Below are 57,671 nucleotides of genomic sequence, written 5' to 3' on the forward strand. Positions count from 1 at the left end.
CACGCCAAACGCACTGCTGCGCGGCCACGAAAATGCTTAAAAATCGAGGTGCCCTTAAGCGATTGCTTCCCTACGGGCGACGTGGCGCATCGCCAACATGCAGCCGACGCTGACAACAGCAAGCACAAATACCGAAAGCGTCAGCAACCGGACATCGCCATTGAACATCGTCCCGATCGGGCTGGCGATCATGACAGCCCCCACCGTTGAGATTGCCCCAATAACAGAAGCCGCCATGCCTGCAATATGGCCCATCGGCTCCATCGCGAGCGCGTTGAGGTTGCCGATAGTAAGCCCAGCCTGAAAGAAAATGGCGGTTTGCCAAAACAGGAAGAAGTAAAACCCATACGCGCCGTGGCCAAGATCAAACAACGTAAAGCAACCCGATAGAATTACCTGCGCGCTTAGCGCCAGGATCACAAGGCGCTGCATCCCGAAACGGACCACCACCAAAGCATTCAGCAAGCTTGCGCTGCCTGCGATGATGGCAATCATAAAGAACCAGTAGGGGAATTCATCGCTGCGGCTGTACACCAGATCATAGATTGGCTGCACCAGCATGAGCGTCAGAAACAGCATCGCCGACACAAACATCTGGACAAGGATCGATAGCCGGACAACCGGATGGCCCGTCATCTCGGCGACAGCGGCAAACATCAGATTCAGTCGCATCGGGCGGCGGTTTTCGACGGGCAACGTCTCTGGCAGGCGGATCATTAACCACAGCGAATAGATCAAAGCAAAGCAGATGTAGGCGATGAAAATGCCGCGCCAACCGCTCCAGCCGATGATGAAAGAGCCCAAAAGCGGTGCCACCGCAGGGACCAATACAAAGATCATCATAACAACAGACATGATTTGCGCCATCTGGCGGCCTGCATAGCGGTCACGCGCAATTGCATTCGCCACGATGCGCGGCCCCGCCGCCCCCAAACCCTGAAGCATCCGGCCTGCCAACACGATCTCTAGCGACTGACCTGCCCAAGCGATTCCGGCACCCACGATGAATACCAGACTTGATACGAGAACGACCCGCTTACGGCCGAATGCATCCGAAATCGGACCGGTAAAGAACGTCCCAATGCCCATCCCGAGCAAAAACATGCTCAGAATAAGGGGGGCACGATGGGGCGCGTCGGGGGCCAGATCTTGTGCAATCTGCGGCAAGGCAGGCAGCATTGCATCAATGGAAAAGGCAACAGAGGCCATCATCATAGCAAGCAGAGCCACAAACTCTGCGCGGCTCATTGGGAAGGGCGTAGTTGAAGACGGCAAGGAGGCTCCGATGCACGCAGGATATTGGCCAAATCTACAGTTGATTTGTTAACCTACGGTTGCGAGGCTGGCAATGCCAAACAATTTTTTGTGTTCAGGATCAACGGCCTGCGATAGATCTTAGCTGATTGTGCTGCACAGCACGGAAGGGTTTTCGTGTTCCGATAATCTCTGCGCGAGGAACGTAGACCAGCTGCGTGATGTCTTCGAACTGGTCAAACTGGCCGATCCAGTCTTCGCCCATTGCGAAAACAGAGACATTATAATTGATGATATCTGTGTATTTTTGGTCCCAGTCCTGCTCGGAAATGACGCGGCTGACAAAGCGACAGCTTTCCAGCATTAGGCGGCGCTGCGCATAAGAGGTAACAGCGGGTACGCTCATCTTCTCATTGTAGGCGTCAGTTGAGCAGCCGACGATCAGTTCCGTGCCCATCATAGATAACCGTTGGAGCAAGCGGGCATGGCCCTGATGAAACAGATCAAACGATCCATAGGTGAGGACAATACGTGACGTGATGGGAGTTAACATTTGGCTGCCTTTCTCAATACACCGAAACCCGCGCAACCGCGCTATATGAGCCGTGTAACGACAAAGCTGCCGTCTTCTGTATAGATAGGGGATCGCCCGATGGGGACTTTTGCCTGTTCACTGCCTGCACACCTGCTCAAAGGTATTCTTATTTTAGTTGAGGCTTTTTGCCACTTGGGATCAAATCTAGGCCACAGCCGAACCGCCGCCTAGTGTTTTATTACCCTTGCCAGAGATTGCTGCGCATTTGCAACAGGATTACTTGCCTGTGACCTCGGCGATCACCTTCGCCCAAAGCTCCGGTGGTTGTGCGCCGGGGACAGCGTGCTGTCCGGCGATGATAAACGTCGGGACTGAAGAGATGCCCATTTGGCGGCTATGTGCATCACGTGCACGGATGTCCTCCAGATCGGCATCGCTTTCCAGCAGGCGACCAACAACAGAGGCGTCCATTTCGATACTGTCGGCAATATCGGTCAGCACTTCGACATCGCCAATATCGCGCGCATCCACAAAGTACGCTTTGAAAAGCGCAGAGACCGCCGCCGTCTGGCGCCCTTCAATTCCGGCCCAATGGATCAGGCGGTGGGCATTGATCGTATTCGGCGTGCGCTGCATACCTTCAAAATTGATATTCAGTCCTGCTTGTTTCGCATGCTCCACCACTGGCGCATAGGCTTTTACAGCGCCTTCCTTGCCGTCGAACTTGCCTTCCAGATAGGCGCGGCGGTCCATTCCCTCGGCAGGCATGTCGGGGTTCAGTTGGAATGGGTGCCATTCAATCTCAAACGGATGATCCGGATGCGCGGCCAGCGCGCGGTCCAGATGCGCCTTACCTATGTAACACCAAGGGCAGATGGGGTCGGACATGATGTCGAGTTTGACTGTTTCGGTCATAATGGGGCCTCGAATTGCTGGCGCAGAGCACGGCGCAGGAGCTTGCCATTGGCGCCCATGGGCAGTGCTGGCAAATGGATATAGAGGCGCGGTTGCTTATAACGCGCCAGATTTGCCTCGGCATAGCGGCGCAAAGCCTCTTCGTCTAGAGGCACCGCTGCGGTGTAGAAGGCGGCAATCACGCTCACGTCCTGCTTAACAGATACTTCTGCCGCGCCGACAGAGGTGATCCCGTCAAAGCGCGCAAGGCAGGATTCCACTTCAACTGGGGACACACGGAAGCCTCCAGCGTTCATCATATCGTCGTTGCGGCCCAGATAGGTGATCTGGTGACCGGCGTCCATGCTGCCCTGATCGCCGGTCAGGAACCATTCACCCTGCATTTTTGCCGCCGTCTCGTCCGGTGCATTCAGATAGCCAAGCATCAGGCCAGGATCGCTGCGGTGGACGGCGATGGTGCCTTCGTGGCTCAGAGGTACAGGGCCGTCTTCGCCCAACAAAGCGATGCGCCGGCCTTGTTGTGGGCGGCCCAGAACCGCAGGCGCGGCCGGATGGCTTGGGCTGGCAGAGATAAAGGTCGAGCATTCGGACATGCCGTAAGCCTCAAAGACCGTGGTGCCAGTTGCCGCTTCCCAGCGCGCGTGCACCGCTGGGGGCAGTTTTTCCCCCGCACTCAGCCCGTGGCGAAGATCCGGCATTGCAGGCAGGTCGGGCTGATTGAGGAGTTGCCGATAAACACCCGGTGCTGCGGCGAATATCGTTGCGCGATGGCCAGCAATAAGATCCGGAAGGTCGGTCGCGGGCGTTCCTGCTGCGGGTATCAGCGCGGTTGCACCCATCGTCCAAGGGTCCATTAGGCCGGTGCCAAGCGTGTAGGTCCAGTTGAACGCACCTGCATGCAGCACGCGATCCTCTTGGTGCAGGCCGTACCAGCCGTCAAACATCATCTGACGCGCCCAGATAGCGCGGTGCGCATGCACCACAGCACGCGGGCTGCCGGCGGTGCCAGAGGTATAGATGATATAGCCCGCACGCTCGGGGTCGGCCATGTGGAAGTCTGCGGGCGGCAGTGACCGCATGGCGCGCAGGTCATCCAGCGCCACTATGCGCAGATCGGGTGGGCAGGCCACATCGGGATCGTGCAGGATCACTACCGGATTAACGGTCGCAATCATCGGGGCAACTTCGCGTTCCGTCAGCGCGGATGCCGTTGGAACGGGTACAAGCCCTGCTGCCAACGCGCCAAGATAGGCCAGAGGGAAGTCCACCGTATTGCCCAGCCGCATCAGGACGCGGTTGCCGGGCACTGCGCCTGTCCGCAGCAGTCCGGTAGCGGTGCCCAGCACCGCAGCCTTCAGCGCATGATACGTCCAATCTTCGGCCGCTAGAACGGACAGGGCAATTTTCTCAGGCATCTCATCGGCACGACCCAGCACATGCGCGGCCATGTTGAAGGGGGTCGGACAGGGTGGCGGCGGGCCTTGATCATAAACGGATATCATAGATCTTCGCTACCGCGTGCGGGGGTGCGTTGCAAGGTTCTCGGGGACGCTCTATAGAGTGGAACATGAGCGAAGACGCAGCAAAATCCATGATCCAGATCGCCCGTGAAGACGGGGCTGCCCATACGGTGCCGCCCGTCGATCTTGGCGCGCGCGTGCGCGAGTTGCGCAAAGCGCGTGGCTGGACATTAGAGCAGGCGGCGACACAGGCGGGGTTAGCCCGTTCGACCCTGTCTAAAATCGAAAACGCGCAGATGTCGCCGACTTATGATGCGCTTAAAAAGCTTGCCGTCGGGTTGGAAATTTCCGTGCCGCAACTGTTCACGCCGCCGGCGGCAGAGCAGATAAACGGGCGCATGGCGGTCACCAAATCAGGTGAAGGCACAGCGCAAGCCACCGCCACGTATGAGCATGAGTTGCTTGCAGACACGCTGCGCAAAAAGAACATGCTGCCTTACCGCGCCCGCATCCGCGCGCGGCAGATGGAAGAGTTCGACGGCTGGGTGCGCCATGACGGCGAGGAATTCCTGTTTGTCCTAACAGGCGTGATCAAGCTGTTCACCGAATTCTACGAGCCGATTGAAATGCGCCGCGGTGACAGCGCCTATTATGACGCCGCGATGGGCCATAACGTGATCTCGGTCTCGGACGAAGATGCGACCATTCTTTGGGTCACATCACTCGTTTAACGATCCCGCTATGGCAGGATCAGTTGCTCTCGTCCCACCACCATACTGATGGCATCCATTCCGCCCCGTCGCCGTAGATCGGCAAGGTCTGAGGGTATTTCATTTCGCGCATATGGGCGATCCGGCCTTCGGTGTAAGACCAAAAAGGAATAACGTAGCGACCAGCCGTCAGAACACGGTCCAGCGCGCGGGTTGCGGCCACAAAATCCGCACTGTCACGCGCGCCAAGCATCTCGTCGATCATGGCATCAATTGCATGATTGCGCGCGCCCATCATATTGCGTGAACCAAGCTGGTCCGCGGCGTCAGAACCCCAGTAGAACTTCTGCTCATTTCCGGGGCTCAGCGACAGGGCACGGCGGAAAGTAGTGATATCAAAGTCGAAATCACCGGTACGGGAAAAATACTGGGCATCATCGACAGTCTCGATGTCGGCAGCAATGCCCAACCGCTCAAGCGCGCGCAGGTAAAGCTCGGCAATTGCGATGTCTTCGGTACTGCCTTTTGCAATCAAGATGGTGAACGATACCGCCGTTCCATCGCCACGCACCAGCGCGCCGTCCTTGACCATATATCCGGCTGATTCGAACTGCTCCATCGCGCCGCGAATGCCTGCGCGATTGCGTGCCGATCCGTCAGAGACGGGTAGGGCGTAACCTTCGAGCGTGCCATTGGGCAGGGTATCTTGGTAGGGCAGCAAAAGCTCGGCCACGCGGCCCTGCGCCGGACCCTCTATGAGCCCCAGAACAGAGTTGGAGAAATAGGACGTGATCCGCGGCTGCGCATTTCCAGTAAGCGTGTCGTTGATGTATTCGAAATTGAACGCCTTGATCAGGGCATCGCGTACACGCCAGTCATCAAATGGCGCGCGGCGGGTGTTCATGACAAAGCCTGTCATGCCCGATGGCTTGCTGTGCGGGATTTCCGATTTAATGATATCGCCGCGCGTGATGGCAGGAAAGTCGTACTGAGTCTGCCAACTTTCGGCGTTGAACTCGCGCACGGCAGAAATCTCGCCGACCTTGAACCCTTCGAACAATACCTTTGAGTCACCGTAAAAGTCTAGTTTGACACTGTCGAAGTTGTTGGTGCCTTTGCGGTAGGGAATATCCGCGCCCCAGTAATCAGGGTTTCGCGTCAGTTCGACATAGCGGCCAGTCTCATAACCGGTGATGGTATAAGGGCCAGAGCCAACAGGGATGTCCTGCACCGGTGCGTCGGCAAAGTCGCGACCCTCCCATTGGGCCTTGGAAAGAATAGGCCGCATTCCGGCAAGCAAGGCAAGTTCACGGTTGGCAGCGTTAAAGGTGATGCGGACACTGCGCGGGCCTGTCTGCTCAACGCTCTCGATCTGCTGGTACAGGCTGATGTAGCGCGGATGCCCTTCGGTCCCCAATAGCTCAAAGCTGAAGATCACATCATCAACCGTCAGCGGACTGCCATCAGAGAAAGTAGTGCCTTCGCGAAGTTTGAATTCGACCCAGGTCCGCTCTTCATCTGTCTCTACCGATTCGGCGAGAAGGCCGTAAAGTGTGAAAGGTTCGTCCCAAGAACGGCCCATCAGGGTTTCATGGGTAAAGAATGGTAACTGCCATGGAGAGGTTCCTTTGCGCACAAACGGATTGAGGCTGTCAAAACCGCCCGTATTGCCCAAAGTAATGGCGCCGCCCTTGGGCGCATCCGCATTAACGTATGGCAAACTTGTGAAATCCGCCGACAAGGCCGGAACGCCGTACATAGCAATGGCATGAGCCGGTTCTGCATGTACATCGATTCCCCAAAGAATCAGTGAAGAGGTGGCCACAAAGCCCCGTAGCCCCATGAAAATATCTAAAGCCATTTTTAAACAATCCTGCGCTGCCCTTTTTTTTATTACCTAAACCTCTAACGGGGTCTGTCAGCAGGCGCAAACTTTTAGCTTGGCGTTTAGGCCGTAATTCTTTATAAAGACATTACTGCTCGATAGGTTTCTTGCCTGTATGAAACCTGCCTCAATAACTTGACGCCCGCCTTGCGCGGGCGTTTTTTTTGACCAAGGGCCTTTAAGGTGAGCGAATGAGCGGCGTTTTCCCCGTCATCTATGGAACCACAGCACGTCATCGTGCATTTTCATTCCAGTAGCCCCGCGCCATACGTGGGGGCATCATTTATTCACAGGAGACATCTCATGGCCCTTACCTACGATCTGTCCGGCAAGACTGCCGTTATCACAGGCTCCAATTCCGGTATCGGGCTGGGGATTGCACAGCAGCTTGCGCAGGCGGGGGCAAATGTTGTTCTCAACTCCTTCACTGATCGCGATGAAGATCACGCGTTGGCCGAAGAAATCGCGAAAGCTACCGGTGTGACCGCGCGCTATATAAAAGCGGATATGTCCAAAGGTGATGAATGCCGCAAGCTGATCGAGGACGCAGGCGTTTGCGACATCCTGATCAACAACGCAGGCATCCAGCACGTCGCAGCGATCCCCGACTTCCCTGCTGATAAGTGGGACGCGATCATCGCGATCAACCTCAGTTCGGCGTTTCACACCACTGCGATGGCTTTATCGATGATGCGCAAGGCTGGCTGGGGCAGGGTGATCAACATCTCCTCAGCACATGGTTTGACGGCGTCTCCCTACAAATCCGCCTATATCGCGGCAAAGCACGGGATTGTTGGCCTGACAAAAACAACTGCACTTGAGACCGCCGAAGAGCCGATCACCGCAAATGCGATCTGTCCGGGATACGTGCTGACGCCGCTGATCGAAAGCCAGATCCCCGACACGATGAAGGAATATGACATGAGTCGCGAGGACGTGATCCAGAACGTCATGCTCAAACGCCAGCCCAGCAAGAAATTTGCAACGGTTGAGCAGATGGGTGGCACCGCGGCCTTTCTATGCTCAGCCGCCGCAGACCAGATCACTGGCACCACCATAAGCGTCGACGGTGGCTGGACAGCGCTTTAATAGCGCGATCCCCAAACCACGACTGAACAAAACAGACTGATCCGAAAGCGCATTCACATGGCACAGACCAAAAAGATTAACCTTGCCCTGCAAGGGTGAGGTGAGCATGGAGCGTTCACATGGGGCGTACTGGACCGGTTGCTGGAAGAGGACGGGCTGTAGGTCGAAGGGATCTCCGGCGCCTTTGCCGGCGCGTTGAACGGCGCGGCACTCAAGGCGGGAATGATCTTAGGCGGCCGCGACGGCGCGCGCGAGAACCTGGAATGGCTTTGGATGCAGGTCGCAGGGGTCACTGATCTACGGATTGGTGCGTGGATGGCACCCTTCGGGTTGCAGGTTCTCAGCCAGCAGATCGAGAACAGGTTTCATTACGCTGTCGGCGACGCTGTATCACGGGTGTTTTCCCCCTATAGCTACGGGCCGTTTTACAAAAAACCCGTTGGCCGACATTGTCGAGAAATTCGACTATAACCGAGTGTGCAATAAGCAAGGGCCGGTGTTCTACGTTGGCGCAACCCGTGTGCGAAATGGCAAAATCAGAATTTTTGAAGGCGACGAGATCGGACCGGATGCATTGATGGCCTCCGCCTACCTGCCAACGGTGTTTCAGGCCGTGGAAATCTATGACAAAACTACAGGTCGGCAGGAGGCGTTTTGGGATGGCGGCTTTACCGGAAATCCGGCGCTGTTTCCACTGTTCAACCACGCGCTGCCCGATGACATCGTCATCATCAACATCAACCCGCTGGAAAGAGACGATATCCCCACGACACCTCAGGAAATCCAGAACCGCGTGAACGAGATCAGCTTTAACTCAAGCCTGCTGCGAGAGCTGCGCGCCATCGAGTTTGTGCAGTGCCTGATCGAAGAAGGCACCATGTCCTCGGACAGGATGAGCCGTGTGCGGATTCACATGATTGCTGACGATGCGCTGATGTCCCAGCTGTCAGCCGCGACAAAAGTCGTGCCGAACCCCAAAGTGATCGCAGAACTCAAAGCCGCGGGTGGAATCGCGGCTGAGACTTTCTTGCGCGATGGCATCGACCATGTCGGGAACCGAAGCGGAGTCGATCTGTCAGAAATGTTCAGCTAACGGGCGTTTGGCCGCAGGGAGATTTCAGCTTCGGTCGGGAAGCTCGGCGATCGGCGGTTCGCCATTCTCCAGAGCCTTCCCGTTCGGATAGACAAGGCCTGCCGAAATCACCAGCTTTGCGGCATCTTCCACTGTCATATCCAAAATGATGACATCCCGCTTGGGCACAATCAGGAGAAATCCCGAGGTGGGGTTTGGCGTGGTCGGCAGAAAGATCGACATCATCCCGCCACTGGAATCAGTCTTGCTTGCGATTTCGCCCTTAGCGTCGGTCGATATGAAACCAATCGCCCAGATGCCTTTACGCGGGTATTCGATGAGACAGGCCGTCTCAAAGCTGCTTTCGGACTGGGCAAAGATCGTTTCGGAAATCTGTTTGATACCGGAATAGATCGACCGAACCACGGGCGTCCGTTCAACCAGGCTTTCGGCAAAGCGGATAAATGACCGGCCGATGATGCCCTTGGCGATCCAACCCACCACAACAGTGAACAGCAGGAAAATTACAACGCCGATGCCGCGCACGTTGATCTGGACTGTGGGGTCTAGGCCGAGCAAATCCTGGATCAGCCGGTCAGGGTGGTAATTGACCGGCACAAGCGGCAGCACAAACCCGTCAATCCAGCCAACCACGCTCCAAATCAGCCAAATCGTGAGGCCCACAGGGGCGATCACAACCAAACCGGTCAGGAAATTTCCACGAAAACGGCCCAATAGGCCGCGTTTTGGTGGCGCAATGGGATCTGGATCAAAAGGCGTGTTCATCGGTCAGGTAGGGTCCGCAATCTATATGGCATCATGGTACAAGTATGTGTTTGGTAGGACAGTCACAATGGGCCAAGGAAACGGAATTTTATGCCAGCTTGCGCAATTCGCGGGCAATTTGCGCCGCAAGCTGTGCATTGTTACGCACCAACGCGATATTGGCCTCCAAAGAACGACCCTTTGTCAGCTCGAATATCCGCTGAAGCAGATAGGGCGTGACAGCTTTCCCAGTGATGCCTGCGCGGGTGGCGTCTGCCTGGGCGGTGGCGATGATCGGGGCCATTTCCTCAGCCGGGATTTCTGCGGCGACGGGGATCGGGTTTGCCACCAGTTGTCCGCCCGGCAAGCCCAATCGCGCGCGCATCATGTGGCCGGCCGCAATCGCGGCGGCATCGTCCATGCGCAACGGCGCTTTCAGTTTTGATCCGCGTGACCAAAATGCGGGAAAAGCATCCTGCCCGTAGGCAATCACTGGCACACCTTGGGTTTCCAGCACTTCGAGCGTCTTATCAACGTCGAGGATCGCTTTCGCGCCAGCAGCAACCACCGTCACGGCGGTTTGCGCCAGTTCCATCAGATCGGCAGAGATGTCAAAGCTGTCCTCGGCGCCCTTGTGCACACCGCCAATGCCCCCCGTGGCAAAGACCGCAATACCGGCAAGCCGCGCGGCGATCATCGTGGCTGCCACTGTCGTGGCACCTGTCCCACCCGTCGCCATGCAGGCAGCCATATCGGCACGGCTGAGTTTCGCCACTCCTTTGGTCTGGGCAAGCGCGGTCAACTGGTCGTCTTCAAGGCCTACATGCAGCGTGCCGTTGATGACTGCCATTGTCGCTGGCACAGCGCCAGCCGCGCGAATATCTACCTCGACCTGACGCGCAACTTCGACGTTTTGCGGATAGGGCATGCCGTGGGTGATAATTGTGCTTTCGAGAGCAACAATGGCGGCACCGTCGGTGCGGGCTTTGGCGACTTCGGCGCTATAAACAAGGGGGATCATATTTTGGTCTCTCCGGAAACATAGAGGGCTGCGGCGGACAGGGCGGCGTCAAGGGCATCATCTGCACCAAACCCGCCCAATTCGGCGGCCACATGGGCGGCCATGAACGTATCTCCGGCACCGGTGATCCGTGTCACCGCAACCGGAGGAGGTGTTTGAGTGGTGATTACCTGCGCATCCGCCACGGTGGTCGGCTTACCACCGTCTGTCACAACTGCACGCGCCGCACCCCGTGCCAGCAACGCGGCTGCGGCGGCTTGCGAATTTGTGAACTCGGTCTGGCACAAAAGCCCCGCTTCTTCGAGATTGACGTAAAGCGTGCCGCGCCCCGTCTGCAAGAAGGGCGCAAGCCGGAGCGCCTTGCCGGGGGAGGCTGGCGCCACGCGCAAATCGGTTTGGGCTAACAAAGGACTGCGCGCAATCTGGGAAAGCAGATCTACTGTCAGGTTCCCGTCCAGCACCACCGCTCCGGTAAAAGGCTGGGGCAGGGCGCTGTCACGTAGGGGCAGCAAGATTTTGTCTCCGGCCGCCTCAAGCGAGTGGGCATCGGCAATGGCAGCGATCAGACCATTCGTGGCCTCGACGGCCATGTATTGATCCGTTGGAAGGTCATCAGAGCGGTAGATTAAATGGGTTAGCAACCCGCGCGCCTCACACGCGGCGATCAACGCCTCGCCTTGCGTGTCGCGCCCTACTGCGCTGAGCAAAGCCGGGTTAAGACCGAAGCGCCGCAAAGCCATCGCGATGTTCAAAGCCACACCGCCCGGCAGCCGTGTAATGCGCCCTGGCATATCCGAGCCGTGCCGCATCGGAGTGTCACAGCGCCCGATAACGTCCCACAGGACCGAGCCAATGCACAAAATATCAGGTGTATCAGTCATATCCGTGCTTTTGACCGGATGTGCATGGTCGCGCAAGCAGTTATCAGATCAACGAACCGGAACGGCAAAGGTCATCGAAGCCCAAAGGGTCTCCCATACGGGGCCTGCCTCAACCGTGGTTGCGCCTTCGACGGGCCGCAGCACCACTGCATCGAGCATATATTTCATGCCATTCTTAACGGGTATCGTCGCCTGACCCTGCATGTCCGTTCGTGTGATGGTAACCGTCACATTATCCTCGGCGTCCCGCTCATAAACTTCGATCTGTGCATCCGCACGCGGGGCGTCATTGTAGAATAGAGAGACATCAAGCGTTCCGTAGAAGTCCTGTGCATACGGGTTCTCCAGAGCGACAAATTCAGTCACCAGACCCAGCTTTTTGTCTGCCCCCGCGCCATCACCTACGGCGACCAGCGATTTCGAATGGCGGGTGTAGACCTCTTTAAAACCTTCTTTGGCCCAGCCGCGCGCCTCATGGGTGGCTTCAGCGTCTTTGAAATCTTTATGTTCAACAAATGTCATAAACTTTGGCCACTCCTTGTAGGTAAGGGTGGAGGGGGCTGCCTCATGCGCTAGGATCATCAGTCCGTCTCGCTCAGGCGCGGGCAACTGGATTGCGGGCCGGTCGCCCATCCTGCCTGTAATGGGGGCTGTGCCATCGCCCATGATCACCTCAAACCGCGTGTTCCGATCTTCGAAAAAGGACTGTCGCGTGCCCTCGAACAACTGGCCGTTGCGCAGGTCCGCTACAAAGGGCTGGTCGTTTTGCACTTGAAACTTAGGAGGTTCGATCCAAAACTCATGTGCAAAGGCCAGAGGTGCACACATGAGCACCGACGCGCCGAACGTAAACAGATGGGTGAGTTTCATGAGACGTTTTTCCTTGTTGCTGCTGTGTAAGCTGACGCTGATACTGCCGTTGTCAAGCACACTGGCGCGGGCGCACGAAGTTGTGCCCACAATCGCCGATCTGACCATTGCAGAAGGCAATGCAGAGCTGAGCCTGCGGATCAATCTTGAGGCGTTTCTAGCAGGCGTTGATCTGGACACCGTCGAGGACACCAATGAAGCGCCGCAGGCGGCAGATTATGACGCTTTGCGCGCCTTGTCCGAAGACGCATTAGCCGCCCGCGCGGTTGATCTGCTGGATGGCTGGAACGCCTTGCCAGTGCTGAGCATTGACGGCACGCCAATGATTCTTGAAAGCCTGAGCATCGTTGTTCCAGAGGGGGTTGATCCCGAATTGCCGCGGATTGCCGAATGGCTGCTGGCCGCTGATGCGCCAGAGGGCAGTTCGTTGACCGTGGCGTGGCCTGATGGTGGCGGCGATCTTGTCGTGCGCCAGCAGGGGGTGAAAGAGCCGTTCACCGGACTTGTTAGCGGTGGGGTGAGCAGCCCTGCGATTGCTCTCGCCGGTGGCAATGCCCAAAGTGGTTGGCAGGCCTTTGCAAGCTATATACCCGTTGGCTTCGATCACATCCTGCCGCTAGGGCTGGATCACATCCTTTTTGTGCTGGGCCTGTTTTTCCTGTCTGTCCACTTGCGCCCCCTGATCTGGCAGGTTTCGGCCTTCACGTTGGCGCATACGTTGACCTTGGCGTTGGGCGCGCTGGGGTTGGTGACTGTGCCTGCTTCAATCGTAGAGCCGCTCATCGCGGCCTCTATCGTTTATGTCGCAATCGAGAATATCTTCTTCCACAAGCTCAATACTTGGCGACCGATCATCGTGTTCGGATTCGGGCTGCTGCACGGTTTGGGCTTTGCCTCGGTGCTGGGCGAATTTGGCCTACCGGAGGATCAGTTCATTCCGGCGCTTCTAGGTTTCAACGTAGGCGTTGAGGTGGGTCAGATTACCGTAATCGCTATGGCATTTGTGCTGATCTGGATGGCCGTGTTCGGCGCACGCCGCGCGCGTCTGGAAGGGGTCGAAGATATGGTAGCGGAATATCCAGTGATGTTCCGCGCGGTATCCATCACCGGATCGGTGCTGATTGCGATCATAGCTGCCTATTGGGTGGTTGAGCGGACGCTTTTCTAGGCGCCGCTCAGGTCCGCTGTCAGGAGATGGCGGACCAAAGTGCTGCGAGTGCTGCAACAGGATCTTCCGAGCCCCAGATTTCGTCGCCAATGCCGAAGAAATCGGTCATAGGCGCCAGCCTGGCGATCATCGCCTGATCCAGCTGGCCTTCGGCCACACAAGGAACTTCGATGACTTCGGACCACCACTGGAACATTTCTGCTTCTGCGATCTCACCATCGTATAGCGCTGTCGCCTGTACCGGACCAAAAGCGACATAATCAGCGCCGGCTTCGCCCGCGCTCATGCCGTCGTGGCGTGAGCCTGCGCAAAAGCTGCCGATAATCGCATCAGGACCCAGCACTTTACGGGCATGACGCACAGAACGCGCAGCATCGGACAAGTGCACACCGTCCAGGCCCAAACGCTCTGCCAGCAGGGTATGGTCTGCAATCACCAGGGCGACCTCACGCGCATCTGTCACCGTCCGCAGAGTATCCGCGGCGCGCGAAAGCTTGTCTTCATCCTTGGTAGACAGGGCAAGACGCACACACGCGGTTTCATGGGCGTCCAGCACCAGCGCAAGCGTGTCAGCAAAACTGACAAGCTCCAGCTCTGGCGGTGTGATGAGGTAGAGTTGCGGTTGTTCGGGTGCTTTTGACATGGGATCGTTCCTTTGGTGCGTGAGGTGGTGATTAGCCCAATCCGGCGCCGGATGGAAACTGTAATCCATTATGACAGCTTATATTGGCAAGGGCAGGCGTGCGGGGTAATAGGGCGCATGACAGTAGAACACCCCTCCGCCCCCAGCTTTGTCCTTGTGCGCCCGCAAATGGGTGAGAACATCGGCGCTGCCGCCCGTGCCATGTTGAATTTCGGTCTGGATCATATGCGCATCGTCGCTCCGCGCGATGGTTGGCCCAATTCGGCGGCTGTTGCTATGGCCTCTGGGGCAGGGCGCGTGCTTGATGCCGCTTTGCTTTCTCCAGATCTGCCCACAGCATTGGCTGATTGCAGCTTTGTCTTTGCGACAACGGCGCGGGAGCGTGATCTGACCAAGCCTGTCTACACACCAGAGGCCGCGATGCAGCTGGCCGCGCAGAAAATCGCGGCAGGCGAACGGGTTGCGGTGCTTTTCGGACCAGAGCGGGCAGGGCTGGAGAATGACGATATTAGCCGAGCGAACGCGATTATCTCGGTCCCGGTAAATCCTGAGTTCGCCTCGCTCAATCTGGCGCAGTGTGTGCTGTTGACCGGCTACGAATGGATGCGCCAACAAAGCGATGCAGCGCCTGTCACCTACGAAATGGCCGGCACAGACTGGGCACAGCACTCAGAGATCGAGCATCTGGCGAAGCACTATGAGGACCGGATGGAAGAGGCTGGCTTTTTCTTTCCCGAACACAAAGCCACGTCGATGAAAACCAACCTGCGCAACATGTGGAGCCGCCTGCCGCTGACTCGCGCCGATGTGCAAATGTTGCACGGCACCTTGCGGCAGATGGTCCGATGGAAGGAACGCGGCTAGACGCTGCTGCGCCAAAGCATTACGTCTCAGAATAACGAGAAGACGGAGGATACGATGGCCACAAACCGTAAGCTTTTTGAAGAAGTCGGGGCAGATACGGCAAAGCCGGTCGCTGCTACCGGTGTGATTGATGCAGGGCGCGGGGGCGCACGCGCTGCGATCCGCAAGTGGTTGTTTTTGCTCTTTGGTCTGGTGTTCCTGATGATCCTTGTTGGCGGGGCAACGCGCCTGACTGACAGTGGGCTCAGCATCACCGAATGGCGTCCGCTTACTGGTGCAATGCCGCCACTGAACGAGGCCGACTGGACATCCGAATTCGCCAAATATCAGGAAATTGATGAGTTCCGCCTACAAAACAGCTGGATGACGCTGGTTGATTTCAAAGTCATATATTGGTGGGAATGGGGCCACAGACAGCTTGGCCGTGTAATCGGCCTTGTCTGGGCCATCGGGTTTTTCTGGTTCCTGCTGCGACGTCAGATCCCAACGGGCTGGACACCGCGCCTGCTGCTTTTGGGAGGCTTGGGCGGTCTTCAGGGCGCGATTGGCTGGTGGATGGTGTCCTCCGGTGTGACTTCCGGCACCGCCACGACAGATGTGCACAGCGCGCGTCTGGCCACACACCTTGGGCTGGCTTTTGTCATCATGGGGTTTATCACATGGTATGCCCTAGGCCTTGGCCGGACAGAGCGTGACCTGATGCAGGCCCGCCGCGCCAAAGAAGGCAAGCTTTACGGCCTCAGCACAGGCTTGCTGCATTTTGCCTTCCTTCAGATCATCATCGGCGCGTTAGTTGCTGGGATTGACGCCGGCCGCACCTACACCGACTGGCCGTTGATGGCGGGGCAGTTCTTCCCGCCGCAGTCGTTTGTGTTGGAGCCTTTCTGGAAAAACTTCATCGAAAACCCAGGTCTGGTGCAGTTCATCCACCGCATGACGGGGTATGCGTTGTTTGCCTTTGCTATTGTTGTTTGGCTGCGCGGACGCCGCTCTGCCCACCCCAACACGCGCTTCGCGTTCAACGCAGCCTTTGCGGCGATCAGCTTGCAGGTGGTGCTGGGCATCGCAACCGTGCTGTATGAGGCGATCCTGCCTGTCGCCCTGATGCACCAAGGACTTGCCGTTCTGTGCTGGGTGCTGATCCTGCGCGCGCGGCACCTGTCGCTTTATCCAATCGCTACATCGCTCAGAGGAGCCAAAGCATGACCGCCTACGATGACCTAATGGAATTCACCCGTGGTACCCAAGCTTTGGGGGAAGTTTCAGGGCGCCTTGGCTGGGATCAAGAGACGATGATGCCACGCGGGGCAGCGTCGCAACGCGCAGAAGAAATGGCAGCAATGGAAAGTGTCCTGCACGCCCGCCGCATTGATCCGCGTGTTGCGGACTGGTTGGGCGCTATTGACGACAGTACGATTGATCCGGTGGCACAGGCCCAGATGCGCCACATCCGCCGCAGTTTCGAGCGGACCAACAAGGTGCCGGCGGCTTTGGCCACGCGTTTGGCAAAGCTGACGTCAGCCGCGCAAGGCATCTGGGCCGAGGCCCGTGCGGACAATGATTTCAAAGCCTTCGCGCCTACGCTTTCTGAAGTCATCATGCTCAAGCGCGAAGAGGGGCAGGCACTGGCCGCTGGCGGCAATGTATATGACGCGATGCTTGAGGATTACGAGCCGGGCACCACCGGTGCCGACCTTGAAGCGATGTTCGGCGCCATGCGTCCTGTGCTTTCCGATCTACGCGCCGCTGTCCGCGATGCCCAAGGACCAGCCCCACTGAGCGGCACATTTGACGAAGGTGCGCAGATGAAACTGACGCGGGTGCTGGCCAAGGCGTTTGGCTATGACATGGCCCGCGGGCGTGTCGACAAGGCCGTGCATCCGTTCTCTTCCGGTTCGGGATCGGACGTGCGCATCACCACCCGCACGAACCCTGCCGATCCGTTCAACTGCTTCTACTCAACCATCCATGAAGTCGGCCATGCCGCCTATGAGCAAAACATTGACCAATCCTATCTGCTGACCCCGCTGGGCAGTGGCGTGAGCATGGGCGTGCATGAAAGCCAAAGCCGCATCTACGAAAACCAGATCGGCCGCAGCCGCGCGTTTACAGGCTGGCTTTTTGGCCAAATGAAAGACGCCTTCGGGGATTTCGGCATCAAAGACGAAGAGACCTTCTATGCCACGGTCAACCGCGTGGGTGACGGCTATATCCGCACCGAAGCGGACGAACTGCAATATAACCTGCACGTTCTGCTGCGCTTTGATCTGGAACGCGCGTTGATGTCGGGTGATCTACAGGTCAGCGATCTGGAGGCCGCGTGGAATGACCGTTTCGAGGCGGACTTTGGCTATGCCGTGGACAAGCCTTCGAACGGCGTGTTGCAGGACGTGCATTGGTCTGTGGGCTTGCTTGGCTATTTCCCGACCTACAGCTTGGGAAATGTCTATGCCGGCTGCCTGAACGAAGCGATGCGCAAAGCCGTGCCGAACCTTGATGCCGACCTTGCCAAAGGCGACACTTCAGCCGCGACCACTTGGCTGGGTACAAACGTGCAAACCCACGGAGGCCTCTATGAGCCACGCGAGGTCATAGAGCGCGCCGCAGGGCAGGCGCCCAGCGAGGCACCTTTGCTGGGGTACCTGAAGGAAAAGTTCAGTGGGATTTATGGACTCTGAACGTTAGAGCTGCAGTGAGCTGCCTCAATTTAAGGCAGCTCATCGAAATTGACCAACGATATTCAGCGACTGCGTGGAAGGTTGAAATTGAAAAAAATCGCCCCATTATTCATTGGGTTGGTCGGGTTGAACTGTGTCTATCTGATGTTTGAGCTCCAAGAATGCGATAGACTCGTTGCTATTCATGGTGAAAAGTTCTTCTGCTGGCCCGTCTCGTACGTAACTCTTCCAGCCATTTTCCTGATAGCTTTAGGTTGCTTTTTTTATGCTCAGTTAGCAACGAAGCGGCCATAGTTCTTTTATAGCCCGACAGTATATGGATGTATGGCTTGTCCCTCAAAGCCAACATGAGTCTCGGCTTTTTACACAAAAATGAAGAGACCGTCGCGAAACAACTGTAAACGATTGGGACAGTGTTTCGCATCTCCACTTGCACTCCTAAACGAAAAAAGGCCGCTTCAAGTTGAAGCGGCCTTTTTTCATTGTTCAGGTCAGAAGTTTATTCAACTTCTGGTGTCGCCTCGCCGTCAACGTCCTCATCGCCCTGATCCGCAATCCACGCGACGGAAACGACTTCCTCGTTCTTGCCCGTCGTGAACACCTTCACACCACCCGCAGAGCGGGAGCGGAAAGAGATGCCTTCGACAGGCACGCGAATCGATTGGCCTTTGGACGTCGCAAGCATGATCTGGTCATCCATCTCAACCGGGAAGGAGGCCACGATCTCACCCAGAGCCAAGCCTTTGGTCCAAGCGGTCACACCCATGCCGCCGCGTCCGCGCAGCGGATAATCGTGGCTTGAGCTTAGCTTGCCCGCACCGCCTGCGGTGATGGTCAGGATCAGGTTCTCTGAGGCGGACATCTCGGCGTAACGCTCTTGTGCCAGTGGCATGTTTGCGTTGCCTTCTTCCTCGTCTGTCGTCTCTGCATCATCTGCAATACCGGCCATGGCCCGGCGCATTTTGAGATAGGCGGCCCGTTCGTCGCTGCCTGCATCAAAGTGGCGGATGATCGACATCGATACGACCTTGTCATCGCCCAACAGCTTGATCCCGCGCACACCGACAGAGTTGCGGCTGTTGAAGACCCGCACGTCCGTGGCACGGAAGCGGATCGCGCGACCCGAGTTAGTCACCAGCATCACATCGTGATCATGGCTCGCGATGCGGGCATTGATGAGCGTGGTGCCTGCATGCTCGTCCTCGAACTTCATCGCGATCTTGCCGTTACGCATAACGTTGGTGAAATCTGACAGCTTGTTGCGGCGAACGGTACCTGCGGACGTCGCGAAGACGACTTGGAGGTCGTCCCATTCCTTCTCATCGCGATCTACGGGCATGATGGCCGCGATGGAAACGCCTGTCGGGATCGGCAGGATGTTCACAATTGCTTTACCTTTGGACGTGCGGCCACCTTGCGGCAGGCGCCACGTCTTGAGCTTGTAGACCATGCCATCGGTCGTGAAGAACAGCAGTTGTGTGTGGGTATTGGCCACGAAGAGAGTTGTGACCACGTCCTCTTCTTTCGTCGCCATGCCGGATACACCTTTGCCGCCACGACGCTGGCTGCGGAAATCGGCCAGCGGTGTGCGTTTGATGTAGCCGCCGGAAGTGACGGTCACGACCATGTCTTCACGTTCAATCAGGTCTTCGTCGTCCATGTCGCCGGACCAGTCGACAATCTGTGTACGGCGCGGCACGGCGAAAAGCTCTTTCACCTCGGCCAGTTCATCGCGAATGATCGCCATGATCCGGTCGCGGCTGCCCAGGATATCAAGGTACTCCTTGATTTTGGAGGCAAGTTCTTCCAACTCATCGGTGACTTCTGTCACGCCGATCTGTGTCAAACGCTGCAAGCGCAGCTCAAGGATGGCGCGAGCCTGAGTTTCTGACAGGTTATACGTGCCATCGTCGTTGGCTGTGTGGGTCGGATCGTCAATCAGCGCGATATATTCAAGGATGCTTGCCGCAGGCCAACGACGCGTCATCAGCTTTTCACGTGCTTCGGCGGCATCTGCAGAGGCGCGGATCGTCGCGACGATTTCGTCAATGTTGGTCACAGCCACGGCCAAACCACACAGGATGTGGCTCCGCTCACGCGCTTTGCGCAGCAGATAGGCGGTACGCCGCGCCACAACTTCTTCGCGGAAGTCTATGAAGCATGTGAGGAAGCGGCGAAGGGTCAGTGTTTCAGGGCGGCCACCGTTCAGCGCCAGCATGTTACACCCGAAATAAGTCTGCATTGGCGTGAACCGGAACAACTGGTTCATCACCACTTCGGCTGTTGCGTCGCGCTTCAGCTCGACCACGACCCGCACACCGTTGCGGTCGGATTCGTCCTGAACGTGGGCGATGCCCTCAATCTTCTTGTCGCGGGCCGCTTCTGCGATCCGCTCGATCATCGTGGCTTTGTTTACCTGATAGGGTATCTCGTCGATGACGATGGCCCAGCGATCCTTACGGATCTCTTCGATACGGGTCTTGGAGCGTACGATGACCGAGCCGCGCCCCTCAAGATAGGCTTTACGCGCACCGGAGCGGCCCAACATGAGACCACCGGTAGGGAAGTCAGGACCGGGCACATACTCAATCAATTGCTCGGACGTCAGGTCCGGTTCTTCGATCAGCGCAAGACAGGCATCAATCACTTCACCCAGGTTATGCGGCGGAATATTCGTCGCCATGCCAACCGCAATACCGCCGGCACCGTTGACAAGCATGTTCGGGAAACGCGCGGGAAGGACCGTCGGCTCGCGGTCCTTGCCATCGTAGTTGTCTTGAAAATCAACAGTATCTTTATCGATATCGGACAGCAGATAGGCTGCAGGCTTGTCCATGCGCACTTCGGTATAGCGCATGGCCGCAGCGTTATCGCCGTCCATGGAGCCAAAGTTGCCTTGCCCGTCCAGCAACGGCAGCGACATCGAGAAATCCTGCGCCATCCGCACAAGTGCGTCATAGATCGCGCTGTCGCCGTGCGGGTGGTATTTACCCATCACATCGCCCACAGCACGGGCCGATTTACGGTAGGACTTGTCATGCGTGTTACCAGCCTCATGCATCGCATAAAGAATTCGGCGGTGAACAGGTTTCAGACCGTCCCGAAGATCAGGAATGGCGCGACTGACGATGACCGACATGGCATAATCGAGATAGCTAGTGCGCATCTCATGCTCGATCGTCACCGAAGGCCCATCATACACGGGCCGCTCGGGGCGGTTTTCGTCTTCGTTTTCAGGGGTTTCCGGCGTATCGGTCAAAGTCTGTCCCAGCTTGGCTGATGTGTTCTATATATTGCGTTTCAGTATAACGCGAAGCCCATATAAGGTGCAATCCCATTGCGCCCAAAGCTTTGGCGCATCAACAGAGGGCCTCTCAAGTAACTGATTTATATGCAAACTTAACACGGCTCCGACAGGCCGTTCAAGGACGGTAATCCTATCGTCTATCGCCATGTTCGCGACCTCTGACGTCACGTTAAACGCCCAGCCGCCAAAACGCTGGCTAAGGTGACTGAAAACTGGGGAGGAATATCTATGCAACGCCTGTTAACCGATCATAAAACCATCACCAAAACCCGTCTTGAGGATATCCCAAGCGCGCCGCTCGGGGAGGGTCAGGCGCGGCTAAAGCTCGACAGTTTTGCGCTGACATCGAACAACGTGACTTATGCGGCATCAGGCTTTGCGATTGGGTATTGGAATTTCTTCCCCACAGGGATCGAAGGGCAGGGGCTGGTTCCGGTTTGGGGGACGGCAGAAGTTGTGGAAAGTGACAGCGCCGAACTGGTCGTCGGCACGCGGCTTTACGGCTTTTATCCCCTCGCTGAAGAGCTGGTAATTCGGCCGCAACCAGACGGCCACGGCGGCTTTGTTGACGCCGCATCCCACCGTGCGGAGCTTCCCGCTGTCTACAACCGCTACACGCCCGTGCGCAGCGGCAATCCGGCAGATGACCATATGCGCGCGCTGCTACAGCCGTTGTTGGCCACGTCCTACTTGCTGTTCGACTGGCTGATGGACAATGCCTGCTTTGGCGCAGAGCAGATCATTATCGGCAGTGCCTCTTCCAAAACCGGTCTGGGGCTTTGTAAATATCTGGCCGAACCAGCGGAGCGTACTTACAAGGTCATCGGACTAACATCAGAAGGCAACCGCAGCTTTGTCGAGGGGCTTGGCGCCTGCGATCAGGTCCTGACCTATGACGAGATTGCCCAGCTTCCCACTGTGGCAAGCGTTTATGTCGATATGTCAGGGAATGCGCAGGTAAAAGCACTGGTGCACAGCACCCTTGGCGCGCATCTGAAACACTCTTCTGCTGTCGGGATCAGCCATTGGGACCAGTCCCAACCGAAAATCAAAGTGGAAGGAGTCAAACCGCAGTTCTTCTTTGCCCCCGCCCAGATCGCGAAACGGCGTGAGGAATGGGGCCCCGGCATGATGGAAAAACAGATCACCGCTGCGTGGAAACGCCTTGCAGAGGACGCGTCAAGCTGGCTGGACGTTAAGGTCCACACTGGCATCGGCAGCGCCGCAGGCGTCTATGGCGCGCTCGCGGAGGGCACAGCGAACCCACGTGACGGGCACATCATCACGCTATAGTGCGGCATGCTCAGGCGGAGCAGCTTGCTCCGCCAAGAACGCAGAATTTCGCGCAATGCGGATGGTTGAGCGCGACGTCGCGCTCGGCTTCCTGCAGCGTCTCTCCCAGCTCAAATTCGGGGGCGTAGGGTAGGAGGGTGCATGCAAGGACCGCAAGCTTTTCAGACCCGCGCCGCTTTACCACCATCCGCGAAGAGGCGCACATCACTGCATCGGGGGATTTGTCCAGAATTCCCCAGCAGGCGGTTGTAATTTCAGGGACCTCGATGCTTTCATCCATTTCTGGAAAAAGAACAGTCATTGCAGGGTTTTGCGCGTCAATATTAAAGCCATGCTCAGCAAAGAAGGCCGCATATCCGGCGCGCGAATCCGCATCACTATCGCCGAAGGCCGACCGTCCTGCCACAGCCATGGTAAAGCTATTCTCGGATAACCAATTCATGCCGGTTAGCGTCTTTTCTAACGCCCCTTTGCCGCGTTCCGCATCATGTAAATCGGCGCGATAGTGATCGACAGAAATGCGCAAAGTTAGCTTGTCAGGGTAGGCCGCCTGTAACCGCAGCAGGCCGGCCCGCATGCCCTTGCGCATCATCGGTAGCATCGCGTTTGTCAGGATCAGGACGTCATACCCGCGCTCAAGCGCTGCTTCAGTGATCTCGATCATTTGAGGGTTCATGAACGGCTCTCCGCCTGTGAACGCGATTTCACTCACTCCCCACTTAAGATCCTCGAGTTGGTCCAGATAATCACGCACCTCGTCCGCGCTGATATAAACCAATGCATCGTTCATAGGGCTGGACAGGATATAGCAATTGGCACATTCAATATTACACAAGGTTCCGGTGTTGAACCACAGGGTCTGCGGATTGCGCAATGCAACAGTTGCACGCTCATCGCCATTGGCGGTGATACGTGGATCCGCGAATTTTCCATGATTGGCCAGTACGTTGTCTTTCACCGGGGCATCCTTATGCTCGTCTTTGATCGTTCTAAGATGGGGTAGGGGAAACCCGAAGGCAAGAAAAGAGCCCTGACAGATTTGCACACTCTTGTGAAGAAGGGGTATTTGTGTATGTTTGCGCTAACATTGGTGCGTGTGAGCAGTTTTTCGAACTATCGTTGCCTTACAGCATCGGCGATATAGACTGGCAAGGGTTGCGCCCACACGCGACGGACAAGAAGGACAGGCTACTATGGTTTCACGCGTCATCCCCGTTGATCTGTTTGATCTGGTGATTTTCGGCGGCACAGGCGATTTGGCCCGTCGCAAGATCCTGCCCGGACTGTTCCGCCGCTTTTGTGCAGGGCAGATGCCTTCGGAAGCACGTATCATCGGTGCTGCGCGAAGCGAGATGGATACAGCGGGCTACCGCGAGATGATCCGTGACGCGGTTAAGGAGTTCGGCGGCGACCACGCCCATGAACCGGAAACACTCGAGGCGTTTCTGGCGCAGCTGGAATACGTAACTATTGATGCACGTGGCGAACAGGGCTGGAAAGAGCTTCAAGCGATCATGGCCGGGACCGAGCGGGTTGAGGCCTATTATTTCTCTGTTGCGCCCAGCCTGTTTGGGGACATCGCAGAGCGTTTACAAAAATGGGGCATGGCGGATTCAGATGCACGTATTGTGGTCGAAAAGCCCTTTGGCCGCGATCTGGCAACAGCGCGCGCGCTAAACCAAACTCTCGCGGCCTTCTTCAACGAAGACCAGATATACCGGATCGATCACTATCTTGGCAAAGAAACCGTTCAAAACCTGATGGCTGTCCGCTTTGGCAACATGCTGTTTGAGCCGCTGTGGAACAGCCAATACGTCGATCACATCCAGATCACCGTGGCTGAAACTGTCGGGGTTGGCGGGCGCGGCGAATATTATGACAAGTCCGGCGCGATGCGTGACATGGTTCAAAACCACCTGATGCAGCTGCTTTGTCTTATCGCGATGGAGCCACCGGCACGGTTTGACCCAGATGCAGTGCGGGATGAAAAGCTTAAGGTGATCCGCGCGCTCGACCCTGTACCAGCCTATCACATCGTGCGTGGCCAGTATCAGGCAGAGCCTTGTAACGAGGCTGAAAACCCCGGCTACCGGACCGCTGTAGACAATCCACGTTCGCGGACCGAAAGCTTTATTGCGCTGCGGACCCAAATCAGCAACTGGCGTTGGGCTGGCACGCCGTTTTATCTGCGCACAGGTAAACGGATGGCTGCACGGTCTTCTGAGATCACAGTTGTGTTCAAAGACACGCCCCACAGCATCTTTGCCGAGGACGCAGGTCGGCACCGCAATGTGCTTTCCATTCGCCTGCAACCGAATGAGGGGATTACGCTGGGCGTGACGATCAAAGAACCTGGCCCCGGGGGCATGCGCCTGATCGATGTGCCGCTTGATATGAGCTTTGCCGAAACGCTTGATCCCGATGATGTCGAACACGTTGACGCCTATGAACGTCTGATCATGGATGTGATCCGTGGCAACCAGACCCTGTTCATGCGCGGTGACGAGGTCGAAGCCGCTTGGGCATGGACCGACCCGATCATTCAGGGCTGGGAGGCGCGCAATGATGTGCCGAAACCATACGATCACGGCAGCATTGGCCCCACTGACGCAACTGAGTTAATGCGCCGCGAAGGCCGCGAATGGCGAAAGATCACCGAATGAAACTGATTGAATACCCAACCCGCAATGAAATGATGCCGCAGGTTGCAGACGCGCTGGCAGATGCATTGCGCGCCGCGTTGATCCAGCGCGAAGTGGTAAGTTTTGCCGTTCCTGGTGGCACCACGCCGGGTCCGGTGTTTGACGCGCTCAGCAAGGCTGACCTTGATTGGTCCCGTGTTCATGTGCTGCTCTCGGACGAGCGTTGGGTGCCGGAAACAGATGCGCAATCAAACGCGGCCCTTGCGCGCGCACGGCTGTTGACCGGCCCCGCCGCCGCTGCCCGTTTCACGCCATATTACAATGCAGAAAGCGATATCGCGACCGCCGCGCGCGACTTGTCCAGTCGGCTTGAAAGCTTGCTACCGCTTGATGTTCTTTTGCTAGGGATGGGGGCGGACATGCACACCGCATCGCTCTTCCCTGACGCCGAAGGTCTCGAAACGGCGTTGGAGGAGGGCGCGCCGATGCTCCTGCCCATCACTGTCCCAAACCAGCAGAACCAGCGGTTTACTCTGACAGCACCCGCCTTGCGCAGCGCCCGTTCGACGCATGTGTTGATCATTGGTGATGATAAGCGCGCAGCATTGACACAGGCACAAACTCTGCCGGTTAAACAAGCGCCCGTGCAAATCGTATTGAACGATGCCACCATACATTGGAGCGCCAAATGACCCACTGGGAAACCCTCAGCGATCAGTACGCTGCCATGGCAGAGCGTAAGATCACCGATCTGTTCGAAGATACAAACCGTGCGCGCGATTTCGCGGCGCAGGCCGGCGACATGTACTTTGATTACTCCAAGACCAATATTGACGATACCACTCGCGCCACGCTGCTTGCGCTGGCCCGTGACGCGAACGTCGAATCTCGCCGCGAGGAAATGTTCACCGGCGTTCATATCAACGAGACCGAAGACCGCGCCGTGCTGCACACCGCCCTGCGGAATCTGGACGGCGGCGCTGTGATGGTCGATGGCAAAGATGTGATGCCAGCGGTGCTTGATACGCTTACCGGCATGCGCCGCTACGCCGACGAGGTGCGCAGTGGGCACTACACCGATGTGGTCAACATTGGCATCGGCGGGTCGGATCTGGGACCAGCCATGGCTGTGCGCGCCCTCGCACCTTACCATGACGGACCACGCTGCCACTTCGTATCAAACGTCGACGGCGCGGATATCGCTGATACCCTGCGCGGTCTGGACGCCAAGAAAACACTGGTGATTGTCGCCTCCAAGACCTTCACCACTATTGAGACCATGACAAATGCCCGCACCGCTCGGGCGTGGATGACCGATCACGGTGGCGATCCGGCAAGGCAATTTGCAGCCCTCAGCACCGCTCAGGACAAAACAGCAGACTTTGGCATTGATCCGGCCCGCGTCTTTGGCTTCGAGGATTGGGTCGGGGGGCGCTACTCCGTATGGGGGCCCATTGGTCTGTCGCTAATGATCGCGATCGGGCCCAAGGCCTTTGACGCGTTCCTACGCGGGGCGCAGGCAATGGACGTGCATTTTCGCGCCGCCGAATTGCATGAGAGCTTGCCGGTTCTGCTCGCCCTCGTGGGGATTTGGCACAACCAGATTGGCGGTCACGCTACCCGCGCGGTGTTGCCCTATGACGAACGGCTGGGCCTGTTGCCTAGCTACCTGCAACAGCTCGAAATGGAATCCAACGGCAAAGGCGTTCAGCGCAGCGGCGCAAATTGCCCGCGCCATACAGGCCCAGTTGTCTGGGGTGCGGCTGGCACGAATGGCCAGCACGCCTTCTACCAGCTCATCCATCAGGGCACGCGGGTGATCCCGTGCGAATTCCTGCTTGCCGCCGAAGGGCACGAGCCCGAACTCGCCCACCATCATCAACTCTTGGTTGCCAATTGTCTGGCTCAATCAAAAGCTCTTATGCAGGGCCGCACCCTCGAAGAAGCATGCACGATCGCTGCCACCAAAGGCTTCACCGGAGATGAGCTGGATCGACAGGCGCGCCACCGCATTTTTCCCGGTAACCGTCCATCAACCACGTTACTATATCCGCAGCTTGATCCATTCACGCTGGGACAGATCATTGCGCTCTATGAGCACCGCGTGTTTGTCGAAGGTATCATTCTCGACATCATCTCGTTTGATCAATGGGGCGTAGAGCTAGGCAAGGAGCTTGCAACCTCGCTGCAACCCATCGTGGAGGGTACCAAAGATGCCTCGGGCGAAGACCCGTCAACTGCAGCATTAATTGACTACATCCACCGTTATGGCAGTTGATACTCCCTTTGCTGTGGGCTGAATCATCCTTGTGCCTTTGATGGAACGCGCCAGTTGCAGCTGGCAGCGATCTTCGTGGCAACTTCGCTCAGACCATATCGGGGGCACGGCCAACGCGGTTGGCGAGCTTTGCCACCGTTAGCCCCTGAACGATGATCGAGAAGACCACAATCACGTAGGTACAGGTCAGGATCAACGGCTTCCATTCACTCTCGGGTAGGGACAGCGCGAGGGCGACCGAAATCCCGCCCTTCAGACCTCCCCATGTCATGATCGGGACCACACCAGCATTGAAGTTCTGGAACGGGCGCATCAACATCACGGGCACAGCCACAGCCACCAACCGCGCCACCAGCGCCAGCGCAATTGCAGCGGCGGCGGTGACGATGATATTTTCTGCAAAAACAACCGCGAACACCTCAAAGCCGATCAGCAGGAACAAGACAGCGTTGAGTATTTCGTCAATTAATTCCCAGAAACCAGCGACGTAGGTCCGTGTCTGTTCTGACATTCCCTTTGCTGTCCCGACATCTCCGATCAGCAGCCCTGCACACACTGCCATAATCGGTGCCGAGACGTGCAACCAGACAGCCAGTTCGTATCCGCCGAATGCCAAACCAAGCGTCAACAGAACCTCAAGCGCGTAATCATCGATCTGCCGCATCACACGGAAGGTCAGCCAACCCAACACCAGCCCGAGGACTACACCACCCACTGCTTCTTGAAAAAACAGCACCGCAGCACCCACCAGTGGATTGCCCGTCGCGCCGTGCGCATCGCCATGCGGAAAGGCAATGCCTACCAACACGAGAAACACGACGTATCCAACACCATCGTTGAACAGGCTTTCGCCCGCGATTTTCGTTTCAAGCGTCTTTGGCAAATCCGCTTCGCGCAACACGCCAAGCACTGCGACCGGGTCCGTTGGTGAGATAAGTGCTCCGAAAACCATGGCCACGATCAATGGCATCCCCGTCAACCACGAAAAGCCGAAGCCAACGATCACAGTAGACAAGGCAATGCCGAGTGTTGCCATCAAGAAGACGACTAGCCACTGTTCCCGCAAATCTCCGATTTTGACATGCAAGGCGCCGGCAAACAGGAGCAGGCCCAACATGCCTTCCAACAACGCCTCTGAAAAGTCGATGCCGGTGACGATGCCGCGGACTGTGTCTGCGATGTTGAGGTGGGGCATCAGCCAATCAAGCCCCAGCAGCACGAAGGAGGCCAGCAACGAGACCACCAAAATCCCGATTGCCGATGGGAGGCGGAGGTAGAGATAGTTGATTGTCCCGAACGCACCGGCCAACACGATGAGCAGTGAGGTGATTTGCAAAAAGGTCATGGACAGTACTCCGGCAGAATTCCCATTCTGCCTCGCACGTAAGGACTTTGCGCGCAACGTTTGATCCCTGTCCGCCAAGCGAAGGGCAGGGTGCACGCCACCTTCAAAACAGTACCCTTAGCCCATAAAAAAAAGCCCCGACGGGGCGTTTCTTTCAAACTGGGATGTAGTCGGGTTTTAGCCGCCCCAAGTGCGCACTGTGCCGCAATCCATGTGAACGAAGTTGGAACCGGAGTAACGGCCAACGCCACCACCGCGACATACAGCAGCCGCTTTAGCCATCTGGCCAACACTCCGAGAGCTCAGACGCAGATCAGCCGCCTGACCACGCATGTGCAACGAATTCTTAGCCACGCCTCCGGAACGGGAGCGCAGCATCGCGTTGGTTTTAGGGCTGCGGTAGCCTGACAGCAGCATGTAGGGCTCGTTCACATCCAGAAGGTTGTGGGCCGCTGCCATGATATCAACAGTACGTAGATCCATCTTGACCACGTCGTTGGTACGCCAGTCGCGCATGAAATAGTTCACTTCTTTGACCGCATCGGCAATATATTCGCCTTCGATCCAATAGATCATGTCGATCCGCTCACCCGTGCGGCCCGAGTACATCTTGATACGGCGAATGTCGCCGGCGCCACGCAGGAATCCTGCTGCGTTCGCAAATGTCGGTGCTGATGTTAATGCTGCTGCCGCAAATGCGCCCAGAAGGCCGCGGCGGGTCATACCCGTTGTACTGTTAAGTGCCATAAGTGTCTGTCCCGTTTCTTGCCAAAGTGAGGCGTGCCTGAAGGTACTGCCGAGGTGCCCGCGATGTTACACGAGCCTTACTACCATCCCCCCAGATGCCTTATCTCTATCGCATAGAGGAAATTAGGAACCAAGAGATGAATCAGTTCGTTGAATGTAGGAGGGAATTTTAGGCAATATCTTGCGCATTTTTGGGAACTCTTGCGTCCGTTGTGCGTTCACGGGTGCCTTTTCCGCACCATCCCCACCGATATTTCCAGACCTACCCAAATTGTGAATGGACTTGCCTGTTGCCCCTCGGGCATGGTTTTTATGACTAAAAATGAAAGACTAAGGGGACTGTTCATGCTGCCGACGATGCGATTCTTGAATGCACCAAAAGCTATACTTTTCGCATTGGCCCTAGGCGCAATTTTTAGCAGCCCCCAGCAGCAAGCCCAAGCACAAGTTACCGCCTTTAAGCAGGCTGTTGCCGAAACAGGCTCCCGCGATGATGACATCGCCAAGTTTTACCGTGGGCAGGATTTCGAAGGCATCTGGACAGGTATGGATGAGGTTCATGCCGCGCGCCGTTCGGCGCTGCTGAACGCGCTGCGGCGCGCCGGTGATCACGGCTTGCCGGTCGCGCGCTATGATGCCGATGCGCTTGAGCGGCAGATGAAGAACGCCCGCTCGGCCCGTGATCTTGGCATCATCGAAGTCGAAATGACGCGGATGTTTCTGCAATATGCCCGCGACATTCAAAGCGGTGCCTTGGTCCCTCAAAAAGTCGTAAGCGCGATTAAACGCGAAGTCGAATACACCGATCGGGCAGAGCTGATTTCAGGTTTTCTGTCGGCCCAGCCCGCCGGCTATCTGCGTGGCCTCGCGCCCCGCACCATCGAATACGGCGCCTTGATGAAGCAAAAGATGCTGCTGCAGGAAAAATCCCGCAATGGTGGCTGGGGTCCGACGGTGAATGCGTCATCGTTGAAGCCCGGCGAATCCGGCCCCGCGGTTCTGGCCCTGCGTAACCGTTTGATGATCATGGGATACCTTGAGCGTTCTAACGCGCGCACCTATGACACTGCGATGACCGCCGCGGTCCAAAGCTTTCAAAAGGTCCACGGTCTTGAGCAGGACGGCGTTGCAGGTGAAGGAACGATCAAGGAACTAAACGAGAGCATCGACACGCGGCTTAAATCCGTGCTGGTCGCCATGGAGCGTGAGCGCTGGCTGCACCGCGAACGGGGCAAACGCCATATTCTTGTGAACATACCCGACTTTACAGCGAAGATCATCGACGACGGCCGCATCACATTCGAAACACGCTCCGTTGTTGGGGCAAACATTGACGACCGTCCTACGCCGGAATTTTCCGACGAGATGGACCACATGGTCATTAATCCAAGCTGGTATGTCCCGCGCTCCATCGTGGTGAACGAATATTTGCCGGCTTTGCGCAACAATCCCAACGCGGTGCGCCATATAGAGATCACGGACAGCCGTGGCCGCGTTGTCAACCGGTCCGCCGCTAACTTTGCCAATTACAGCGCGCGCAACTTCCCCTATTCTATGCGCCAACCGCCCAGCCAGTCGAACGCGCTGGGGTTGGTGAAGTTCATGTTCCCCAACAAATACAACATCTACCTGCATGACACGCCCGCCAAATCTCTGTTCAGCCGCGAAGTGCGCGCCTACAGCCACGGCTGCATCCGTCTTAATGACCCGTTTGATTTCGCCTATGCGTTGCTGACCAAGCAAGAAGCTGATCCCAAGGGGTTCTTCCATTCTCAACTGCGCACCGGCCGCGAATCCCGCGTGAACCTGAAAGAGCCTGTACCGGTCCACATCGTCTACCGCACAGCCTTTACCGATGCGCGCGGCAATCTGAATTTCCGCCGTGATGTTTATGGCCGTGATGCGCGCATCTGGGATGCGCTGCAAAAGGCAGGGGTGGAACTCGGGCTCGTTCAGGGGTAAATCTGCGCGCAACCTTGGCGGAGCGCGTTATGACCCATACCATAAAAGAGATTGCATTGGCGCTGGGGGCTGAAGCCCTTGGCGCTACAGATATTGTGATCACCCGCGCTGCCGAACCAGCGATGGCAGGGCCGGACGATCTGGCGCTGGCAATGAACCCCAAATTTGCCGAAACGCTGACACAAGGCCGCGCCCGTGCGGCGATGGTCTGGGCGGGCGCTGATTGGCAAGCCATGGGCCTAGAGGCGGTGATCATCGCCCCGCGCCCTCGCTTTGCGATGTCGGGCCTGACGAAACTGCTCGATCAGGGGCAAGGTTTTGATGTCGGCATTCACCCCAGTGCGTTTGTCGATCCGGATGCAGAGTTGGGCGAAGGTGTGAGTGTGGGTCCCTTGGCCGTTGTCTCCAAGGGCGCGAAAATCGGAGCTGGTTCAGTGATCGGGCCGCAGTGCTTTGTCGGCTGGAACGCAACGCTGGGCGAGGGCGCCTATCTGCGCGAGGCGGTCAGCATCGGGGCGCGCGTCAGCATCGGCGCACGCTTTATCGCGCAACCGGGTGCGCGCATTGGCGGCGACGGGTTCTCCTTCGTGACAGCAGAGCCAAGCAGCGTTGAATCCGTGCGCAAGACCCTAGGTGATCAGGGGGAGGCCAAGCCGCAGGACTGGACGCGGATCAATTCGCTTGGATCAGTCACAATCGGCGACGATGTTGAAATAGGAATGGGCGCAACCATCGATTGCGGAACCATCCGCGATACCATTATTGGCGATGGAACGAAGCTAGATAATCAAGTGCATTTGGGCCATAATGTTGTGGTCGGACGCAACTGTCTCATCTGTGGACAAGTCGGCGTTGCGGGTTCCGCGACAATCGGTGACAACGTGGTGCTGGCGGGGCAATGCGGTGTCAGCGACAACATCTTTGTGGGCGACGGCGTGATTGCCGGCGGCGGGACCAAGCTGATGTCGAACGTGCCAGCGGGCCGCACCATGCTGGGCTATCCGGCCACACAGATGGACAAACAGGTCGAGGGATACAAAGCCTTGCGCCGCTTGCCGCGCTTGATGCGCGATGTAGCGGAACTCAAAAAATCGGTTTTCAAGGGCACTTCAGACACCTAAATCCGGCGCAAATGCCGCGAAAAGGAACGAAAGCAATGAACGTCAAAGATCAGGTCATCACCATCATCGCCGAACAGGCCTTGCTGGAGCCGGAAGACGTCACGCTCGACAGCACATTGGAGAGCCTCGGGATCGACAGTCTAGGGTTGGTCGAAAGCATCTTCGCGATTGAGGAAGCCTTTGACATAACGGTGCCGTTCAACGCCAACAAACCGTCCGAGTCAGACTTCGACATTAGCACCGTGGCCAGCATCATCGCAGGCATCGAACGCTTGCGCGCAGAGCAATCCGCCGCATGAAACGGGTTGTCATCACCGGCGCAGGTACAATCAATGCGCTGGGGCAATCTGTCGCCGAAACCTACGCCGCGATGCGCGAAGGCGTCTGCGGTATAGGCCCGCTAGAGTTCCGCGATGTGGAGCGTCTGCAAATCCGCATCGGCGGACAGGTCAAAGGTTTTGAGGCGGAGGGCCGGTATAACCGCCAACAGATGTCTCTTTATGACCGGTTCACGCAATTCACGCTTGCCGCTGCACGCGAAGCGATAGATCAGTCCGGCCTGACTTTTACCGGAGAAATTGCTGCGCGCTCTGGCGTGGTTCTGGGGACGGCAGGTGGCGGTGTCAGCACATGGGACGACAACTACCGCGCTGTTTATGAAGAGGGCAAAAACCGCGTGCATCCCTTCGTGGTGCCAAAGCTGATGAACAACGCCGCAGCGTCGCACGTAAGCATGGAATGGAACCTTAAGGGGCCGTCATTCACGGTCTCTACGGCCTGTGCCTCTTCCAACCATGCGATGGCGCAAGCGTTTATGATGATCCGTTCCGGCATGGCACCTGCGATGGTTACAGGCGGGTCTGAATCAATGCTCTGCTTTGGCGGCGTGAAAGCCTGGGAAGGACTGCGCGTGATGTCTCGTGATGCTTGCCGTCCGTTTTCGGCCAACCGCAATGGCATGGTGCAGGGCGAGGGTGCAGGCATCTTTGTCTTCGAAGAATACGAGCACGCCCGCGCGCGAGGCGCCGATATTTTGTGCGAAGTTGCGGGCTTCGCTATGTCCTCTGACGCCTCAGATATCGTGATGCCATCGAAGAACGGTGCTGCAAGAGCAATGTCAGGCGCACTTCAGGATGCCGGGATCGCACCTTCAGACGTGGGCTATATCAACGCCCATGGCACTGGCACAGCGGCGAACGACAAAACCGAATGCGCAGCCGTGGCCGATGTCTTTGGCCCTCATGCGGACCGGCTGATGATCAGCTCTACCAAATCGATGCACGGCCACTTAATCGGCGGCACCGGCGCGGTCGAGCTTCTGGCCTGCATCATGGCGCTGCGCGACGGGGTCATCGCGCCCACCATCGGCTATGAAGAGCCTGATCCAGAATGTGCACTGGACGTCGTCCCGAACGAGGCACGCGATGCAAAGGTTACCGTCGCGCTCAGCAACGCTTTCGCCTTTGGCGGAATGAACGCGGTGATTGCACTTAGAAAAATTTAGAGTGGCCCAATCGATTAAACATGTCGCGCTGGTCGTGCGAGACTATGACGAAGCCATCGCATTTTATTGCGACGTTTTGGGCTTTGATCTATTGGCGGATGAATATCAGCCGGAACAATACAAGCGTTGGGTTCTGGTCCGCCTGAAAGGCGGCACTGGAACTTCCCTTTTGCTGGCCCGCGCTAACGATACCGACCAAGAAGTGTTTGTCGGTGACCAATCCGGCGGACGCGTGTTTCTGTTCCTGGAAACAGACGATTTTGAGCGTGACTATGAAACCTATCGTGCCGGTGGTGTAAACTTTACCCGCGCGCCAGTCACCCAGCCTTATCGCCGCGTCGCTGTCTTCTCTGATCTGTATGGTAACCTGTGGGATCTTATACAGTTCAGCGCCAAATAAAAGAGCCGCCCCCGAAGGCGCGGCTCTTTAGAATTTTCTTGTGGTTCTCTTACTGGTCCAGAACGGAAGCTTTGTCATAGGAGGCTGTGAAACCTTCGAGCGACAAGGTCAGGACCACTTTCTGATCCGGTGCCAACGCGGGAACGATGGTCATCTTTGCCTCATTGCCACGCTTGAAAGAAGCAATATCCGCAGCAGTAAGACCCAGACGCACATAGCAACCAACGGGGTTGCAGAATGCATAGGGGTAGCGGCGCGGCTTGTCGCCATCAACAGCCACTGTAAACTGTTGGGGCAGGGCTGTTTCAAGTGGAACGATGATTGTGGCGCCTGCAACTGCTTTGCCGCCATCGGGCAGACGGAACAGCGATACTTCGGCAACCGGCACACCTTCGCCATCGTCAAGCAATTGGTACATCTGGCAAGGCTCTTCGCCTTCCTCTACCTTGATGCAGCGCATTTCCCACGCACCGATTGTTTCACGCGTGTAAGGTTTGCCGATCTCGGTTGCCCCACTTGCGTCCTCACCCAGGCTCAGCAAATCCTGAACATCTGACGTAGCAGGCACTGCTTCAGCATCGGTGGCAGGCTCGGTTGTCTGCGCAAGAACAGCAGCCGGTGCGAAAACAGCAAGAGTGGCGCAAAGCGTCAGGGCTGTTGAAAACTTAGTCATTTGAAATCCGTCGATTGTTTGCATTTATTCCGCTTTACCACTCTCGCCACCGGATGTCAGGGGGGGTGCGCGCGACATCACGCATAGTGAAGCGATTTTCTGCTTGTTCTAGGCTACAACCGCATCGAGCACTTATGGTGCGGACATAAAAAAAGAGGGCAAAGTATGCCCTCTCTTTCGATTTTTCGTAACTCCCTGTCGGACTGAGCCGACTTATTAGATGTACGTTAGTCAAGCAGATCCAAACGGTCAACAGGAAATCCATATATAGTAAATTAACAATTTCAACCGTTTGGTAAAAAAAGCCGTACCCGAAGGCACGGCCAGTCTGACAGGGAGGAAGTGCCGACAGTTAACGGACATAAGAACTGCCGACAAATTCACTATGGCGCCCAAAAGTTAAGTTAGTATGTTCGTCCGGTGCGGTATCGGACACCCTGTCTGGAACGTAAGAGGCAACAGGAGAATGTGATTGTGAGCTCGGATCTTTTTATCGGCGGCGGTGGGCCGGACCATGGCACGCAACAGTTTTTGTCGCTCAAATACGCCAACCGGCACGGTTTGGTAGCAGGCGCGACAGGCACCGGTAAGACGGTTACCTTACAAATCATGGCAGAAGGATTTGCCAATGCGGGGGTGCCAGTGTTCCTCTCGGACGTCAAAGGCGACCTGAGCGGTTTGGCAATGGCGGGCGATCCGACCCACAAATTGCACGGCCCGTTCACTGAACGCGCGGAAAAAATCGGCTTTACCGATTTCAAATACGAAGCCTTCCCCGTCACATTCTGGGATCTTTTCGGTGAGCAGGGCCATCCCGTCCGCACCACCGTATCCGAGATGGGGCCACTATTGTTGGGCCAGCTTCTGGGTCTGTCCGAAGCGCAGGAAGGCATCCTTAACATCGCATTCCGTGTCGCGGATGAAGACGGCATGGCCCTATTGGACCTCAAGGATTTGCAGTCTTTGCTGGTCTGGATCGGTGAAAATGCTTCTGATCTGTCCCTGCGGTACGGCAATGTCTCTTCGGCTTCTGTGGGCGCGATCCAGCGCCGCCTGCTGGTGTTGGAAAATCAGGGTGGCACCAAATTGTTTGGCGAGCCTGCTCTGGCGCTGTCAGATCTGATGCGCACAGATGCTGATGGGCGCGGGATGATCAATATTCTCGCGTCCGACCAGCTTATGGGCGCGCCGAAACTCTATTCCACCTTCCTGCTCTGGCTACTGTCAGAATTGTTTGAGGAGCTGCCCGAAGTGGGCGACGCTGACAAACCCAAACTGGTCTTCTTCTTTGACGAAGCGCACCTGCTGTTTGACGACGCGCCGAAAGCTTTGGTCAACAAGGTGGAGCAGGTCGCACGCCTGATCCGTTCCAAAGGTGTCGGCGTCTATTTTATTACTCAGAACCCTGCGGATGTCCCCGAAGATATCCTTGGCCAGCTTGGCAACCGCGTGCAGCACGCCTTGCGCGCTTTCACTGCCAAAGACCAAAAAGAGCTGCGCTTGGCGGCCCAAACCTACCGCGACAACCCCGCCTTCAGCACCGAAGAAGCCATTCGAGAGGTGGGCGTGGGTGAGGCGGTCACCTCAATGCTGCAGCCCAAAGGTGTGCCGGGCATTGTGGAGCGGACCCTGATCCGTCCGCCGTCTTCTCAGCTTGGGCCAATCTCGGACACGCAGCGAAAAGCGCTCATGGCATCCTCGGTCATGGCTGGCAAATACGATACACCTATTGACCGTGACAGTGCCTTCGAGATGCTACGCGAACGCGCCGCAACTGCGTCAGCCGAAGCCGAGGCAGCCGAAGCGGCTATCGTGAAAGCCGAAGAAGACGCTAAAGCCGCGAAAGAGGCCAAGGCCAACACACCGACATTGCGCGAGTTCAAGGCCGCGCGGCGCTACGCCAGCAAGGACGCTGCCCCGCGCCGCAGTAGCAGCCGGAAATCTTCAACCAATGGAGGTATCGGCGGTGCCATTGCCAACGTGGTGTTCAAAGAACTCAAAGGCACCACAGGCCGCCGTATCGTGCGCGGTATTTTGGGGGGTCTGTTCAGAGGCCGCTGAGCACAACAAAAAACCGCGCTTTGCATCATACAAAGCGCTGCTACTTTACCAAAATATCTAGAAACAAAGCCCACCAGTTTTATTCGGTGGGCTTTGTTGTGTTATTTCTCTGGGATCAATCCGCGCGGGCTGAATCGCAGCACAACGATCATAATCACACCCATTGTCATCAGACGCATCTGGGCGGCGCTTTCTATCAAATGCGCGCGCAGCCAGTTGTCTTCGGCCATGCCGGATGTGATGATGTCCATGATAAACAGGCCGATCGGTTCAACCTGCACCCACAGGAACCAGATCAGGAAGCCGCCAAGGATCGCACCCAGATTGCTGCCCGAACCACCTACAATTACCATTACCCAGATCAGGAAGGTAAAGCGCAGCGGCTGGTAGGTGCCCGGTGTCAGCTGACCATCCAGCGTGGTCATCATCGCGCCGGCAATCCCGCAAATCGCTGAGCCGAGAATGAACACCTGCAAATGCCGTGCCGTAACGTCTTTGCCCATCGCCTCTGCCGCGACTTCATTGTCGCGGATCGCGCGCAGCATACGTCCCCAGGGGGAGTTCAGCGCGCGCTGGCTTAGCCAGAAAATAATGCCCAGAACCGCTGCGAACAACGCTGCATAAAGTAGCTTCACAAAGATCGTAGACCCTTCGACCGGATCAAACCCAAGAGATGCTGCACGCTCCACAAAGGCGGCGGAGTTTTGCAGGTCTAGCTCATAAGGGACGGGGCGAGGCACGCCGACCACGTTCTTCACGCCGCGGCTCAGCCAGTCTTCGTTCTTGAGCATCGCAATGATGATCTCGGCGATGCCCAATGTCGCAATAGCAAGGTAGTCAGAGCGCAGGCCGAGAGCGGCTTTACCGATAAGCCAAGCTGCACCCGCGGCGAACAGACCGCCCACAGGCCATGCGATCAACATGATCCAGCCGTTGTCACGGTAGGTCTCATCGCTGCCAGGGTTCAGACCGCCAAGGTATCCTGTCGCCGCCGGGTTCACTCCTTCGATCAGGGCCACGTTAGGGTCCAGAAAGCCGCGGAAGATAAAGAAGCCAAAGATCAGGATGGCCGTGATGGTAACGCTTCGGTTCCGGCCCGGTGCCATGCGCCGGTAGATAAAGACTGCCGCAACAATCGCAGCAACCCCCAGCACCAGCGCCAGGATAACGCCCGGACCACCGGCACTGAACGCACCCGGTGTCGCAGGCATGCCGATTAGCACGGCCGCAAGACCGCCTAAGGCCACAAAGCCCATGACGCCAACGTTAAACAAGCCCGCAAAGCCCCATTGAAGGTTCACCCCCAGCGCCATGATGGCCGAGATGATGCCCATATTCAGGATGAACATCGCGTTGTTCCATCCCTGAAAAAATCCAGAAATGATGATGAGCGTGAAAACCAGCGCAAACAGCAACGTATTTTTGACGGTATCGGTCATGTTGTGGACTGCCCTTTGAAGAGGCCCGTAGGCTTGAACAGCAACACGATCAGCAAGATCACGAAGCTAACGGCGAATTTATAATCGGTGGACATCAGCTGCACGAGGCCCGATGGCTCAAGGCTTTCTGGCATCAGATAGACCAATACTTTCTTCCATGCGTAGGTGATTGTGACCTCGGAAAAGGCGATCACGAAACCGCCCGCAATGGCACCCAGAGGGCTGCCAATGCCACCCACCACGGCGGATGCAAAGATCGGCAGTAGCAACTGGAAGTAGGTGAAAGGTTTGAACGATTTATCCAACCCGTAGAGCGTGCCGGCAATCGTGGCGAGGGTCGCAACAATTATCCACGTCAGCATCACAACCCGCTCTGGGTTGATGCCGGACAGCAGTGCCAGATCTTCGTTATCGGAGTAGGCGCGCATGGACTTTCCAGCGCGTGTTTTATTCAGAAACCAGAAAAGCAGCGCCACAACAATGATCGCCGTAATCACAGTGATAAGTTGCGTTGTGCGGATGCCAAGGCCTTCGTCCAACCCTGTCATCGTCTTGAAATCACGCGCAGAAATTATAAAGCGCGGCCCGTCGGCAAAGCTTTGGTCATCCGGTCCGATGATAAAGCGCACAATGCCGTTCATGATGAACATCACACCCATCGACACGATCACAAGGATCACCGGCTTGGCTTTTTGCACTCGGTAAAACCGGTAGACCATACGGTCTGTCAAAAGCACCAGCGCGATACAGCCCAAGATGCCGAAGGGCAGGGCGAGCAGGGCCGTGGGAAGTGGTCCAAGGCTGATGCCTACCGATTGCATCCACCACGTCACCAGAATGGTGACCATCGTGCCAAAGGCCATCGTATCGCCGTGGGCAAAGTTGGAAAACCGCAGGATGCCATAAACGAGGGTGACCCCCAAAGCACCAATAGCAAGCTGGCTTCCATAGGCGACACCAGGGATCAGCACATAATTCGCAAGTGCGACAATTGCGTTGAGAAATTCCATCAGTTTTTTTTCCTTTGGCAAGTGCCCGCCATGGTAAACGCATCACCTCGTCCGACAAACATATGTGTGGAGAGGAGAAGCGTCATGTCAGAGAAAAGCGACAAAATATAAGGCATATTTTCGGCCATATCTTGTGCTGCTCCGCGTAAAATTACATTCGCCGATGAATCAAGTGACGTGAGCACCAATGGTGCTCCAACACCGAATGAAAACAGATAGCTATCGCGTTCAGGAAGAATTTTAGCGTTGAGAGACATGGCTGTACAAGGTTCACCATGGCTGCACATTTGCTCAATATTGCACGCGTAAGATGCAGCAGCGGCGGAAACCGCGATCATAGACAACAATGCGGGGAATACTGTGAAACGTATCATTCCTCAGCCCCCCAAAAACGATTTACGCACTTCGGGATCGGCGAGCAGTTCCTTGCCCGTCCCCGCAAACGCATTCGCCCCCTGCACCAGAACATAGCCTTTGTCTGCAATTTCAAGTGCTTGACGGGCGTTCTGCTCTACCATCAGGATCGGAATGCCCGTGCGGGCCACTTCGATAATGCGGTCGAACAACTCATCCATCACAATCGGCGACACACCCGCTGTCGGTTCATCGAGCATCAGCACTTTGGGTTGTGTCATCAGCGCACGGCCCACAGCGACCTGCTGGCGCTGGCCGCCCGAAAGTTCTCCGGCAGCCTGATTGCGTTTGTCTTTGAGGATCGGGAACAGGTCATAGACCTGCGCCATCGTATCACGGAAATCATCACGGCGGATGAACGCGCCCATCTCTAGGTTTTCTTCAACCGTCATCGACGTAAAGATGTTCGAGGTCTGCGGCACAAAGCCCATCCCCTTGGCCACGCGGGCTTGCGGGCTGAGGCCGGTGATGTCTTCCCCGTCCAGCTTGACCGAGCCGGAGCGCACATCAAGCATCCCGAACACTGCCTTCATCGCAGTGGATTTACCGGCACCATTCGGCCCGACGATCACGGCAATTTCGCCTTTATCCACGGCAATGGTACATCCGTGCAGGATATCTGGCCCTTTGCCATAACCGCCCGTCATTGTGTCGCCGATCAGAAACGGCCCACCGGGGGAGGCATGGCTTTTTCCACTGGATTTCGGCATGATGGACCCTTGGCCCTTGGCGTTGCCAACCGACAAATCCTTGTTGCCGCGGCCGCTGTATGGCTCGCTCATATGCTGCGTCCCATCTCTATGTTTTGTGTTGGAAATCGGCGGGTTGGGGCCTTGCCCCAGAGCTGTGAGAGCTTATTCACGCGCCAACCTGTTCTTTGTTCTTGAGGCCAGTGCCGAGATAAGCTTCGATCACCTGCTCGTTGGCTTTGATCTCAGCGAGCGTGCCCTGAGCCAGCACGTGACCTTCGGCCATACAGATCACCGGATCACAAAGGCGACCAATGAAGTCCATGTCGTGTTCGATCACAACGAAGGTATAGCCCCGCTCTTTGTTGAGGCGCAGGATGGCATCTCCGATGGTGTTGAGCAGGGTCCGGTTCACGCCGGCGCCGACCTCATCCAGAAACACGATCTTCGCGTCCACCATCATGGTTCGACCCAGCTCTAGCAGCTTCTTTTGTCCGCCAGAGATTTGGCCAGCCTTTTGATCTGCCAAATGCTCTACGGTAAGGAATTCCAGCACCTCGTCCGCTTTGGCGCGCAAGGCGCGTTCTTCGTCAGCGATCCGTTTGCGACCGAACCATGTATTCCAAAGGATCTCACCCGACTGACCACCTGGAACCATCATCAGGTTCTCGCGGCAGGTCATCGAGTGGAATTCATGTGCGATCTGGAACGTCCGCAGCAGACCTTTATGAAACAAGGTATGCGGGGGCAGTCCGGTGATGTCTTCACCGGCCATTGTCACACGACCCGACGTGGATTGAAGAACACCTGCTATCACGTTGAAAAGAGTAGTTTTTCCAGCTCCATTAGGGCCGATCAGCCCGGTTATAGAGCCTTCTTCAATGGTCAGGCTTGCGCCATCAACAGCGTGAAAGCCGCCGAAATGTTTGTGTAAATCGTCAACGACGATCATATGCTTTATCCCCGTGTGCGTGGCTCCCCGCATCTATGCACGGGGTTGGGCCTGTGTAAAAACAGCCCGAGGCGCACCCCGGGCTGTCTTGTTGTCATGCCCTCGCGGGCAAAGCTTTATTTGAAACCGACGGTTTCATTTTTGCCGTCTTTTACTTCGATCATGCGGTAGGAACCAGCAGATTCACCGGGTCCGATCAGCTCAACCGCAGAGGCACCAACATAGTCGATATCGGTACCGGCTTTGATCAGCTCAAGCGCTTTACCCAGATCGCCAGGATAGATTTTCTCGCCGGGGGCGTTTGCAACGTCGAGGATCTTTTCTTTGTAGACAGCCGGATCGGTGGAACCGGACGCCTGCATGGCCAACAACAGCAGCGCCGCTGCGTCATAGCTTTCGGGAGTGTATGGGGACGTGCCGTCAAAACCGCCAGCTTCGGCCATTTTCGAAAACACCTCGATGCCTTCACCTTCGCTACCTGCGATCTGGCCGTAAGAGCCGTCAAGGTCAGGACCGATTGTTTCGGGCAGGTTGTCACCGATCATGCCGCCGGGCAGACCGAACTGTTCCCATGCGCCTGCGTCGAGTGCCGCCTTGATGATGCCTGCGCCGCCTTGGTCAAGGTAACCTGCAACCACAAGGATATCACCGCCCGCTGAGGCCAGTGCGCCAACTTCGGCAGAATAGTCTGCTTTGCCGTCTTCATGTGCAGCAACGATCGTAACTTCGCCGCCCAGCGCCTTGAACGAGGATTCGATCGCGTCTGCCAAACCCTTGCCGTAGTCGTTGTTTGTATAGGTCAGAGCGATGGATTTCACGCCGCGCTCTTGCAGAATTTCTGCCATGACTTCGCCTTCACGCGCATCCGATGGGGATGTACGGAAAAACAGGCCGTTGTCTTCCATTGTGGTCAGACCGGGGGACGTGGCGGAGGGGGAAATCATGACCATGCCGTTTGGAATGGCGACGTTCTGCAGCACAGCACCAGTCACACCGGAGCAATCCGCGCCCACGATACCGGCAACGCCATCAGCGATCAGACGTTCGGCGTTGGACACAGCCAGGCCGTTGTCGATACAGCCGGAGTCCACGCGCATCGCGGTGACTTTGGCGCCGTCCATCAGCATGCCGCTTTCGGACACTTCGTTGATCGCCATTTCAGCGCCGGAGGCCATCGGCCCTGTCAGCGATTCAATAGGGCCAGTAAAGCCGAAGATGATCCCGATTTTAACTTCTTTTGCGTGGCCGTCAGCGAAAGCGCCGGTGGCAACAATTGCTGCAGCCGTTGTGGCCATAAGCATCTTTTTCATTTGGTTCTCCCATGTTGGAACGTAATGTTCGAGGGTCAGCCTATGCGGCGTCCACTCAAAAGAGAAGTGGATTTTTTGAGTTAAATCGCCTTATTTTGACGCCTTAAACGAGTTATCGTCGCGCGATGCGTACGTTTGGTGCCCACCCTGCCTTTTATCACTTAAAGTGCCGTAGCGTCATATTGAACAACGCTAAAACGCCGCTCAGGGGCGGCAAGGACCGTGAGATTGGTGCGCCCAGCGCCTCTTCGCACAACACATCACGCAAGCCTGTGATTGCCTATGGCAATGGTTGCGCCGCTTGCATTGCGCGCGCAAGTATCTCCGGATTGGGCGCGGTCTCGACGTCACCTAACAACGATGAGACGTCGACCGCGTCACAAGCCTGCAACGATCGGTAAGTGCGGAGACTTTGGGTTTCAATTTATGGAAGGTAGCTGGGCCAGTCGAGCCAGAGGACTGCCAAATCAGAGGCAGTGAGAGAATTAGATAATAAGCATAGCGCGTCGGCCAAGGCGATACAGCGTCACGCTGGCTCATTTCCGAGCAGGCAGCGTCAAAGCAGTCAACTCGGCGTGGTCCATCACCACTTCGTGCCGCGTTTCAGGCCTGTCGGCAGCGATCATGGCACTTAGATCCATAGAGATGCGCGCGCAGGTGGGCAGGTGGACCGTCCAAGAAATCCTTGGCCCTGCGTTCGGGCTCCATCACGTAGATCCTTATCAGGCAGCGCCGTTCCCTTTCAGCGGCGCTGATCGGCACAGAACACCTTGGCCAGTTGCGGATCAAACGCGCCATTAACTACTGAAACGGACTGCCTTGGTGTCCTCCAGCGAGACAGAAACCAGCCAGTCTGACGATGACGAACCTTAATAGCATTCATCATAGACCAGCACGCCACAAACAGGGCCGTTTTGCGCAAGGGCTAGCAGCCTCTGCGCCATTGTGTTGGTCTAGGCCTTCTTTCACAGCATGAGGGTGCAGACCGTAAAGGGTAGGGGGTGCTAAAAACCACTCCCGCCAGAACAAGCCCGACCCGCCGCACGATGCAGATAAGGGCTAACCGGCCAAACAGCCTCAAATCGAAAGGCGTGCCGCATGGCTGCCGCGTTCGCGGTAAGGAGTGGTGTCATAATGCGCACGGTAGCATTTGGAGAAATGCGACGGCGACGCAAAACCACAGGCCAGCGCCACGTTGATCACGCTCATATCTGTCTGCATCAGCAGGTTGCGCGCTTTTTGCAGGCGGAGCTCCATGTAATAGCGTTTGGGGCTGCGGTTAAGATATCTGCGGAACAGGCGCTCCAACTGCCGTGTAGACATGCCAACGTCCTGCGCAAGGATCGAAGGGCTGATCGGCTCTTCGATGTTGACCTCCATAATCTGGATGACCTGGCTCAGCTTGGGGTGACGCACACCAATGCGGGTAGGCACAGACAGTCGCTGGGTGTCCTGATCAGTTCGGATCGAACTGTAGATCAGCTGGTCCGCAACCGCGTTTGCCAGATCCTCGCCCTGATCATCAGCAATAATTTTGAGCATCAGATCGATAGAAGAGGTCCCGCCAGCGGTTGTCATCCGGTTGTGGTCCACCACAAAGACCGATTTGGTCAGGGTGACGTCCTCGAATTCTTCTCCGAAACTGTCCTGATTCTCCCAGTGGATTGTGGCCCGGCGTCCGTCGAGCAGACCCGCCTTCGCCAGTGAGTAGGCCGCAGTACAAAGCCCGCCCATGATCAGACCCTTGCGCGCTTCACGGCGCAGCCATGACAGCACCTTTTTAGTGGTGGCTGTTTGGACATCGATGCCACCGCAAACCAAAACGGTGTCTTCACGGTTCATTTCGACCAGATCATGGTCAAGCTGGAACACCGTCCCGGCAGAGCAGGCTGCTTGCTCGCCGCCTTCGCCGACCAGTGTCCATTCATACAAGGGCCGTCCGGCCATCCTATTGGCAATACGTAGACTTTCGATCGCGGTGGAAAAACACAGGAGGCTAAAGTTATCCAACAGCACAAATACGAACCTGCGAGGTTTGTCTGGATTTTCAGGGATGCGTTGTGCGTGCGGCGCTTTAGCCATATAGGCGTCTCCCAGATTAGGAAGGTTACGGTAATTTCAGTGCGCCACTAGGGCATGAGGATAAAACTAAGGTCAAGCGCACAAATGGGTTATGGTCACGGTGGGTCGGTTTTTGTATAGGTACCATCTGAACCAGCGTTTGCGCCAACATAGAGCGCGTAATCGCCAACGACCGGAGACACGACATGACCAACTGGAGCAAATCAAGCTGGCGTACTCTGCCACGGATTCAAATGCCAGACTACCCCGACCAGCAAGCTCTGGAAGCGGTAGAGGCGCAGCTCTCGCGATATCCGGTTCTGGTTTTTGCCGGTGAGGCACGACGACTGCGCAAGCATTTGGCTGCTGTAGGCCGTGGCGAGGCGTTTTTGTTGCAGGGCGGCGATTGCGCCGAAAGCTTCGAGCAGTTCTCATCCGACATGATCCGCGACACCTTCAAGGTGATGCTGCAGATGGCAGTGGTGCTGACATATGGCGCAAAAGTGCCGGTGATAAAAGTGGGCCGTATTGCGGGGCAATTCGCCAAGCCGCGCTCGGCCAACATGGAAACAATCGATGGGGTGGAGCTGCCCAGCTACCGTGGTGACATCATCAACGATCTGGCCTTCACACCTGAAGCACGTATGCCAAACCCAGAGAACATGATGCGCGCCTACACACAGGCGGCCGCAACGCTGAACCTGCTGCGCGCATTCTCCACCGGCGGTTATGCGGATGTGCACAAGGTACACGGCTGGACGCTTAGCTTTACCGATGGTGAGAAGGCGGAAAAGTATCGCGATGTGGCGACACGTATTTCCGACACGCTTGATTTCATGGCGGCGGCTGGTGTTACATCCGACACCGCACACACGTTGCAATCGGTTGAATTCTACACCAGCCATGAATCGCTGCTGTTGGAATATGAAGAGGCGCTGTGCCGTCAGGAAGCCGAAACAGGCAAATGGTTGGCCGGCTCCGGCCACATGCTTTGGATCGGGGACCGTACGCGGCAACCTGATGGCGCGCATGTTGAGTTCGCCTCAGGTGTGCAAAACCCCATCGGCCTCAAGTGTGGCCCGACGATGGAAGCCGACGACCTAAAGAAGCTGATGAAAAAGCTGAACCCGCAGAACGAAGAGGGCCGTCTGACTTTGATTGCGCGCTTTGGTGCGGGTGCGGTGGGCGATCACCTACCAAGGTTGATCAAAGCGGTGCGCGAAGAGGGGGCCAACGTTGTCTGGACCTGTGACCCGATGCACGGCAACACGATCAAGTCCTCCACTGGCTACAAAACACGTCCGTTTGAAAGCGTTCTGCGCGAAGTGCGCGAATTCTTCGGCGTGCATGGCGCCGAAGGCACCGTACCCGGCGGCGTCCATTTCGAGATGACGGGACAGGACGTAACCGAATGTACCGGCGGCGTACGTGCCGTGTCTGATGAGGATCTGTCAGACCGCTATCATACCGCCTGTGACCCGCGCCTCAACGCCAGCCAGTCTTTGGAACTGGCGTTTCTGGTGGCAGAAGAGCTGTCTGCGCGCCGCGATAAAGCTGCGGCAAAAGAAGTCGGTTAAATCTAAATGGGGCAGGGCGTTCGCGCCCTGTCCGCCCCTTATTCGTCCGACACGATCAGACGCAAATATGGTGGCCCCTTTTTCAGGTTGTTCCCGTCTTCGCGCCTAAAGGCTTTTTGTCCCTCGGCGAACCCTTTAGCGGCCACCTCACGCTGCACCACTCGTGGCGTGGTCTGAGCATTGCCCAAAGGGCGCAGGCTGATATCACGCAGGTCAAACCGACGCGGAACAGCGCCCAGATCCCCAAGACTAACGATACAGCCCAGAATACGGCTCACATCCCCCAGATCGCTCTTGAGTGGCAGTAGGATCATTCGTGCATCAAGCGCCGGTTGGCCCTGACTGGCAGCGGAATGCATCGCCACCTCGGCAGTGCCGGGGGTCTGGAATACTTCCTCTAACAGTCCCGCCACGCGGGTTCGGGCATTTTGCTCAAAGAAAGAGGTCAGGGGCATACCACGGGCTTCCATGCCCATGATGTCATGCAGATGGCTGCCGGCAATGCGCATGCGCGCCACACCTGGCGCTACCCGCTCAAGGATAAAGGCATAGGGCAGCGCGCTTTCGATGCCTCGCGGATCAATCTCTGCCCGCTTGGGCATTTCACGACCCGCCCGCAGCGCATCCCAATAGGCCTCGACAATCGCGATAGGCGCATATCCACTGTGTGGCTGATAGTCAGACATAGTGACAACATTTTGCGTGGTTTTGGTTGAGTTGTCCATTGAAGCTCTCATTTAGATCTGGGTGTATTCAGGTAACGGCGGATTTCCGCGCTTGAGCGCGATAAGCTGACTAAAAAGACCAACTAACACGTTCTGTGTCTCAATCTGCGACTAAGGCAAACTAGCACCATTTGCCTCATATTGGTCATATTTCAGTCATATAGGTTAACGGCACTTTTCTCTGCACAAGCTGTATATCGGCAGGATGGGGCTTGCAGATAAGGGGAAAAAAAACCTATTCCGGACCTAGGTATTATTTAGAAGGTGCGCGCAGATGATCAGGTCAATGACAGGTTTTGCCGCAAAAAGCGGCTCACTAGCACCACATAGCTGGGGCTGGGAGCTGCGTGCGGTCAACGGCAAGGGGCTTGATCTGCGCATTCGCATGCCTGATTGGATTCCGGGGCTTGAGGCCGGCCTGCGCACTGCATTGGCCGCGGGTGTGGCGCGGGGCAACGTGACATTGGGCCTGCGCGTTAACCGCGAAGAAGGCAGTGGCAGTCTGGCTGTGAACGAAGCCCAGCTTACCACCGTTCTGGATGCACTCGGACGGATCGAGGCCGCCGCGATGGATGCCGGCATCTCGCTTGCGCCATCAAAAGCCACCGATATCGTCACAATGCGCGGCGTGCTTGAGCCGGCCGCAACCCAAGATGACAACGAAGCATTGGCAAAATCCCTGTTGACCGAATTTGACAGCGTGCTGGCCGATTTCAACGCGATGCGCACTTCCGAAGGGGCCGCATTGGAGCGCATTTTGCGCGACCAGCTTGCCCAGATCAGCACGCTGACGGCAGAGGCCGCCGAACTGGCACTGGCCCGAAGCGCGCAGACCGAAGAGATCATGCGCCGCAATCTGGCGCGGGTCATGGACAACGTTGACGGGATAGAGCCTGATCGCATTGCAGCTGAGCTGGCGCTGATCGCGGTCAAGGCCGACATTACCGAAGAAATTGACAGGCTGGCCGCGCACGTGACAGCAGCCGAGACGCTATTGGCAGGTGATGGTCCCGTGGGCCGCAAGCTTGATTTCCTGATGCAGGAATTCAACCGTGAGGCCAATACACTGTGTGCCAAGTCGCAAAACAGCGACCTGACACGTGTGGGGCTGGCCCTAAAAGCGGTCATCGACCAGTTGCGTGAACAAGTACAGAATGTGGAGTAAGCTATGACCGACCGACGCGGCCTTCTGATCATCCTGTCCTCGCCCTCGGGCGCGGGGAAATCCACCCTAGCCAAGCGGTTGATGGTTTGGGACGACACTCTGAGCTTTTCCGTGTCTGCCACCACGCGCCTGCCGCGCGAAGGTGAAGTGGATGGTAAGGATTATCTTTTCGTGAACGAAGAGACCTTTCGAAAATGGGTGTCGGATGGCGAAATGCTTGAGCACGCCCACGTCTTCGGAAACTTCTATGGTTCCCCCAAGGGGCCAGTCGAAAAGGGGATCAACGCCGGCAATGACGTGCTGTTTGACATCGACTGGCAAGGCGCGCAGCAAATCCGCAACTCTCCGCTGGGTCTTTACACCCTGTCGATCTTCATTCTGCCGCCCTCCATCAGTGAGTTGCACCGCAGGCTGGTAAACCGCGGTCAGGACGACGCAGAAACCATCGCCAAGCGCATGCAAAAAAGCTGGGACGAGATTAGCCACTGGGACGGCTATGACTATGTGCTGGTGAATGACGATCTGGACACAACCGAAGAAAAGTTAAAAACCATCATCACCGCAGAGCGGCTCAAACGGACGCAACAGCCTGAGTTGAGCGCCATCGCGCGCCGCCTGCAATCTGAATTCGAGGATTTGACATGACCATTTACGCCCTTGCCGACAAGACCCCGGAAATTGCCACTGACGCATGGGTTGCCCCTGATGCAAATGTCATCGGGAATGTCGTGCTGGAGGAGAAATCCTCGGTGTGGTTCGGCTGCACGCTGCGTGGCGACAATGAGCTGATCACAGTGGGGGTCGGATCAAACGTGCAGGAAAATTGCGTGTTCCATACGGATCTTGGCTTTCCTCTGACGATTGGCAAGAACTGCACCATCGGTCACAAGGTCATGCTGCACGGCTGCACGATAAACGACAATTCGCTGATCGGGATGGGTGCGACCATCCTGAACGGCGCCAAGATCGGCAAAAACTGCTTAATCGGGGCAGGGGCGCTTATCACCGAGAACAAAGTCATCCCTGACGGCAGCCTCGTGATGGGCGCACCGGGTAAGGTTGTAAGATCACTCGACGAAAAAGCCATTCAGGCATTGACCGCAAGTGCGGTGCACTACCAACAAAACGCCGCGCGTTTCGCCTCCGACCTAAAAGAAGTCTGATCCGGTGACAACGCCACTGCCCGTGAGCGTGGTTATCGCAGCACTACCAATGCCGGCATTGGCCATCGCCCAGTCAGAGCAGATTATCACGCTTAATGATGCTGCGCAGCACCTACTGGGGATGCCGGCGCAGGGGCGGCATTTCATCACCGTGCTGCGTCAACCGTCGGTGGTTGAAGCGGTCGAGAAGTGCCTTGCTGACGGATCACAAGCCACAGCCGAATTTCTGACACGCGAGAACGGGACGGACACGACCTATACCGTGTCCGTCAGTCCGGTGGGCAAGACCGGCATCGCACTTTTATCGTTTCAGGACATTACCGCTGTGACGGCTGCAGGCCAGATGCGCCGCGACTTTATCGCCAACGTGAGCCATGAGCTACGCACACCGCTCACGGCGCTCATGGGGTTTATCGAGACCCTGCGCGGGGCGGCGCGTGACGATGCCAAAGCGCGCACGCGGTTTCTTGAAATCATGGGCAATGAGACAGAGCGGATGAACCGGCTTGTCGATGATCTGCTTTCGCTCAGCCGGGTGGAAGCAGAAGAACGCGTGCGACCCGACGCAGAGATTGATGTGGCCAGCGTCGTCGCAACGACCCTGCGTAATCTCACGCTGTTAGCCACACAAGCAGACGTGGTTTTGGTGCCGGATCTTCCGTCTGAGCCTGTGATGATGCGGGCAGACCGCGACCAACTGGTGCAGGTTTGTACCAACCTCATCGAGAACGCGATCAAATACGGGGGCAAAGGCAAGCGGGTCTACGTCTCGTTGCGGATAGAAGCGCATATCGATGCGCTGCGGGCGCGGGGGCTGGTCCTGAGTGTGCGTGACGAAGGCCTAGGCATCTCTCCACAGCATTTGCCACGTCTGACAGAACGATTCTACCGCGCCGATGAACACCGCAGCCGAGAACTGGGCGGCACGGGACTGGGGCTGGCCATTGTGAAGCACATTCTCAACCGCCACCGCGCGCGCATAAAAATCACTTCCACCCTTGGGCAGGGATCTGAATTCAAGGTGTTTTTGCCGCTTGAGTAGAGAGCGTTACAAGAATTATGACAGCAAAAAGCCGGTTGTCATAAAACTGTAACGAACCTGTCACAAAAGGTTAGCAACGCAGGCTTAGGTCGGGGTCATTATCACCATTGGGGTGATTGCAACCGACTGTTGACAGGAGACACTATGTCTTTCGCAAAACTCACAACTTCCGCGCTGGCCATTGCCGCCGTATCTGCAACTGCTGCCGCTGCACGCGATCAGGTTCAGGTGGCGGGTTCCTCCACTGTGCTGCCTTATGCATCCATCGTAGCCGAAGCATTTGGCGAAAACTTTGACTTCCCCACACCAGTCGTTGAATCCGGTGGCTCATCTGCGGGTCTCAAGCGTTTCTGCGAAGGTGTTGGCGAAAACACTATCGACATCGCAAATGCGTCCCGCCAGATCCGCAAAAATGAGATCAAAGCCTGCGCTGAAAACGGCGTGACGGACATCATCGAAGTCCGCATCGGCTATGACGGGATTGTTTTCGCATCCGACATCGACGGCAACTCTTTCGAATTCACACCTGTTGACTGGTACAAAGCCCTGTCCGCCAAAGTTGTGGTAGATGGCAAGGTCGTCGACAACCCGTACACAATGTGGAACGAAGTAAACCCTGCGTTCCCAGCCCAACCGATCCAAGCGTTCGTACCGGGTACAAAGCACGGCACACGCGAAGTTTTCGAAGACAAAGTGATCCTCGAAGGTTGTGAAGAAACAGGCGACTTCGAAGTTTTCAAAGCATCTAAGGAAGACGACAAGAAAGCCGCCGAGAAAGCCTGCATCGCGCTGCGCACGGATGGCAAATCCGTAGACATCGACGGTGACTACACAGAAACGCTGGCCCGCATCGAGAGCAACAAAGACGGCATCGGCGTATTTGGTCTGGCCTTCTACGAGAACAACACAGACAAGCTACAAGTCGCCACTATGTCCGGAATTGCACCGTCGACTGAAAGCATCTCGACCGGCGAATACCCTGTGTCCCGCCCACTGTTCTTCTACGTCAAGAAAGCCCACATCGGCGTGATCCCCGGCCTTAAGGAATTCGCCGAATTCTTCGTCGCCGATGAGATTGCCGGCCCAGATGGCCCACTGGCCGAATACGGTCTGGTATCTGATCCTGAATTGACCAACACTCAGGACGCGGTGATGAACGAAGCCGTCATTGGCAGCGGTTCCTGATCGGCACGTTCGGATGAAATATTGACCGAGGGGCTGCTTTCATAAAGCGGCCCCTCACCTTTGGCGCCCCTACGGCGGAGACTTTATGCCCTTTTCGTTTCTCCAAAATCCGATGACATTGACGCTGATCGTAATCGCGGTCGCTATTGCGGGATATGTACTGGCGCGCGGTAGGGCCATGGCGCGGGCAGGGGGCGACGCACGGCGTCTACACTCGCTGCCGAACTACTATGGTATGACAGCGGCGATGTCTGCGGCCGTTCCGGCGCTTGGCGTACTGGTGATCTGGTTGCTGGCTCAACCAATGCTGATACAGAATTCGGTCCTGCCGATACTCCCCGCCGACGTTACGCAAAGCAGCGGCACCGTTTCGCTGGCGCTCAGCGATGTGAACCGTGTAGCGGAAGGGCTGGATACAGCTGTCGCCCAAGGGGTTCTTGATGCGCAAGCCATCGAGGCGCTGCGCGATGATCCCTCCAGCCTGCGCAGCACTCTTGCGGGTGTGGGCGTTGCACTGGGCTCCGAAGTGGAACCCTATGTTCTGGCAGCCGCCGAGCGGACACGTTCGCTTGAGGCGCGATGGGGTCTGATCCGCGCAGCTGTGGTGATTGCGCTGGCGCTAGTCGGCCTGGCACTGGCCGTACGCGCCGCCGATCCGAAATTCCGCGCCCGCAATGTGGTTGAGCGGGGGATTCTTGCGCTGCTGATCATCGCCGCCTCGCTTGCTATCCTGACCACTGTGGGTATCGTTCTATCGATGCTCTTTGAAACAATGAACTTCTTTTCACAGCATCCCTGGCAGGACTTCTTTTTAGGAGACAGCTGGGCGCCAAACTTCCGTGGTAACAGTGAGTTATCGATCCTGCCGCTGCTTTGGGGCACGCTCTATATCTCGATCATTGCGCTGCTGGTGGCGGTGCCGATCGGGCTGTTTGCCGCGATCTATCTGAGCGAATATGCGGGACCAAAGCTGCGTGCTACCGCCAAGCCGTTGCTCGAAATCCTCGCCGGAATTCCTACCATCGTTTACGGTCTGTTTGCACTGCTGACAGTTGGGCCGTTTCTGGTGGATGTCTTCGGCGCAGGCGGCGTGCTGAGCATGGAAGGCCTGCGGAACGGCGATCCGTTAATGGCAGGCGCCACGGCCGTGATAACCGCAGGGTTGGTCATGGGCATCATGCTGATCCCCTTCGTTTCATCGCTGAGCGACGACATCATCAATGCCGTCCCACAAAGCTTGCGTGACGGATCTTACGCGCTGGGCGCTACACCATCCGAGACGATCCGCAACGTGGTGCTGCCGGCAGCACTGCCCGGCATAGTAGGCGCGATCCTGTTGGCTGCTTCCCGCGCAATTGGCGAAACGATGATTGTGGTGCTGGGGGCAGGGGCGATTGCGCGCTTCTCCGGCAACCCTTTCGAGGCAATGACCACCATCACCACCCGCATCGTAAGCCAGTTGACCGGCGACACAGATTTTGCCAGCCCGGAGACGCTGGTGGCCTTTGCGCTGGGGCTCACTCTGTTTGTTCTGACACTGGGGTTGAACGTCATCGCCCTCTACATCGTGCGTAAATACCGGGAGCAATACGAATGACCGATGCCACCCACTCATCACTTTTGAAACAAGACGCGCGCACGGTAAAGCGCAACCGCGCCGAGGCCCGTTTTAAGGCCTACGGGCTGCTGGCCATCGGGATTGGTGTGCTGATGCTTATGGTGCTGCTCACCACGATCTTCAGCCGCGGCACAGGCGCATTCCAGCAGACCTACCTGACGCTTGATGTAACGCTGGATGCCGCCAAGATCGACAAAAAGGGCAACCGCAATATTGAGGACATCAAAAAGGTATCAACCTTCGGGTATAAACCGCTGTTGGTGGACGCGTTCGAGACGCTGGTCGCAACCACCCAGATCACCTCTGACCTTAAGCCCAAGGCCATGTCTGACATACTCTCCAAAGGTGCCGAGGCGCAGATGCGCGATGCAGTACTGGCGGACCCCACACTCATCGGGCAGACGGTCACGTTCGATTTTCTTGCTTCCGGTCGGGTCGACGGCTACCTAAAAGACCGCGTGACCCGCGCGAGCATCACCAATGACAAGAACATCAACGCGGAACAGCTTGATCTTGTTGACCAACTGCGCGCAGCAGGGGTGCTGGAAAAGAAGTTCAATCTGGCCTTTATCACCGGTGCTGACAGCTCAGATGCAAGGCCAGAGGCAGCGGGTTTTGGTGTATCTATGGTCGGTTCGTTGGCGATGATGCTGGTCGTTTTGGCGCTGGCGTTGCCGATCGGGGTCGCGGCGTCGATCTATCTGGAAGAATTCGCGCCTAAAAACTGGATCACCGATATTATCGAGGTCAATATCTCGAACCTTGCGGCTGTGCCGTCGATCGTCTTTGGTATTCTCGGCCTCGCCGTGTTTATCAACTATATGCATCTGCCAAACTCGGCCCCGCTGGTGGGTGGTTTGGTCCTCACGCTGATGACCCTGCCAACCATCATCATTTCGACCCGCGCCTCGCTTAAATCCGTGCCGCCATCGATCCGCGATGCGGCGCTGGGTGTGGGCGCATCTAAGATGCAATCGGTCTTTCATCACGTGCTGCCGTTGGCCGCCCCCGGCATTCTGACCGGCACGATCATCGGTCTGGCGCAGGCTCTGGGAGAAACAGCACCGCTGCTGCTGATCGGGATGGTGGGCTTTATCGCCTCCAACGGCCCCGAAAGCATTGGGGAAGGGCTACTTAGCCCGAATTCGGCCATGCCGGCACAAATCTACGAATGGGCAAAACGCGCGGACCCTGCTTTTTATGAGCGCGCGTGGGGTGGAATCATCATCCTGCTGGTGTTCCTGATTACAATGAACTTCGTCGCGGTCATGCTACGCCGCCGGTTCGAGCGGCGCTGGTAAGGGGCTGGATCATGCGAGACAACACACAAACTCTGGAGGCACATGTGGCCAATAAATCCAAAATTTCCGCCACAGGCGTGCAGGTCTATTACGGTGACAACCACGCGATCAAAGACGTCAACGTCGAGATCGAGGACAAGACCGTCACTGCGTTTATCGGGCCGTCGGGCTGTGGTAAATCCACCTTCCTACGCTGCATCAACCGGATGAACGACACGATTGATATCTGCCGCGTCGAAGGCAAGATCCTGATTGACGGTGAGGACATCTATGATCCTTCCGTCGATCCGGTACAGCTGCGCGCCAAGGTTGGCATGGTGTTCCAAAAGCCGAACCCGTTCCCCAAGTCGATCTATGATAACGTAGCCTACGGTCCACGTATCCACGGGCTGGCCCGCAACAAATCCGAGCTGGACGAGATCGTCGAGCGGGCTCTGCGCCGCGGTGCGATCTGGAACGAAGTCAAGGACCGCCTTCACGCCCCCGGCACAGGCCTGTCGGGTGGCCAGCAGCAGCGTCTGTGCATCGCGCGCGCTGTGGCGACCGAACCTGAGGTGCTGTTGATGGACGAGCCATGCTCGGCCCTCGATCCAATTGCCACCGCGCAGGTGGAAGAGCTGATCGATGAGCTGCGCCAGAACTACTCGGTGGTGATCGTCACCCACTCCATGCAGCAGGCCGCACGTGTGAGCCAACGTACCGCTTTCTTCCATCTTGGCCATTTGGTGGAGTTCGGCGACACGGACAAGATTTTCACCACTCCCGAAGACCCGCGCACCGAGAGCTATATCACTGGAAGGATCGGTTAATCCAATGGAAAAACAGAACCATATCGTCTCCGCCTTTGACCGCGACCTTGAAAAGATACAAGCGCAAATCATGAAAATGGGCGGGCTGGTCGAAGATGCGATCCGTCAGGCAGCCACCAGCCTAGAGACCCGCGACGAAGATCTGGCCGAAAAGGTCCGCGCGGCGGACAAGCAGATTGACGTGCTCGAAGCGCAGATCAACGAAAACGCCGCCCGCGTGATCGCCCTGCGTGCACCTGCTGCGATTGACTTGCGCATGATCCTCAGCGTTATGAAAATCTCGGCTAATCTGGAGCGGATCGGCGACTATGCCAAGAACATGGCGAAACGTACCAGCGTTCTGTCCAAGATGCCGCCGGTAAGCGACAGCACAGGCGCGATCAGGCGGATGGCGCGGCTGGCCGAAGAAATGCTCAAGGACGCCCTGGACGCCTACATCCGCCGCGATGCAACTCTTGCCGCCGAGATCATCGCGCGCGATGAGGATCTGGATCAGATGTACAACGCCCTGTTCCGCGAATTCCTGACCTACATGATGGAAGATCCGCGTAACATCACCGCCTGTATGCATCTGCATTTCATTGCCAAAAACGTTGAACGGATGGGAGACCATTGTACATCGATGGCAGAGCAAGTGATCTATCTGGTCACCGGCGCGCATCCCGATGAGGCACGGCCCAAGGCGGATGACACCTCGGTCAGCACTAGGGGATAAAGCAGATGTCTACGACCCGAATGCAGGTGTTGCTGGTAGAAGACGAGCCGGCGCAGCGCGAAGTGTTGGCCTATAATCTGGAATCCGAAGGTTATGCCGTACGCCGCGCGGAGAATGGTGAAGAAGCCATGATGCTGATCGACGAGGCAGCACCAGATATCATTATTCTGGATTGGATGATGCCGCTGCTGTCGGGTATCGAGGTTTGCCGCCGTGTGAAAACCCGCGCCGAGACCCGCGAAATCCCCGTGATCATGCTCAGCGCGCGCTCGGAAGAGGTGGACGCGGTGCGTGGCCTTGATACAGGCGCCGATGACTATGTGATCAAGCCTTACAACCTGAAAGAGCTGATGGCCCGGGTGCGCAACCAGCTACGGCGCGTGCGTCCCGCTGCGTCAGGTGAGGTGCTGAGCTACGATGACATCACGCTCAACGCTGATACGCACCGCGTGACCCGCGCCGACGATGAGATCAAGCTGGGGCCAACCGAATTCCGCTTGTTGGTGGTGTTGATGGAAAAACCGGGCAGGGTGTTTAGCCGGGACCAGCTTCTTGATCTGGTTTGGGGCCGTGACATCTATGTCGATACGCGCACCGTTGACGTGCACATCGCGCGCCTGCGCAAGGCGCTGTCAGCCAAGGGCGGTACCGATCCGATCCGCACCGTCCGAGGCACAGGCTACGCTTTAGGCTAACCTTCTGGCGCGGGGTCAGAGCGCAAGCGCCCTCTGGTCCGCACGTCCCATGCTGATCACCAGCGGATCAGACGCTTGGCGCGCTTGGAACGCGTCCTTGCTGTCAATGCCCTTCCATTTGATGCTGATCAGCGCCTGCGACACAGCACTTCCCAAAGTCGTTCCCGGCCCGGTGATGATGAACCGATCAGGGGCAAAGTTACGCGCGGCGGCGCGGATAGCCGCAGTGAAATCATAGGTCTCGCTGATCTGGTGGCCCAGCGTGTAACTGCGCAAGGCGCTCAGGTCAGCGGCCGCGGGCTGCCACACATGACCCCGACCATCGATCAGCGCGGTGTGGGGATCGGCAAACAGTTTTTGGGGCAGGGCGGTCCGTCCCATTTTAGCTACATCCTCCATCATACCTGTGTGGAACGCGGCATGGTTGGGCAGGCGCAAAGGCGCGCGGCCGTCGTCTCCTGCTGTCGCTTGTTCAAAGGCGCTCAGCCCGGCCTCATTTCCCGCCACCACAAGCATGCCACCCAGATGGATGGAAAGCGCAAGGCTGTGGTCCGGTTTGGCGTCAATCTGGGTAATCAGCGCCATCAGGCGGGTCTCTTCGTCCGGGATCGCCTGCCAGTTCGCGTCAACAAACGGATAAAGAACCTGCCCGCCTTTG

At 56.9% G+C, this 57,671-nt stretch carries 51 protein-coding genes and 1 pseudogene (1 of these 52 running past the window's edge); 28 read left to right on the forward strand and 24 right to left on the reverse strand.

What is annotated here, in order from left to right; translation table 11 throughout:
- Positions 1-54: 54 nt before the first annotated feature.
- From V7730_RS08235 to V7730_RS08250, 4 genes are all read right to left on the reverse strand, one after another.
- On the reverse strand, positions 55-1,248 hold the full coding sequence (locus V7730_RS08235) for an MFS transporter (protein ID WP_443070199.1): 1,194 nt from the start codon (positions 1,246-1,248) through the stop codon (positions 55-57).
- A gap of 127 nt (positions 1,249-1,375) precedes the next feature.
- The gene (locus V7730_RS08240) at positions 1,376-1,807 is read right to left on the reverse strand and encodes an adenylyltransferase/cytidyltransferase family protein (RefSeq protein WP_335747122.1); all 432 of its coding nucleotides are present in this window, start codon (positions 1,805-1,807) and stop codon (positions 1,376-1,378) included.
- A gap of 258 nt (positions 1,808-2,065) precedes the next feature.
- Complete coding sequence (locus V7730_RS08245) at positions 2,066-2,704, reverse strand: DsbA family oxidoreductase (RefSeq protein WP_335747123.1); 639 nt, start codon at positions 2,702-2,704, stop codon at positions 2,066-2,068.
- The gene (locus V7730_RS08250) at positions 2,701-4,206 is read right to left on the reverse strand and encodes a class I adenylate-forming enzyme family protein (protein WP_335747124.1); all 1,506 of its coding nucleotides are present in this window, start codon (positions 4,204-4,206) and stop codon (positions 2,701-2,703) included. The genes V7730_RS08245 and V7730_RS08250 overlap by 4 nt, the downstream gene beginning before the upstream one ends.
- Positions 4,207-4,271: 65 nt before the next feature.
- On the opposite strand from V7730_RS08250, the gene V7730_RS08255 reads away from it, so the two are divergent.
- On the forward strand, positions 4,272-4,895 hold the full coding sequence (locus V7730_RS08255) for a helix-turn-helix domain-containing protein (protein WP_335747125.1): 624 nt from the start codon (positions 4,272-4,274) through the stop codon (positions 4,893-4,895).
- A gap of 19 nt (positions 4,896-4,914) precedes the next feature.
- Here V7730_RS08255 and V7730_RS08260 read toward each other — a convergent pair whose 3' ends face one another.
- Complete coding sequence (locus V7730_RS08260) at positions 4,915-6,735, reverse strand: extracellular solute-binding protein (RefSeq protein WP_443070197.1); 1,821 nt, start codon at positions 6,733-6,735, stop codon at positions 4,915-4,917.
- Between the two features lie 327 nt (positions 6,736-7,062).
- Here V7730_RS08260 and V7730_RS08265 point away from each other — a divergent pair, with 327 nt between their 5' ends.
- Together V7730_RS08265 and V7730_RS08270 are read left to right on the forward strand one after the other, a co-directional pair.
- Positions 7,063-7,848, forward strand: coding sequence for a 3-hydroxybutyrate dehydrogenase (locus tag V7730_RS08265; RefSeq protein ID WP_335747126.1), 786 nt, complete (start codon positions 7,063-7,065; stop codon positions 7,846-7,848).
- Between the two features lie 57 nt (positions 7,849-7,905).
- Positions 7,906-8,941 (forward strand): annotated as a pseudogene (locus tag V7730_RS08270) (patatin-like phospholipase family protein).
- A 24-nt stretch (positions 8,942-8,965) separates the two neighbouring features.
- On the opposite strand, the gene V7730_RS08275 reads toward V7730_RS08270, so the two are convergent.
- The 4 genes from V7730_RS08275 to V7730_RS08290 all read right to left on the reverse strand — a co-directional run bounded on the left by V7730_RS08275 (position 8,966) and on the right by V7730_RS08290 (position 12,457).
- The gene (locus V7730_RS08275) at positions 8,966-9,706 is read right to left on the reverse strand and encodes a DUF502 domain-containing protein (protein WP_335747127.1); all 741 of its coding nucleotides are present in this window, start codon (positions 9,704-9,706) and stop codon (positions 8,966-8,968) included.
- An 88-nt stretch (positions 9,707-9,794) separates the two neighbouring features.
- Positions 9,795-10,706 (reverse strand): pseudouridine-5'-phosphate glycosidase, encoded by a 912-nt coding sequence (locus V7730_RS08280; RefSeq protein ID WP_335747128.1) that lies wholly within the window; start codon positions 10,704-10,706, stop codon positions 9,795-9,797.
- Positions 10,703-11,587, reverse strand: a complete 885-nt coding sequence (locus V7730_RS08285) for a PfkB family carbohydrate kinase (RefSeq protein ID WP_335747129.1) — start codon at positions 11,585-11,587, stop codon at positions 10,703-10,705. The genes V7730_RS08280 and V7730_RS08285 overlap by 4 nt, the downstream gene beginning before the upstream one ends.
- Before the next feature lie 48 nt (positions 11,588-11,635).
- The gene (locus V7730_RS08290; RefSeq protein WP_335747130.1) at positions 11,636-12,457 is read right to left on the reverse strand and encodes a DUF4198 domain-containing protein; all 822 of its coding nucleotides are present in this window, start codon (positions 12,455-12,457) and stop codon (positions 11,636-11,638) included.
- On the opposite strand from V7730_RS08290, the gene V7730_RS08295 reads away from it, so the two are divergent.
- On the forward strand, positions 12,456-13,625 hold the full coding sequence (locus V7730_RS08295) for a HupE/UreJ family protein (protein WP_335747131.1): 1,170 nt from the start codon (positions 12,456-12,458) through the stop codon (positions 13,623-13,625). The genes V7730_RS08290 and V7730_RS08295 overlap by 2 nt on opposite strands.
- 19 nt (positions 13,626-13,644) lie before the next feature.
- Here V7730_RS08295 and V7730_RS08300 read toward each other — a convergent pair whose 3' ends face one another.
- Positions 13,645-14,268: a thiamine phosphate synthase gene (locus V7730_RS08300; protein ID WP_335747132.1), complete on the reverse strand. Its 624-nt coding sequence runs from the start codon at positions 14,266-14,268 to the stop codon at positions 13,645-13,647.
- A gap of 117 nt (positions 14,269-14,385) precedes the next feature.
- Here V7730_RS08300 and V7730_RS08305 point away from each other — a divergent pair, with 117 nt between their 5' ends.
- The 3 genes from V7730_RS08305 to V7730_RS08315 are packed head-to-tail and all read left to right on the forward strand — an operon-like array spanning position 14,386 to position 17,810.
- Positions 14,386-15,132: an RNA methyltransferase gene (locus V7730_RS08305; protein ID WP_335747133.1), complete on the forward strand. Its 747-nt coding sequence runs from the start codon at positions 14,386-14,388 to the stop codon at positions 15,130-15,132.
- A gap of 54 nt (positions 15,133-15,186) precedes the next feature.
- Positions 15,187-16,338, forward strand: a complete 1,152-nt coding sequence (gene ctaA, locus V7730_RS08310; RefSeq protein WP_335747134.1) for a heme A synthase — start codon at positions 15,187-15,189, stop codon at positions 16,336-16,338.
- Positions 16,335-17,810, forward strand: coding sequence for a carboxypeptidase M32 (locus tag V7730_RS08315; protein WP_335747135.1), 1,476 nt, complete (start codon positions 16,335-16,337; stop codon positions 17,808-17,810). The genes ctaA and V7730_RS08315 overlap by 4 nt, the downstream gene beginning before the upstream one ends.
- Before the next feature lie 499 nt (positions 17,811-18,309).
- On the opposite strand, the gene gyrA is transcribed toward V7730_RS08315, so the two are convergent.
- Entirely contained in the window at positions 18,310-21,069 is a 2,760-nt protein-coding gene (gyrA, locus tag V7730_RS08320; RefSeq protein WP_335747136.1) for a DNA gyrase subunit A, read from the reverse strand.
- 276 nt (positions 21,070-21,345) lie between these two features.
- Here gyrA and V7730_RS08325 point away from each other — a divergent pair, with 276 nt between their 5' ends.
- Positions 21,346-22,410 carry a DUF2855 family protein gene (locus V7730_RS08325; protein ID WP_335747137.1) on the forward strand — a complete coding sequence of 355 codons (1,065 nt, stop codon included), beginning with the start codon at positions 21,346-21,348 and terminating at the stop codon, positions 22,408-22,410.
- Positions 22,411-22,420: 10 nt separating this feature from the next.
- On the opposite strand, the gene V7730_RS08330 is transcribed toward V7730_RS08325, so the two are convergent.
- On the reverse strand, positions 22,421-23,368 hold the full coding sequence (locus tag V7730_RS08330) for a radical SAM protein (protein ID WP_335747138.1): 948 nt from the start codon (positions 23,366-23,368) through the stop codon (positions 22,421-22,423).
- 235 nt (positions 23,369-23,603) lie between these two features.
- Here V7730_RS08330 and zwf point away from each other — a divergent pair, with 235 nt between their 5' ends.
- From zwf to pgi, 3 genes are read left to right on the forward strand one after another with little or no spacing between them, the layout of a single operon-like run.
- The gene (zwf, locus tag V7730_RS08335; RefSeq protein WP_335747139.1) at positions 23,604-25,073 is read left to right on the forward strand and encodes a glucose-6-phosphate dehydrogenase; all 1,470 of its coding nucleotides are present in this window, start codon (positions 23,604-23,606) and stop codon (positions 25,071-25,073) included.
- Positions 25,070-25,744 (forward strand): 6-phosphogluconolactonase, encoded by a 675-nt coding sequence (gene pgl / locus V7730_RS08340; RefSeq protein ID WP_335747140.1) that lies wholly within the window; start codon positions 25,070-25,072, stop codon positions 25,742-25,744. Before zwf ends, pgl begins: the two co-directional genes overlap by 4 nt.
- Entirely contained in the window at positions 25,741-27,330 is a 1,590-nt protein-coding gene (gene pgi / locus V7730_RS08345; protein WP_335747141.1) for a glucose-6-phosphate isomerase, read from the forward strand. Before pgl ends, pgi begins: the two co-directional genes overlap by 4 nt.
- 88 nt (positions 27,331-27,418) lie before the next feature.
- Here the strand turns inward: pgi and V7730_RS08350 are convergent, their stop codons facing one another.
- Both V7730_RS08350 and V7730_RS08355 read right to left on the reverse strand, forming a co-directional pair.
- Entirely contained in the window at positions 27,419-28,675 is a 1,257-nt protein-coding gene (locus tag V7730_RS08350; protein WP_335747142.1) for a cation:proton antiporter, read from the reverse strand.
- Between the two features lie 177 nt (positions 28,676-28,852).
- Positions 28,853-29,422 (reverse strand): YcbK family protein, encoded by a 570-nt coding sequence (locus V7730_RS08355; protein WP_335747143.1) that lies wholly within the window; start codon positions 29,420-29,422, stop codon positions 28,853-28,855.
- A gap of 345 nt (positions 29,423-29,767) precedes the next feature.
- On the opposite strand from V7730_RS08355, the gene V7730_RS08360 reads away from it, so the two are divergent.
- The 5 genes from V7730_RS08360 to V7730_RS08380 are packed head-to-tail and all read left to right on the forward strand — an operon-like array spanning position 29,768 to position 34,409.
- A complete protein-coding gene (locus V7730_RS08360) occupies positions 29,768-31,384 on the forward strand; it encodes a L,D-transpeptidase family protein (protein ID WP_335747144.1) in 1,617 nt (538 codons plus the stop codon).
- 29 nt (positions 31,385-31,413) lie between these two features.
- A complete protein-coding gene (gene lpxD, locus V7730_RS08365; protein ID WP_335747145.1) occupies positions 31,414-32,505 on the forward strand; it encodes a UDP-3-O-(3-hydroxymyristoyl)glucosamine N-acyltransferase in 1,092 nt (363 codons plus the stop codon).
- A 35-nt stretch (positions 32,506-32,540) separates the two neighbouring features.
- Complete coding sequence (locus tag V7730_RS08370; protein WP_335747146.1) at positions 32,541-32,804, forward strand: acyl carrier protein; 264 nt, start codon at positions 32,541-32,543, stop codon at positions 32,802-32,804.
- The gene (locus tag V7730_RS08375) at positions 32,801-34,009 is read left to right on the forward strand and encodes a beta-ketoacyl-[acyl-carrier-protein] synthase family protein (RefSeq protein WP_335747147.1); all 1,209 of its coding nucleotides are present in this window, start codon (positions 32,801-32,803) and stop codon (positions 34,007-34,009) included. Before V7730_RS08370 ends, V7730_RS08375 begins: the two co-directional genes overlap by 4 nt.
- 1 nt (position 34,010) lies before the next feature.
- Positions 34,011-34,409, forward strand: a complete 399-nt coding sequence (locus V7730_RS08380; protein WP_335747148.1) for a VOC family protein — start codon at positions 34,011-34,013, stop codon at positions 34,407-34,409.
- A 49-nt stretch (positions 34,410-34,458) separates the two neighbouring features.
- Here the strand turns inward: V7730_RS08380 and V7730_RS08385 are convergent, their stop codons facing one another.
- Entirely contained in the window at positions 34,459-35,082 is a 624-nt protein-coding gene (locus tag V7730_RS08385; RefSeq protein ID WP_335747149.1) for an invasion associated locus B family protein, read from the reverse strand.
- A 474-nt stretch (positions 35,083-35,556) separates the two neighbouring features.
- On the opposite strand from V7730_RS08385, the gene V7730_RS08390 reads away from it, so the two are divergent.
- A complete protein-coding gene (locus tag V7730_RS08390; protein ID WP_335747150.1) occupies positions 35,557-37,143 on the forward strand; it encodes a helicase HerA-like domain-containing protein in 1,587 nt (528 codons plus the stop codon).
- Positions 37,144-37,244: 101 nt separating this feature from the next.
- Here the strand turns inward: V7730_RS08390 and V7730_RS08395 are convergent, their stop codons facing one another.
- From V7730_RS08395 to V7730_RS08425, 7 genes are all read right to left on the reverse strand, one after another.
- Complete coding sequence (locus V7730_RS08395) at positions 37,245-38,582, reverse strand: branched-chain amino acid ABC transporter permease (protein ID WP_335747151.1); 1,338 nt, start codon at positions 38,580-38,582, stop codon at positions 37,245-37,247.
- Positions 38,579-39,592 (reverse strand): branched-chain amino acid ABC transporter permease, encoded by a 1,014-nt coding sequence (locus tag V7730_RS08400; protein WP_335747152.1) that lies wholly within the window; start codon positions 39,590-39,592, stop codon positions 38,579-38,581. Before V7730_RS08400 ends, V7730_RS08395 begins: the two co-directional genes overlap by 4 nt.
- The gene (locus V7730_RS08405) at positions 39,592-39,966 is read right to left on the reverse strand and encodes a hypothetical protein (RefSeq protein ID WP_335747153.1); all 375 of its coding nucleotides are present in this window, start codon (positions 39,964-39,966) and stop codon (positions 39,592-39,594) included. The genes V7730_RS08400 and V7730_RS08405 overlap by 1 nt, the downstream gene beginning before the upstream one ends.
- Before the next feature lie 3 nt (positions 39,967-39,969).
- On the reverse strand, positions 39,970-40,788 hold the full coding sequence (locus V7730_RS08410) for an ABC transporter ATP-binding protein (protein WP_335747154.1): 819 nt from the start codon (positions 40,786-40,788) through the stop codon (positions 39,970-39,972).
- 76 nt (positions 40,789-40,864) lie between these two features.
- Positions 40,865-41,647: an ABC transporter ATP-binding protein gene (locus V7730_RS08415; protein WP_335747155.1), complete on the reverse strand. Its 783-nt coding sequence runs from the start codon at positions 41,645-41,647 to the stop codon at positions 40,865-40,867.
- A gap of 116 nt (positions 41,648-41,763) precedes the next feature.
- Complete coding sequence (locus V7730_RS08420; protein WP_335747156.1) at positions 41,764-42,957, reverse strand: ABC transporter substrate-binding protein; 1,194 nt, start codon at positions 42,955-42,957, stop codon at positions 41,764-41,766.
- Between the two features lie 1,077 nt (positions 42,958-44,034).
- The gene (locus V7730_RS08425; protein WP_335747157.1) at positions 44,035-45,039 is read right to left on the reverse strand and encodes a GlxA family transcriptional regulator; all 1,005 of its coding nucleotides are present in this window, start codon (positions 45,037-45,039) and stop codon (positions 44,035-44,037) included.
- Between the two features lie 185 nt (positions 45,040-45,224).
- Between V7730_RS08425 and V7730_RS08430 the strand changes: the two genes are divergently transcribed.
- Positions 45,225-46,595, forward strand: coding sequence for a class II 3-deoxy-7-phosphoheptulonate synthase (locus V7730_RS08430; protein WP_335747158.1), 1,371 nt, complete (start codon positions 45,225-45,227; stop codon positions 46,593-46,595).
- Between the two features lie 38 nt (positions 46,596-46,633).
- Here V7730_RS08430 and V7730_RS08435 read toward each other — a convergent pair whose 3' ends face one another.
- Positions 46,634-47,320, reverse strand: a complete 687-nt coding sequence (locus V7730_RS08435; RefSeq protein WP_335747159.1) for a PAS domain-containing protein — start codon at positions 47,318-47,320, stop codon at positions 46,634-46,636.
- Positions 47,321-47,594: 274 nt separating this feature from the next.
- On the opposite strand from V7730_RS08435, the gene V7730_RS08440 reads away from it, so the two are divergent.
- The 10 genes from V7730_RS08440 to phoB all read left to right on the forward strand — a co-directional run bounded on the left by V7730_RS08440 (position 47,595) and on the right by phoB (position 57,013).
- Positions 47,595-48,485: a YicC/YloC family endoribonuclease gene (locus V7730_RS08440; RefSeq protein WP_335747160.1), complete on the forward strand. Its 891-nt coding sequence runs from the start codon at positions 47,595-47,597 to the stop codon at positions 48,483-48,485.
- Between the two features lie 3 nt (positions 48,486-48,488).
- Positions 48,489-49,130, forward strand: a complete 642-nt coding sequence (gmk, locus tag V7730_RS08445) for a guanylate kinase (protein WP_335747161.1) — start codon at positions 48,489-48,491, stop codon at positions 49,128-49,130.
- Positions 49,127-49,648 (forward strand): gamma carbonic anhydrase family protein, encoded by a 522-nt coding sequence (locus V7730_RS08450; protein ID WP_335747162.1) that lies wholly within the window; start codon positions 49,127-49,129, stop codon positions 49,646-49,648. Before gmk ends, V7730_RS08450 begins: the two co-directional genes overlap by 4 nt.
- Positions 49,649-49,697: 49 nt before the next feature.
- Positions 49,698-50,690: an ATP-binding protein gene (locus V7730_RS08455; RefSeq protein WP_335747189.1), complete on the forward strand. Its 993-nt coding sequence runs from the start codon at positions 49,698-49,700 to the stop codon at positions 50,688-50,690.
- A 144-nt stretch (positions 50,691-50,834) separates the two neighbouring features.
- Positions 50,835-51,875 carry a substrate-binding domain-containing protein gene (locus V7730_RS08460; RefSeq protein ID WP_335747163.1) on the forward strand — a complete coding sequence of 347 codons (1,041 nt, stop codon included), beginning with the start codon at positions 50,835-50,837 and terminating at the stop codon, positions 51,873-51,875.
- An 85-nt stretch (positions 51,876-51,960) separates the two neighbouring features.
- Positions 51,961-53,472: a phosphate ABC transporter permease subunit PstC gene (gene pstC, locus V7730_RS08465; protein ID WP_335747164.1), complete on the forward strand. Its 1,512-nt coding sequence runs from the start codon at positions 51,961-51,963 to the stop codon at positions 53,470-53,472.
- The gene (gene pstA, locus V7730_RS08470) at positions 53,469-54,794 is read left to right on the forward strand and encodes a phosphate ABC transporter permease PstA (RefSeq protein WP_335747165.1); all 1,326 of its coding nucleotides are present in this window, start codon (positions 53,469-53,471) and stop codon (positions 54,792-54,794) included. Before pstC ends, pstA begins: the two co-directional genes overlap by 4 nt.
- 11 nt (positions 54,795-54,805) lie before the next feature.
- Positions 54,806-55,603, forward strand: coding sequence for a phosphate ABC transporter ATP-binding protein PstB (gene pstB, locus V7730_RS08475; protein ID WP_335747166.1), 798 nt, complete (start codon positions 54,806-54,808; stop codon positions 55,601-55,603).
- Between the two features lie 4 nt (positions 55,604-55,607).
- The gene (gene phoU / locus V7730_RS08480) at positions 55,608-56,318 is read left to right on the forward strand and encodes a phosphate signaling complex protein PhoU (RefSeq protein ID WP_335747167.1); all 711 of its coding nucleotides are present in this window, start codon (positions 55,608-55,610) and stop codon (positions 56,316-56,318) included.
- Positions 56,319-56,323: 5 nt separating this feature from the next.
- Positions 56,324-57,013: a phosphate regulon transcriptional regulator PhoB gene (gene phoB, locus V7730_RS08485; RefSeq protein ID WP_335747168.1), complete on the forward strand. Its 690-nt coding sequence runs from the start codon at positions 56,324-56,326 to the stop codon at positions 57,011-57,013.
- A 15-nt stretch (positions 57,014-57,028) separates the two neighbouring features.
- Here phoB and V7730_RS08490 read toward each other — a convergent pair whose 3' ends face one another.
- Positions 57,029-57,671: the 3' portion of an ACP S-malonyltransferase gene (locus tag V7730_RS08490; protein ID WP_335747169.1), read on the reverse strand. It continues 389 nt past the right edge of the window; the window shows 643 of its 1,032 coding nt (coding positions 390-1,032); the start codon falls outside the window, past its right edge — the gene reads right to left on this strand; it ends in the stop codon at positions 57,029-57,031.

Source organism: Sulfitobacter sp. (assembly GCF_036961165.1).
Taxonomy (GTDB): domain Bacteria; phylum Pseudomonadota; class Alphaproteobacteria; order Rhodobacterales; family Rhodobacteraceae; genus Sulfitobacter.

Bases quoted from the DNA above. Each gene is read 5' to 3' on its own strand.
- V7730_RS08235 (WP_443070199.1), bottom strand. From the start codon at position 1,248: ATGAGCCGCGCAGAGTTTGTGGCTCTGCTTGCTATGATGATGGCCTCT.
- V7730_RS08240 (WP_335747122.1), bottom strand. From the start codon at position 1,807: ATGTTAACTCCCATCACGTCACGTATTGTCCTCACCTATGGATCGTTT.
- V7730_RS08245 (WP_335747123.1), bottom strand. From the start codon at position 2,704: ATGACCGAAACAGTCAAACTCGACATCATGTCCGACCCCATCTGCCCT.
- V7730_RS08250 (WP_335747124.1), bottom strand. From the start codon at position 4,206: ATGATATCCGTTTATGATCAAGGCCCGCCGCCACCCTGTCCGACCCCC.
- V7730_RS08255 (WP_335747125.1), top strand. From the start codon at position 4,272: ATGAGCGAAGACGCAGCAAAATCCATGATCCAGATCGCCCGTGAAGAC.
- V7730_RS08260 (WP_443070197.1), bottom strand. From the start codon at position 6,735: ATGGCTTTAGATATTTTCATGGGGCTACGGGGCTTTGTGGCCACCTCT.
- V7730_RS08265 (WP_335747126.1), top strand. From the start codon at position 7,063: ATGGCCCTTACCTACGATCTGTCCGGCAAGACTGCCGTTATCACAGGC.
- V7730_RS08275 (WP_335747127.1), bottom strand. From the start codon at position 9,706: ATGAACACGCCTTTTGATCCAGATCCCATTGCGCCACCAAAACGCGGC.
- V7730_RS08280 (WP_335747128.1), bottom strand. From the start codon at position 10,706: ATGATCCCCCTTGTTTATAGCGCCGAAGTCGCCAAAGCCCGCACCGAC.
- V7730_RS08285 (WP_335747129.1), bottom strand. From the start codon at position 11,587: ATGACTGATACACCTGATATTTTGTGCATTGGCTCGGTCCTGTGGGAC.
- V7730_RS08295 (WP_335747131.1), top strand. From the start codon at position 12,456: ATGAGACGTTTTTCCTTGTTGCTGCTGTGTAAGCTGACGCTGATACTG.
- V7730_RS08290 (WP_335747130.1), bottom strand. From the start codon at position 12,457: ATGAAACTCACCCATCTGTTTACGTTCGGCGCGTCGGTGCTCATGTGT.
- V7730_RS08300 (WP_335747132.1), bottom strand. From the start codon at position 14,268: ATGTCAAAAGCACCCGAACAACCGCAACTCTACCTCATCACACCGCCA.
- V7730_RS08305 (WP_335747133.1), top strand. From the start codon at position 14,386: ATGACAGTAGAACACCCCTCCGCCCCCAGCTTTGTCCTTGTGCGCCCG.
- ctaA (WP_335747134.1), top strand. From the start codon at position 15,187: ATGGCCACAAACCGTAAGCTTTTTGAAGAAGTCGGGGCAGATACGGCA.
- V7730_RS08315 (WP_335747135.1), top strand. From the start codon at position 16,335: ATGACCGCCTACGATGACCTAATGGAATTCACCCGTGGTACCCAAGCT.
- V7730_RS08325 (WP_335747137.1), top strand. From the start codon at position 21,346: ATGCAACGCCTGTTAACCGATCATAAAACCATCACCAAAACCCGTCTT.
- zwf (WP_335747139.1), top strand. From the start codon at position 23,604: ATGGTTTCACGCGTCATCCCCGTTGATCTGTTTGATCTGGTGATTTTC.
- pgl (WP_335747140.1), top strand. From the start codon at position 25,070: ATGAAACTGATTGAATACCCAACCCGCAATGAAATGATGCCGCAGGTT.
- pgi (WP_335747141.1), top strand. From the start codon at position 25,741: ATGACCCACTGGGAAACCCTCAGCGATCAGTACGCTGCCATGGCAGAG.
- V7730_RS08350 (WP_335747142.1), bottom strand. From the start codon at position 28,675: ATGACCTTTTTGCAAATCACCTCACTGCTCATCGTGTTGGCCGGTGCG.
- V7730_RS08355 (WP_335747143.1), bottom strand. From the start codon at position 29,422: ATGGCACTTAACAGTACAACGGGTATGACCCGCCGCGGCCTTCTGGGC.
- V7730_RS08360 (WP_335747144.1), top strand. From the start codon at position 29,768: ATGCTGCCGACGATGCGATTCTTGAATGCACCAAAAGCTATACTTTTC.
- lpxD (WP_335747145.1), top strand. From the start codon at position 31,414: ATGACCCATACCATAAAAGAGATTGCATTGGCGCTGGGGGCTGAAGCC.
- V7730_RS08370 (WP_335747146.1), top strand. From the start codon at position 32,541: ATGAACGTCAAAGATCAGGTCATCACCATCATCGCCGAACAGGCCTTG.
- V7730_RS08375 (WP_335747147.1), top strand. From the start codon at position 32,801: ATGAAACGGGTTGTCATCACCGGCGCAGGTACAATCAATGCGCTGGGG.
- V7730_RS08385 (WP_335747149.1), bottom strand. From the start codon at position 35,082: ATGACTAAGTTTTCAACAGCCCTGACGCTTTGCGCCACTCTTGCTGTT.
- V7730_RS08395 (WP_335747151.1), bottom strand. From the start codon at position 38,582: ATGACCGATACCGTCAAAAATACGTTGCTGTTTGCGCTGGTTTTCACG.
- V7730_RS08400 (WP_335747152.1), bottom strand. From the start codon at position 39,592: ATGGAATTTCTCAACGCAATTGTCGCACTTGCGAATTATGTGCTGATC.
- V7730_RS08405 (WP_335747153.1), bottom strand. From the start codon at position 39,966: ATGATACGTTTCACAGTATTCCCCGCATTGTTGTCTATGATCGCGGTT.
- V7730_RS08410 (WP_335747154.1), bottom strand. From the start codon at position 40,788: ATGAGCGAGCCATACAGCGGCCGCGGCAACAAGGATTTGTCGGTTGGC.
- V7730_RS08415 (WP_335747155.1), bottom strand. From the start codon at position 41,647: ATGATCGTCGTTGACGATTTACACAAACATTTCGGCGGCTTTCACGCT.
- V7730_RS08420 (WP_335747156.1), bottom strand. From the start codon at position 42,957: ATGAAAAAGATGCTTATGGCCACAACGGCTGCAGCAATTGTTGCCACC.
- V7730_RS08425 (WP_335747157.1), bottom strand. From the start codon at position 45,039: ATGGCTAAAGCGCCGCACGCACAACGCATCCCTGAAAATCCAGACAAA.
- V7730_RS08430 (WP_335747158.1), top strand. From the start codon at position 45,225: ATGACCAACTGGAGCAAATCAAGCTGGCGTACTCTGCCACGGATTCAA.
- V7730_RS08435 (WP_335747159.1), bottom strand. From the start codon at position 47,320: ATGGACAACTCAACCAAAACCACGCAAAATGTTGTCACTATGTCTGAC.
- V7730_RS08440 (WP_335747160.1), top strand. From the start codon at position 47,595: ATGATCAGGTCAATGACAGGTTTTGCCGCAAAAAGCGGCTCACTAGCA.
- gmk (WP_335747161.1), top strand. From the start codon at position 48,489: ATGACCGACCGACGCGGCCTTCTGATCATCCTGTCCTCGCCCTCGGGC.
- V7730_RS08450 (WP_335747162.1), top strand. From the start codon at position 49,127: ATGACCATTTACGCCCTTGCCGACAAGACCCCGGAAATTGCCACTGAC.
- V7730_RS08455 (WP_335747189.1), top strand. From the start codon at position 49,698: ATGCCGGCATTGGCCATCGCCCAGTCAGAGCAGATTATCACGCTTAAT.
- V7730_RS08460 (WP_335747163.1), top strand. From the start codon at position 50,835: ATGTCTTTCGCAAAACTCACAACTTCCGCGCTGGCCATTGCCGCCGTA.
- pstC (WP_335747164.1), top strand. From the start codon at position 51,961: ATGCCCTTTTCGTTTCTCCAAAATCCGATGACATTGACGCTGATCGTA.
- pstA (WP_335747165.1), top strand. From the start codon at position 53,469: ATGACCGATGCCACCCACTCATCACTTTTGAAACAAGACGCGCGCACG.
- pstB (WP_335747166.1), top strand. From the start codon at position 54,806: ATGCGAGACAACACACAAACTCTGGAGGCACATGTGGCCAATAAATCC.
- phoU (WP_335747167.1), top strand. From the start codon at position 55,608: ATGGAAAAACAGAACCATATCGTCTCCGCCTTTGACCGCGACCTTGAA.
- phoB (WP_335747168.1), top strand. From the start codon at position 56,324: ATGTCTACGACCCGAATGCAGGTGTTGCTGGTAGAAGACGAGCCGGCG.